This is a genomic window from Pseudoalteromonas shioyasakiensis (assembly GCF_024518675.1).
Lineage (GTDB): Bacteria > Pseudomonadota > Gammaproteobacteria > Enterobacterales > Alteromonadaceae > Pseudoalteromonas > Pseudoalteromonas shioyasakiensis_B.
Genome location: NZ_JANIGL010000002.1, coordinates 173,014 through 230,684, shown reverse-complemented (window position 1 = coordinate 230,684; position 57,671 = coordinate 173,014). Strand labels below are relative to the sequence as shown.

Here is a 57,671-nt window from a genome sequence, read left to right as displayed (position 1 = left end):
TACCAACAACACTGTATGGGCGTTTTAATTAAATTGGATGCCCCGCAGCAAATTAAAACATGGCAACAGTTTAAACCTAGCGGCCCAGTTGCATTTTTACCTATGCAGGCACCTTACGCTAATTTAATTTGGTACGACGACGCAGCGAAGTTACAAAATTTAAATAAATTAACCAAAGAGCAATTAAAACAACAAATAATTGAAAATTTTGCGCCGCTAGCAGGTGATTTTGAAATTGATAATCAAGCGGTCTTCCCACTTGCTCGCCAACACGCTAATAAATATTCAACAGGGCGTTTAGTGTTAGTTGGAGATGCAGCACATACGATAAACCCTTTAGCTGGGCAGGGGGTTAATTTAGGCTTTCAAGATGTGGCGGCCCTTGCTGATATTTTAGCTACGGCAGATGATATTGGTGCTGTAAGACACCTTAAACGCTACGAGCAAACCCGTCGCAAAGCAAACTTGTTGATGATGAGTATGATGGATGCGTGTTATTTTGGTTTTTCGAATCAACTTACACCGTTGCAATGGGCGCGTAATCGCTTTTTGAAATTAGCGAATAATACTGGCTCGGTAAAAAACTGGGTTTTGAAATACGCGATTAGTGGTGAAATAAAATAATAGTTTTACGCCAGAGTGGGTGAAAACTCACTCAAACAATTTTTGATTAAAGATTAAAGATTAAAGATTAAAGATTAAAGATTAAAGATTAAAGATTAAAGATTAAAGATTAAAGAGAGAGGGTTAATAAATTGGCTGGGATACCAGGATTTGAACCTGGGAATGCCAGGATCAAAACCTGGTGCCTTACCGCTTGGCGATATCCCAACTCTAAATTTGGATGAGTTTTAGTTCTAATTAAGAACATGGTGCGGAAGGAGAGACTTGAACTCTCACAACCGAAGTTACTGGAACCTAAATCCAGCGCGTCTACCAATTCCGCCACTCCCGCAGTTCTTAGAATGCAGTTAATCGTTTTGGAACCAAAATACAGCGTCTAATTTAAGACAACCGCCAATTCCGCCACTCCACAGTTCTATATTCTTAAACAACATTTCTTTGGTAGAAGAAGTTGGCTGGGATACCAGGATTTGAACCTGGGAATGCCAGGATCAAAACCTGGTGCCTTACCGCTTGGCGATATCCCAACTAAGAATTATTTGATAGTTTTAGTTCTTATCAAGAACATGGTGCGGAAGGAGAGACTTGAACTCTCACAACCGAAGTTACTGGAACCTAAATCCAGCGCGTCTACCAATTCCGCCACTCCCGCATATAAGCTTATATTTAAACTCTTAACAGAGATTTCTTAAACAACATTTCTTTGGTAGAAGAAGTTGGCTGGGATACCAGGATTTGAACCTGGGAATGCCAGGATCAAAACCTGGTGCCTTACCGCTTGGCGATATCCCAACTAAGAATTAATTGATAGTTTTAGTTCTTATCAAGAACATGGTGCGGAAGGAGAGACTTGAACTCTCACAACCGAAGTTACTGGAACCTAAATCCAGCGCGTCTACCAATTCCGCCACTCCCGCATTATCACTTTGAATTAATCAAAGAAATGGTAGTTATTTTAAACTCTTCATTGAGTGCAATTTTACTCTTGCAGAGCCACTTCTAAAAGAAGAAATGGTGGCTAAGACGGGATTTGAACCTGTGACCCCATCATTATGAGTGATGTGCTCTAACCAGCTGAGCTACTTAGCCATTGTTGGCTGGGATACCAGGATTTGAACCTGGGAATGCCAGGATCAAAACCTGGTGCCTTACCGCTTGGCGATATCCCAACAGAAAACAATTGATAGTTTTAATTCTTATCAAGAACATGGTGCGGAAGGAGAGACTTGAACTCTCACAACCGAAGTTACTGGAACCTAAATCCAGCGCGTCTACCAATTCCGCCACTCCCGCATCGAGCATATACAGGCAATAATGTTTTGAAACCTAAATCCAGCGTCTAATTCAAGGCAACTGCCAATTCCGCCACTCCCGCATACTTTGTGTAATTAAACACTTGGTAGTTATTTTAAACTCTTCATTGAGTACAAAAAAGAATGGTGGCTAAGACGGGATTTGAACCTGTGACCCCATCATTATGAGTGATGTGCTCTAACCAACTGAGCTACTTAGCCATCTTTTTTGTTAACACTTCATTGCTGAGTGCGGGGCGTATTATGCTGATATGACCTAAATCCGTCAACACCTTTTTTGCAAAAAAACACTTATCAGGGTTTGTTTGCAGGAAAATTAAGCTAAGCGGCTATTTTTTATTAAAAACGGTGTTTTTTTAACTGCTTTAATATCTTTTAACTTAAAGCTGTGTGTTATGAACCAGTATACAGATACAAAAAAGGCTCGTATTTACGAGTCTTTAAAGTTATTGCTAAACAAGAGTTAGCAATAATGATGTCTATACGTTGAACAAGAAGTTCATAACATCGCCATCTTTAACGATATATTCTTTACCTTCTTGACGCATTTTACCTGCTTCTTTTGCGCCACTTTCACCTTGATAAGTGATGTAATCATCATAAGCAATGGTTTGCGCGCGGATAAAGCCACGTTCAAAGTCGGTATGAATTTTACCTGCTGCTTGTGGTGCCGTTGCGCCAACAGGAATTGTCCATGCACGTACTTCTTTTACACCAGCGGTAAAGTAAGTTTGTAAATGGAGTAGTTCATAGCCGCCGCGAATAACAAGGTTAAGGCCTGGCTCTTCTAAACCAAGATCAGCCATAAATTCAAGCTTGTCTTCTTCTTCAAGCTCAGACAATTCAGATTCAATCGCCGCACATACTGGAACAACCACGGCATCTTCTGCAGCCGCTATCTCACGAACGCGGTCAAGGAGCGGGTTATTTTCAAAACCATCTTCAGCAACGTTAGCAATATACATAGTTGGTTTGATAGTTAAAAAGTTGATAGAAGCAATGGCTGCTTTTTCTTCTTTAGTTAGCTCTAAAGAACGTAAAGTTAGCCCTTCATCAAGGTGTACCTTTACTTTTTCAAGTGCTGCATTTTGCTCTTTCGCGTCTTTATCACCGCCTTTTGCTTTTTTAGCGTTACGGAAAAGCGCCTTCTCAGCACTGTCCATATCAGCAAGTACAAGCTCAGTGTTAATAACGTCAATATCGTCTGCAGGGTCGATAGTGCCGGCTACGTGAATGACGTTTTCGTCTTCAAAACAGCGAACTACGTGGCCTATCGCATCTGTTTCACGAATATTGGCTAAAAATTGGTTACCAAGCCCTTCACCTTTCGATGCGCCTTTTACTAAGCCTGCGATATCAACGAATTCCATGCTTGTAGGCAAGATGCGTTGTGGGTTAACGATCTTTGCTAGTTCGTCTAAGCGAGCGTCAGGAACCGGAACCACACCTGTGTTTGGTTCGATGGTACAAAAAGGGAAGTTAGCGGCTTCAATGCCCGCCTTAGTTAATGCATTAAATAGTGTCGATTTACCAACATTAGGTAAACCAACGATACCACATTTAAAACCCATAGTAAGATACCTTGTTTAGATCCGTTCAACCAATTTAATAACAATGTTACTAGGGTTTAAACGAATGAAGTCTGTTTTGTGCTTTTAACACACCGTCTTTTGCAAGTATTTCCATACAACGAACTGCTTCATCAACAGCGGCATCCATTTTCTCTTGGTCTTCTTTGGCTGCTTTTCCAAGCACCCAACCTGTGACCATTTCGCGGTGTCCAGGATGACCGATACCGACGCGTAAACGCATAAAGTCTTTTTGATTTGCCATTTTTGCCATAATGTCTTTTAGGCCATTATGACCACCGTGTCCACCCCCTTTTTTTAATTTGGCGACACCGGGATCTAAATCCATTTCATCATGTGCAACTAAGATGTTTTCAATCGGGATTTTGAAAAAATTGGCTAAACTACTGACCGCTTTACCACTTAAATTCATATAGGTGGTGGGGATCAATAATTTGAATTCTTGGCCTTGAATGATCACTTTGCCTGTTAGGCCGTGATATTTAGGATCGTGTTTAAGCGTACAGTTGTAGCGTGCTGCGAGTTGCTCGATGAACCAAGCACCTGCGTTGTGGCGTGTGTTTGCGTATTCGGGGCCTGGATTAGCCAGGCCCACAAGCATTTGAATAGAATTCAAGGTGCAAGACCTTAAATATTATTCAGCAGCGTCTGAAGCTTCTTCGTCTTCAGCTGGAGCTGCTTTGTTAGCTTTAACAGTAACTACTGACTGATCATGGCCTTCACCTTTAGCAAGTTCAACTGATTGAACGCCAGAAGGAAGTTTAAGGTCAGAAAGGTGGATTGAATCACCAGCTACTAAATCAGAAACGTTAACTTCAACGAATTCTGGAAGTGCTTTTGGAAGACATGTGATTTCAACTTCAGTTAACTGGTGAACAACAGTTGCACCAAGTTTAGTTACTATATCTTCGCCGATGAAGTGAAGAGGAACTTTAGTATGAAGTTTATGAGTAGCGTCAACACGTTGGAAATCAAGGTGAGTAAGCTTTGGCTTGAATGGGTGACGTTGGATATCTTTTAAGATAGCTTCAACAGACTCGCCGCCAATGTTAAGCGTCAGAATGTGAGTGTAAAAACCTTCGCTTTCTTGTGCTTTGATCATATCTTTATGAGCAAGAGTAAGCGCTACTGCTTCTTTATCTGCACCGTAAAGGATTGCAGGTACTTTGTCTTCGCGACGTAGGCGGCGGCTCGCACCAGTACCAGTTTCTACGCGAAGTTCAGCGTCATAAGTGTAAGTTGTATCAGACATAATGTCTCCAATAATTTAAAAGTGTTAGGGCCTTTGCGACCAAGGTCCCTAGCCAAAAGGCGCGCTATCATAACACCACCCATTAGTAAAAGAAACACAGGGTAAAAAAAAAGCGCCAAATAGGCGCTTTAATCACTGTAAAATAGTGTTCTTAATGTTCAAACATCGCTGAAATAGACTCTTCGTTGCTAATGCGACGAATTGTTTCAGCAAGCATATCTGCTAATGTCAGTACTTTAATTTTATCAATCGCTTTTAACTCATCAGACAGAGGAATTGAATCAGTAACAATGACTTCATCAATAACAGAGTTACGAATGTTTTCTGCTGCAGTGCCAGATAAAACAGGGTGCGTTGCATAGGCAAAAACACGCTTAGCGCCATGCTCTTTTAATGCTTCAGCGGCTTTGCATAAAGTACCACCGGTGTCGATCATATCATCAACAATGATACAGTCACGGCCTTCAACATCACCAATAATGTGCATTACTTGAGAAACATTTGCTTGTGGGCGACGCTTATCAATAATAGCAAGATCAGTATCGTTGAGTAGTTTAGCAATAGCACGGGCACGTACTACACCACCGATATCAGGAGATACAACAACAACATCATCAAATTGACGTTCTTTCATATCTTCTAATAATACTGGGCTGCCGAATACGTTATCAACTGGCACATCAAAGAAGCCTTGGATTTGCTCCGCGTGTAAATCAACCGTAAGAACACGGTCAACACCTACACTTGATAGGAAATCGGCAACAACTTTAGCGGTGATTGGCACACGAGCAGAACGTACACGACGGTCTTGACGAGAATAACCAAAATAAGGAATAACGGCTGTAATACGACCTGCAGACGCACGACGTAATGCATCAACCATAACGATTAACTCCATTAAGTTATCGTTAGTTGGGGCACAGGTTGATTGCACAATAAAAACATCCGAGCCACGAACGTTTTCATTAATTTGAACACTGATCTCACCGTCGCTAAAACGGCCAACAACAGCATCGCCTACTTCAATATATAAACGTTTTGCAACTTTTTGAGCTAACTCAGGTGTTGCGTTACCAGCGAAGAGCTTCATGTCAGGCACGGTAGGGTTCCTCAGGCACTGAATTTTTGGACTAACAAATGAGGCAGTTGCGTCATTTGTTAACTTAAATTGTATTTTACTTGTACGTTACTTGATTGCTTAAATGAATTGCGTTCAACTGCGTATGGGCAGGAGAGGTATTAACGCTACTGGCAATAAAACCGTCCCAATTATGGGGGAGGTTTTTCAGAACATGTTGAGCCTCAGCTTGTGTTGCAAACTCAACAAAACAACATGAACCTGTGCCAGTCATCTTAGACGGAGCGTATTTTAGCAACCACTGGAGGGTTTTTTCAACCTCAGGGCAGAGCTTTTTAACTAATGGCTCGCAGTCGTTACGTAAAACTTGCTGTTGCCAATCCCCTTTCAGCTTAGGTGTATTGCGTATCAAATCAGGGTGAGTAAAAATTTTTGCGGTACTAACATGCTCACTTGGGTGAACCACGCAATACCATTTTTGTTCAAGCTCAACATCGACTAACTTCTCACCAATCCCTTGCGCTAGGGCACTTCGACCATTTATAAAAACCGGAACATCTGCGCCAAGTGTGACACCAAGCTGTGCTAATTCAGCAATAGAAAGCTGACATTGCCACAAAGTATTGAGTGCTAAAAGGGTCGTTGCAGCATCAGAAGAACCACCGCCAACACCGCCTCCCATTGGCAAAGTTTTGGTTAAATTTATTTTTGCACCTAAAGGGGTTTTTGTGTGTTTTTGCAATAAAACAGCTGCTTTGTAGATCAAATTCTCTGCTAAAGGGATGTTCTGTGTATCACCGGTTACTTCAATTGAGGGAGAATTCAATAAAATAAAATCTAACTGATCACCATAATTTAAAAATGTGAACAGGGTTTCAAGCTCATGATAGCCGTCATCACGACGGCCATTTATATGTAAAAACAAGTTAAGCTTAGCTGGAGCGAGTAATGAAAACTGGGTCAAAGTGCTATCAGTCATATTAATTGAAGTACCATTGGTAAAGTTGAATTTTTATTTTGATATTCTGATGTTTTAGAGTGAGTGATTTTGGTAACCAAAAGCCCGCGTATTGGTGGTAATTAGCGTAGCTAATATGCCATTGTTGGCCATTAATTGATTGCCATACTACGCTTTTGGCGCGACCTAGTTCATCTACTTGTAGCGACTCATTCGTGACCGTGCCTTTAAGCCAATCATCGGCACTATCAAGCGGAATAGTAAACCCTGTTAAACGAGTTAATAAGCGAGCCGCATTCGTATCGTGATAGGTATCACCGTCATACTCAAGCTCTGCGCCTTGAACATCTTGCTTAAGTGCTAATATGCGAGTGCCAATAAAAGTAGTGAGTATCAGTTCATTAAAGTCATCTTGTTGTTGCCAATTTAAATTAGCTGATTGACGTTCATCGGGGCTAATAAATGCCAGCTTCCCTTCAACCTGCCAAGTGTTTTGGCTTGCTAGTTTTGCTTTCCAGTCGCTATAAAGGCTTGTTTGTGGGTTAATTCGTTGCGCACAACCACTTAAAAATAAAAAAAATGTGAGTAAAATCAAATATAGTCGAATCAAATGTCGTTCCTTACTTTCCATATTCCGCTGATTTTTGATAAAATTACTGCCTTTCGAGCATGGCTTAGCAATATTTGGCACATATGACCATAGTAGCACTTGGTATTAATCATAAAACCGCATCTGTAGAACTGCGTGAAAAAGTCGCCTTTTCACCAGAACAATTATCAGAAGCTTTACAGCAATTGAGTGATCATGATCAGTTTAATGAAGCGGTTATAGTATCAACCTGTAACCGCACAGAAATCTATTGTAGCCTTGCTCAGCAAAATTCCCAAATACTGTTGCAATGGTTAGCTAGTTTCCACGGTTTAGATGAACAAGAACTGAGCAAAAATGTTTATTGCCATCAAGATAATGAGGCCATAAACCATTTAATGCGGGTCTCTTGCGGGTTAGATTCGCTTGTCTTAGGTGAGCCACAAATACTTGGCCAAATTAAACAGGCTTATAATAGTGCAAAAAACCACAACTCAGTGGATGTGGTATTTGACCGTTTATTTCAAAAAACGTTTTCAGTGGCAAAACAAGTACGCACTGAAACTGACATTGGCGCAAGTGCGGTCTCTGTTGCTTATGCTGCGGTTAATTTAGCAAAGCATATATACGGAAAGCTTGATAAAACCAAAGTGCTGCTTATAGGTGCAGGTGAAACTATTGAGTTGGTTGCTAAACATTTATATCAAAATGAACCGCAACAAATCACCGTGGCTAATCGTACCATAGAGCGTGCACGCTCTTTAGCGCAAGACGTATCAGCTGATGTAATTGCCTTAGCCCAGTTACCTGAGCGTTTACACCAAGCCGACATTGTGATTAGTTCCACCGCAAGTACTTTGCCTATCATTGGTAAAGGTGTAGTGGAGCAAGCGCTCAAACAGCGTCGTAATAAACCAATGTTATTTATAGATATTGCGGTGCCGCGGGATATTGAAAGCCAAGTCGGGGAGCTTGATGCTGCGTATTTGTATTCCGTTGATGACTTACAAGCCATTGTGAGCGAGAATATCGCCTCACGAGAGCAAGCAGCAGAAGAAGCACAAAAGATTATTAGCCATCGCAGTGCTGAATTTGCGATGTGGATGCGCTCACTTGACTCTGTGGATTTAATTCGCAGTTATCGTCAAGATGTACACGATATTAAGTCTGAGCTGGTTGATAAGGCTATTAGCCAATTAACAACCGGAAAAGACGCAGAAAAAGTAATATTAGAGCTGGCCAACAAATTAACCAACCGTTTAATGCACGCGCCTACCCGTGCAATTCAAGATGCGGCGAAAAAAGGTGAAGTTGATCAGTTAAGCCAATTAAAGAAAATGTTAGGTATTGATCAGGAATAGCAGTTACATGAAAGAGTCCGTTTATCGTAAATTAGAAACCTTAGTTGAGCGTTATGAAGAAGTGCAAGCGCTGCTAAGTGACCCCTCTGTTATCAGCGACCAAAATCGCTTTCGTGCTCTTTCAAAAGAATATTCAGAGCTTGAAGAAATTGTAAAAGCATTTTTATCGTACCAACAGTCACAAGACGATGTTGCAACCGCTGAAGAAATGCTAAAAGATTCAGACCCTGACATGCGTGAAATGGCGCAAGAAGAATATAAAGAAGCAAAATCGCAAATTCAAATTATTGAAGATCAAATTCAAGTACTGATGCTACCAAAGGACCCGCGTGATAATAACAATGTGTTCCTTGAAGTGCGTGCTGGCACGGGTGGTGATGAAGCCGCAATTTTTGCCGGTGATTTATTCCGTATGTACACTCGCTACGCTGAAACTAAAAAGTGGAAAGTAGAAGTGGTTAGCACCAACGAAGGTGAGCACGGTGGCTTTAAAGAAGTCATTGCTAATATCAGTGGGGAAGGTGTTTACGGCCAACTTAAATTTGAATCTGGCGCGCACCGTGTACAACGTGTACCAGAGACTGAATCTCAAGGACGTGTCCATACTTCAGCCTGTACGGTTGCTGTCATGGCTGAAATACCGGAAGCGGAAGCCATTGAAATAAACACCGCAGATATCAAGGTTGATACCTTTCGTGCATCGGGTGCCGGTGGTCAGCACGTTAATAAAACCGACTCAGCAATACGTATTACACACATTCCTACGGGCGTTGTGGTTGAGTGTCAGGATGAGCGTTCACAGCATAAAAACCGTGCCAAAGCTATGTCAGTACTTGCTGCACGCCTACAACAAGCTGAAGATGAAAAACGCCATGCGGCAGAGGCCTCTGAACGTCGTAACTTAGTGGGAAGTGGCGACCGCTCTGAGCGTATTCGTACTTATAACTACCCGCAAGGGCGTATCACAGATCACCGCATTAACTTAACACTGTATCGTTTGAACGAAGTAGTTGCAGGTGATTTAGGGTGTGTAATTGAGCCGCTGATGCAAGAACACCAAGCTGATTTATTAGCTGCTATGGGTGATGAATAACGGTGACAGACACGGTTGAGTCAGCCATCCACAGTGCTACTTTGCTTTTGCAAAATAGCACTGACAGCGCCAAGTTAGATGCTCAAGTCTTACTGCTTGATGTATTACAAAAACCACGAAGCTATTTATTTTCTTGGCCTGAAAAACACCTCTCTGCGCAACAACAACAATTATTTGATAGTTATTGTCAGCGCCGCTTAAAGGGAGAGCCTGTTGCGCATATTACCGGCACACGCGAGTTTTGGAGTTTGCCTTTACAGGTTAATGCCACCACGCTCATACCTCGCCCAGACACCGAAACCTTAGTTGAAGTTGCCCTTGATTTACCGCTTAATGATGATGCCAAAGTTCTTGACTTAGGCACAGGAACAGGCGCAATTGCTTTGGCATTAGCTTCTGAAAAATCAAATTGGCAAATCACAGGGGTTGACCGCATAGCGCAAGCAGTTGCATTATCAACAATAAATAAACAGCGATTAGGATTGCAGCACGTTACATTTTTACAAAGTAACTGGTTTAGTGAAGTCAGTAATCAAAAGTTTAATTTAATAGTAAGTAATCCTCCTTATATAGAGCATGATGATGAACACCTGAACCAAGGTGATGTTCGTTTTGAACCACGTTCTGCGCTGGTTGCTGATGATGACGGCATGGCAGATATTAAGCATATTATCTCGCAAGCAAGGGATTATTTAGCGCCAAATGGTTACCTATTGTTTGAGCATGGTTATCAACAAAGTACTAAAGTGCATAGTTTTTTTGCACAAATGGCGTATACAAATATACTTACAGTGAAAGATTTAGCAAATAACGATCGTGTAACGTTCGCACAGTGGCCAAAATAAACAACAAAGCGCTGTGAGAATACAATGTAAATGCTCTCAAAGGACCCAGTGTGATGGATGATTTTTTGTTTTCGGATGAGCCACAAGAAGAAGTAAGTAATATTGTTCAGGGAACATGGAAAGTTATCATTGTCGATGATGAACCTGAAGTACATGCTGTTACTAAACTCGCTTTAAGTGACTTTGAGTTTCAAGATAAACGGTTAGAGTTTATTAGCGCTTATTCTGGCGAAGAAGCTAAAGTAATGATTGATAGTCACCCCGATGCGGCCATTGTCTTGCTTGATGTTGTCATGGAAACTGATGACGCAGGCTTGAAAGTCGCTCAGTATATTCGCGAAACCGCCAAAAATAACCATATCAGAATCATTCTTAGGACCGGTCAGCCTGGGCAAGCTCCAGAACGTCAAGTTATTGTTAATTATGATATAAATGATTACAAGTCGAAAACAGAGCTGACAGCCCAGAAACTGTTTACAGTGGTTATGTCGAGTTTACGTTCATACCGCGATATTTTATCTATCGAACAATCTCGACAGGGCCTTGAAAAAATAATTAAAGCTTCACGGGATATTTTTTCAGCTCATTCGCTGGAAAACTTTATTGAGGGAGTCATGCAGCAGCTCACATCATTGCTTGGCACCGTTGATAAAGCAATGTATGCGACCAGCCTAGTGGCGAGCAACCCTGATGAAAATCAAAAAAAGTTAGTCGTTTTCTCGGGGCGCGGTGATTTTGAGCGCAGCGAAGGCAAAGCAATTGAAGAAGTGCTCAATAGTGAGCAATTACTCGCTTGTAAGCAAGCCCTGCAAGAAAAAACGATAGTTTATAAAAATAACTATTTGTTTGCTTATTGTTGTAGTGAGTATAACCATAACTCAATGCTGTTTATTTCAGGTATTCCCCAACATTTAACAGACACCCAACGACATTTAATAGAGATCTTCTCGCAAAATGTGCAGTTAGCGTATGAAAATGTCCAATTGCAAGCTGAGGTCGAAGCGACACAACAAGAGTTGGTACTTCGTTTAAGTGAAGCGCTTGAGCAACGTTCTATAGAAACTGGCAATCATGTTAAACGGGTGTCGCATATTTGTAATGCATTAGCCCTTGGTTATGGTTTATCTAAGCGCGAAGCTGAATTAATACGTTTAGCTTCACCACTACACGATGTAGGTAAAGTTGGTATTCCTGATGCTATCTTGAATAAGCCTGACAAGCTTACAGAGGCAGAGTGGGAAATAATGAAAACCCATGCGCAAAAAGGCTATGCGATATTACAGGGCTCGAAGCGGGATATTGTAAAAGCAGGAGCTGAAATAGCCCGCGATCATCATGAAAAATGGGATGGCAGCGGTTACCCGCAAGGGTTAGCAGGCGAAAGCATTCATATTTTTGGTCGCATTGTGGCACTGGCCGATGTGTACGATGCACTGCGCCACAAACGTTGTTACAAAGAAGCGTGGAGTGTTGAGTCGGTAGTGAGTGAAATTAACGAACAAAAAGGTAAACACTTTGAGCCTAAATTAGTTGAGGTGTTTAATCAGCAAGTAGGTGAATTAGAGAAAATATTAGCGTTATATCCAGATTAAAAAATTAATACCGAATTTAAAATTAACATTAAAGAGTAGTTAGGGGCATATGGATTATTTAGCAGTAAAACACACACATATGGCAATCGCCGTTTTAAGTATACTTTTATTTTATGTACGATCGTTCTCACGTATGGGCAGTGGGGCCATTGCGAAAAATAAAGTGGTTTTTATTGGTAGCCACGCAACAGATACCTTTTTACTGATATCAGCCATTGTTTTAATGGCCATTGCGAAAATAAACCCGCTGGAACAGATGTGGCTGTTAGAGAAAATTATTCTCGTGGTCGCGTACATAGCTTTTGGTATTATTGCTAGCAAGCAAAAAGCAATGGCAGCTAAAATTGGCTTTTTAGTTGTAACGACAGCTGTTATTGCTTTAATCGGTAAGCTGGCCGTTACGAAAACTCCGCTGCTACTTTAACAAACGCCGCCATATTTAAAAAATTTAGCCCAAAGAGTAATCTTCCTCTCTTTGGGCTGTAAACGCGTTGGTAACTGAATCAAAAACTAGGTAAACTAACTCTTCGTATTAATAATAGATGTTGCAGTATTAATGACCACACCTTGGTTTGAAGATGAAAACGAAACCTATCAAGATGAAAACTATGGTGCATTTACTCCAGCGGCTTTGTACCGCTGTATAAGTGCAGAAGCCAAATGGGATCCGCAAGCTCATCTAAGCCAAAGCTTTGCAACTCTTAGTGAACTTGAAAACCAAATTACTGAGCTTTGCCAGCAAGAAAACGACATTCATGACCGTCTCGATACTTTGCTTGATATGTTTTATACCAAGTGGATGTTTAGTGTTTCTAGTTTAAAAGTACCTGAATACACTCTCAATAGCTTTAGTTATACTTTGGCAATGCGCAGCGGCTCACCTACTACCTTGGGGATTTTGCTATGCCATCTTTTACAGCATGCTGATTATGACGCCAGCGTATGCATTAGTAATAATGACGTCAACGTCCATGTTGCAATTAGCGACGAGGAAGGCTATGTATTAGAGCCAAGCTCAGGTCAACAAAGTTGGTATATCATTCCTGAAAATGCCAGCGAAGAAAACGGCGATGGGCAAGAACCCCTTGAGCTGATTTTTGATGAAGATGTTTACAAGCTTTACTTAGCACAACAGAAATGGGCGTTTATTAGTGAAAATAAATTTGGCCATGCACTGACTTGTGTCGAAATGCTAATGGAAATGTTAGGGGATGATCCGTATGAACGTCGCGATCGCGGTTATTTACTAAATCAGTTAGATTGTCCAAAGATGGCACGAGATGATCTGCAATTTTTTATTGATGAATGCCCAGATGATCCTGCCATTGAAATTATTCAACATCAGATTGAAGAACTCGAAGATAATAATAAAACTCACCACTAAATTTAAAGGAAATCAACATGGCTGACGCCCATACTGCATTGATCACCAATGATGCTGTTGTATTTGGTTTATTAGCTGTAATTCTCGGCTTTATTTTTAAAACATCACATAGTGAAAATACAGCGCTGAAGAAGTTTTACAAATATGTCCCTGCATTATTATTGTGTTATTTTTTACCATCATTATTGAATACCTTTGGTATTGTCGATGGTCATTCTTCTAACGTGTATTACGTTGCCTCGCGCTATTTATTACCAGCGTGCTTAATTCTACTCACCATTAGTATTGATTTAAAAGCGATTATTAATTTAGGCCCCAAAGCCCTGATCATGTTTTTAACCGGCACAGTGGGTATCGTAATTGGTGGCCCCTTAGCCATACTTGTGATGAGTGCCGTTTACCCTGACGCGGTCGGCGGCCACGGTCCTGATGCTGTTTGGCGCGGTATGACGACCATTGCCGGTAGTTGGATTGGCGGTGGCGCGAACCAAGCTTCAATGAAAGAAATGTTTGATGTCGGCGGCGATATATTCTCTGCTATGGTGACTGTTGATGTCATTGTGGCAAACTTATGGATGGCAGTTTTACTATTAATGGCGGCTAACCATAAAGCGATTGACGCTAAAACAGGGGCAGATACCAGCGCAATTGAAGACTTAAAAAATCGTGTAGAAAAATACCAAGCAGAACATGCCCGTATGCCTACACTTAATGATTATATGACGATCATTGCTATCGCATTCGGTATTACGGGGCTTGCCCATTTTTGTGCTGATTTTTTAGGTCCTTTCTTTGGTGCGAATTTCCCATGGGCGCAAGAATACAGTTTAAATAGTAAGTTCTTTTGGCTAATTGTTATTTCAACCACAATTGGTATTAGTTTATCTTTTACTAAAGTACGCCATATTGAGTCATTTGGTGCATCCAAAGTGGCATCGAGCTTTTTATATATTTTGGTTGCCTCAATTGGTTTACATATGAATATAACAGCCATTCTTGAATCACCGATGTACTTTGTGATTGGTTTAATTTGGATGTTAACTCATGCAAGCTTAATGTTGATTGTTGCTAAAATCATTAAAGCGCCGTTGTTCTATATGGCTGTTGGCTCGCAAGCAAATGTGGGTGGCGCCGCTTCAGCGCCTGTAGTTGCATCAGCGTTTCACCCTTCGCTTGCCCCTGTGGGCGTATTGTTAGCAGTAATGGGCTACGGAGTCGGTACTTACATGGCATATATTTGTGGATTAATGATGCAAGCAGTTGCACCTTAAGGACTAAAAATGAACAATCATTTAATTAAAATTAACGATATTGAACTTGCGAACGAAAAGCCGTTTGTACTATTTGGTGGTATGAACGTATTAGAGTCGCGTGATTTAGCGATGCGTATCGCAGAGCACTACGTAGAAGTAACGAACAAGCTTAACATTCCTTATGTTTTTAAGGCATCATTTGATAAAGCAAATCGCTCGTCTATTAACTCATACCGTGGTCCAGGTTTGGACGAAGGATTGAAAATTTTTCAAGAGATCAAAACCACCTTTAATGTGCCTTTGATCACTGATGTACATGAACCACATCAAGCAGCACCGGTTGCTGAAGTGGTAGATGTGATTCAGCTACCGGCCTTTTTAGCTCGTCAAACTGACCTAGTGGTAGCAATGGCAAAAACTGGCGCTGTGATCAACGTTAAAAAACCACAGTTCCTAGCGCCCCATGAAATGCGCCATATCATCACCAAGTTCAATGAGGCTGGCAACAATAATGTAGCCCTATGTGAGCGTGGTTCTAGCTTTGGTTATAATAATCTAGTTGTTGATATGCTTGGTATGGACGACATGAAGCCTATGGCACCGGTTATTTTTGATGCCACTCATGCCTTACAGCGTCCTGGTGGGCGTGCAGACTCTGCCGACGGACGCCGTGCACAAGCTGCTGAGCTTGCACGCAGTGGTATGGCATTGGGGCTTGCAGGGTTATTTATTGAAGCGCATCCTAATCCGAATGTAGCAAAGTGCGATGGCCCATGTGCTCTTGCATTGAGTAAATTAGAAGGCTACTTGAGCCAAATGAAAGCGGTTGATGATTTGATTAAAAGCTTTGCACCGCTGGATACTAGTGCCAACGATTTGTAACTAAAATAAGTGGTTTAAAAAGCGACGTAAGTCGCTTTTTTTATCTCTCGAATATACACATCCTTGGCATGGGTATATAATCCACTCATAAGAAAAACTAATTCTAAGAGTGGTTAATATGTCTCGACGCGTCCCGCCATTAAATGCATTAAAAGCATTTGAAGCAGCTGCTCGCCATTTGAGCTTCACCAAAGCTGCCGAAGAGCTTTATGTCACTCAGGCCGCAGTGAGTCATCAAATAAAAACACTTGAAGAACACCTTGGTTTAAAACTTTTTTTACGCAAAAATCGCTCGTTATTGCTCACCGAAGAAGGGCAGGGTTACTTTTTAGATATCAAAGAGATTTTTACTCAGTTGATTGATGCCACAGAAAAGCTGCTAGCGAGAGGTGCCAAAGGCTCCCTAACGGTGAGCCTAACGCCAAGTTTTGCAATCCAATGGTTAGTACCTAGACTTAGTTTATTTAATGAGTTACATCCTGAAATAGATGTGCGAATAAAAGCTCAAGATCAAGATGAAAACTCCCTCTCAGATGACGTTGATGTTGCCATTTATTATGGTCGCGGTCATTGGAGCGGCGTACAAACCCATAAGTTACATACTGAATACTTAGTACCACTGTGCAGCCCTATGTTGTTAACAGGGCCTAAACCCCTTAACCAACCGAGCGATTTGGCGAATCACACCTTGTTACATGATACGACAAGGAAAAACTGGAAAACTTGGATGAAAACCGCCGGTGTGCGTAACGTGCAAGTGAACCAAGGCCCTATATTTAGTCACTCATCTATGGTGCTTCAAGCAGCTGTTCATGGTCAAGGCGTTGCAATTGGTAACAGTGTTCTAGCAAAACCAGATATTGATGCCGGACGTTTGGTGATCCCCTTTAGCCATAGCCTAGAAAGTAAAAACGCCTACTACTTGGTTAACCGTGAATCACAATCAGAGCTGGGTAAAATAGTGTCCTTTAAAGAATGGATGCTTGATTTAGTAGAGCAAGAACAAGAGTTTTAAAATGACAATACAATGGATAAAAGCAAAACAATCAGCCCACGCACAGTTTATTTTTGCTCATGGGGCAGGTGCGGGCAGTGACTCTGAGTTTATGCAACAGATGGCAAGTTTATTAGCCGAGCAAGGTATTAATGTTGGGCTATTTGACTTTGAATATATGCAAATCGCTAAACAAACCAAGAAACGTAGACCGCCTGAGCGAGCCCCCAAATTACTTGTTTATTTTGCCCAAGTTATTGAACAAACAGAGCCAACATTGCCATTATTTATAGGTGGTAAGTCAATGGGGGGCAGAATGGCCTCAATGCTGGTATGTGAGACAAATAAAAAGATCAATGGTGTGTTAGCTTTTGGTTATCCATTTCATCCGCCGGGTAAGCCCGAGAAGTTACGTATTGAGCATTTCGGCGATATTCCATGTCCATTTATGGTGCTTCAAGGTGAGCGAGATACATTTGGTACCCGTGAAGAGTTAAATGCACTAACGTTTGATAAACGCCCCGAATTTGTCTGGTTAACGGATGGCGATCACTCTTTAAAACCACGGAAAAAAAGTGGCATAACGCTTGAGCAAAATTTACAGGTAGCAGCTGAGCACGCAAGTAAATTTATTAAGCAGCATTGTTAGTCGAATTAAAGGAGATTGCTATGATCAAACTATTTCTCATGGCTGGTAGCTTGTTTTGTATGTTATCAGTGGTGCTAGGCGCATTTGCCGCCCATGGTTTAAAAAGTCGCGTTTCTGAGTATGCAATCGGCGTGTTTAAAACCGCTGCTGAGTATCAAATGTTCCATGGCCTTGCGCTTATTGCCGTGGCTATTTTAATAAAGTGGGGCTTAAATTTAACTGCCGCAGGCTGGTTTTTTATTGCAGGTATCTTACTCTTTAGTGGGAGCTTATATTTACTGGCTGTAACGGGGCATAAATGGCTTGGACCAATTACACCTTTAGGTGGACTGTGTTTTATTGTTGGCTGGTTGATTATTTTAGTGCAAGTTGCACGGTTTAAATTTTAATAAAAAAATTAGCGTGGAATGCGCAATTTAAGGGTTTTTATGTCAAGCGTAGTGATTTATTGTCGAAGCGGGTTTGAAAGTGATGCCGCAGCAGAAATAACCTTTCATGCTGCAGAGCAAGGATTTGCCGGTTATGTGAAAGCCAAACCTAACACAGGTTATGTGGTTTATGAGTGCTTTGAAGCATCACACAGTGACGAGATCATCAAAAAAGTCGATTTTAAAAATATGGTGTTTGCACGCCAATGGTTCGCAGGAAGGTTACTTGAGAATATGCCCGTTGAAGACCGGGTTGGTGAAATTAAAACCGCAGCAGCCGATTTTCCGCTGTGCTCAGAACTACGTGTAGAAACCCCTGATACTAATGAAGGCAAAGAGCTTTTAACCTTTTGTAAAAAAATATCAACTCCTCTCAAAAAAGCGTTAGAAAAACAAAACACCGTACTGCGTGAGCCCAAAGCTAATCGTCCGGTTATGCATGTGATGTTTTTGACTAACAATACAGCCTACGTGGGACATTCATACAGCTACAATAATTCACCATTCTTTATGGGTATTTTGCGCTTGCGTATGCCAAGTGATGCGCCTAGCCGTTCGACTTTAAAACTTGATGAAGCATTTAATGTATTTATACCGCCTAATGAAGTTGAGTCACGGGTACAAGCAGGGATGCGCGGCGTAGATTTGGGGGCATGCCCAGGAGGATGGACATATCAGCTAGTGCGCCGCGGCATGTTTGTCAGTGCTATTGATAACGGCCCAATGAACGATGATTTAATGGAAACGGGGCAAATTAAGCACTTTAGAGCAGATGGTTTTAAATACCGGCCAGAAAAGCGCAATATACAATGGTTAGTGTGTGACATGGTTGAAAAGCCCACCAAAGTAACAAACTTGATGATTGACTGGGCTGTCAACGCGTATGCTAAAGAACTCATATTTAATTTAAAACTCCCTATGAAAAAACGTTTTGACAGCGTTTATGAGTGCTTAACCATGATAAGGGAAGAACTTGATAAATACAGTATCAGCTATGAATTACAAGCAAAGCATTTATATCATGATAGAGAAGAGATAACGGTGCACTTGAATGTCACCAAAGTACCACAGAGTTTGTATAGTTAATTTTTTAGCTAGAAAAAAGCACAGCAAAACAGCTGTGCTTTAAAATTAATTTCGGTAATTTGGTCGGTAGTTATCTACCCATAAACGCGTAGCTCCGCACACAGCCACAGGCATTACAATTAAATTAACGATTGGAATTGCCGTAAGTAACATAACAGCTAAACCAAAACCGTAGGATAAGCCCTGCTTTTGTTTTAAATCTTGCTTCATTTGTTTAAAACAGATCTTATGGTTATCAAATGCATAGTCTTTATATTGCACCGCATACATCCAACAAGTAAACAACACCCATAAAACTTGGCCGATAACGGGTAATATCCATAATAAAATAAAGAAACCAATCGCCCGTGGCAGGTAATAACACAGCTTTGTCCATTCACGGCCAAGCATTCGCGGAACATCTTTTAATAAGTCAGCGAAGCCGTCATCATTAATTTTTTGGCCGGTTAAATGCAGCTCTACTTTTTCACTTAGCAGTCCATTAAAGGGGGCTGCAATAAAGTTAGTGATCACCGTAAAAAGCATACTGTAACTAAATAGAATGACTAATATAGCAATAGGCCACATTAGCCACTCAAGCCAGCTCAGCCAACTTGGCAGCATGTTGGTTAAATAAGTAAACCCTTCAGTTAGCCATCCGTATAAAAAAAACAGCGAACTACCAAAAAGCGCAATATTTATTAATAAAGGAATAAACACAAATCGTTTTAAACCTTTTTGTGTGATCAATTTGAAGCCGGAAAAAAAGTACTCTATACCTTGGGTAAACTGCACAAAAATACCTCAGATTATTTTTATCATATGGCTAAATTATAAATTGCTCAGTTATTTTTAACAGTACTTTTAAGTAACAAACTATTATCTGGTACTTTTAACGTATTTCAAGATTCGTTTAATTCTCATAAATATTTGTAACACTATGTTTTTATTTTGAAATATCTGAATTTTCCTAGCTGGCTTAATCATACATAATTTAAATTGTGTACTATAATATTTGAGGGGTAGAACTCAATTTTGTCAATTAGTTATGTATGCTTATTAGGAAACGCGAATGGGTCAGTTTACAGTAAAGAAAAAACTCTATGTTATTTTTGGCATAATTCTGTCTTTAACTTTAGTGTTAGGTGTGTTCGCATCCCTTTCTTTAAAATCTCAGGCTAAGCAATCAGATATGATGCTTGATATCACATTTGCAGATGCTGATTTATATGCATCAAGGCTAGCTCAAGCTGATTATATGATTCAAGAATCCGAGAGCTTTAAACAGCAAGCAATAGAGTACTCCAGTGAGGCGTTAGCTTTACTCGCGAGTGTTAAAAAGAAAATGGAAGTCGATACAAGTATTCGTCAAGTGGATAGCATACAGGCTGACATCAATGAGTTTATCAAGCTATTTAAAGAGTTTAGCCAAGCTAAACAGGCACTAATAAGCTCACGGACACAGTTTGATACGGCAGCGCTCAATGTTGGTACTGCAATTGATGAAACGTTAGCGAGTATTGAAGCTTACTTTAAGCAAAACCAGCAAGACTTTACAGAATTTAGCCGTTTCTTAAAAGCTAAGCAATTTCGTGATTTGTTCAATGAAACGCGAGTGGCTGTATGGAAATACTCAACAACACAAGACCAACAAACGAATACTCAAATTACAAATAACATCCAAAAGTTAAAGCTGCTGATTGATGAGATGAAAGGCATGATGCAGTCGCCTGCAACTTTGCAATTACTCTCTCAATTACAGCAAGAGCTCAGTGAATATCAACTTATTTTTAATAACACAGTGGCCGCTTTTACCCAGTTAAACGACATGCAGACAGCGATGCTGCAAGTTGCCGGGAATGCATCTAATAGAATGTCAGCGCTTGTTAGCGAGGAAATGGTAATTGCAGACAAACAAAGTGAACAAGCGCAAACGATTATGATAGTGGTGTTGGTTTTTGCATTTGTAATTGCGGCACTACTGAGCTGGTGGTTAATAAAGTCAATTATGGGTCCGTTAGCCTTGTCGGTTAATTTTGCACAAAACATTGCTAAGGGGGATTTAACGCAACGAATTGAAGTTTCTGGAAGCGATGAATTTAGCCAATTAAATAGTGCGCTAACACAATCTGCAGACTCATTAAGAAATGTAGTTGAACAACTAAAGCAAGTGACCCAGGAGTTAGAAAATTCCAGCGAAACTATTTTGCATTCGGTATCAGGCGCGAGTAACTCGGTGCAAAATCAGCAATTAGAAACTGACATGGTTGCTACCGCTATCAATGAAATGGCTGCGGCAGCTATGCAAATATCTCACAGTGCTAGTAATGCCTCTAATACAAGTCAAGTGGCAGAGCAAAGTGTTGAAACATCCAAAGGGGTTGTTACTAAGACTGAGTCTGCCATGACAGAGCTAGCACAAGCTTTAGGTCATGCATCTACCGTAGTTAACACCTTAAGTGAAAATAGCGCAAACATTGAAGGAATCTTAGATGTTATTAGAGGGATCGCAGAGCAAACCAATTTATTAGCATTAAATGCAGCTATAGAAGCAGCAAGAGCTGGCGAACAAGGTCGTGGCTTTGCGGTGGTAGCTGATGAGGTACGTACATTAGCACAAAAAACGCAAGAATCTATTAGTGAGATTACTAATATTATAGAAGCAATTCAAACTGGCGCTTCGGACGTTGTTAAAGTCATGGCCACATCGAATGAAAAAGGGGATTTAGTGGTTGAACTAACGGCTGAATCTAGTCAGTCATTGAGTTTAATCGTCTCGTCAATTAATGAAATTGTTGATACAAATAACCAAGTAGCCGTTGGGGCTGAAGAGCAATCGTCCGTTGCTGCAGATGTGGATAACAATGTAATTAAAATAAAAACGCTTGCTGATGATAATGCCCAAAGCCTACATACAATCAGTGAGCAAATTGACTTGCTGGTTAAGCAGACACAATCTATGACCAAACTGATAAGCTTTTTTAAAGTTTAGTAGTTGATTAAGGTTTTGCAGTAAAGGTAGACCCACTGACTGCCTGTAAAGTGGGTTTTTTGGTAGGTTATCTATATCTTTAGCTATATACTCATTCTTTTTTAAATTGAGTGCTGTATGTCAAAGGTTTTTATAATCGGGTTGCCAAGAACCGGGACTACTAGCATTAGTGTTGCGTTACTTGAGTTAGGTTTACACGTGGCGCATACTGCTTTTACTAAAAAAGCGTTTGAAGTGGCTGATGCGATATCAGATGCCCCTTGTTTTAGTGATTACATGCACCTAGACAAGTTATTCCCTAATTCTAAATTTGTCTATTTAAATCGTGATGTAGAGAAGTGGTTACCGTCGATTAAGATGCTACTGGAAAAAATGGCACCGCATCTTGAGTTCAAAGGCGGTCATTTTAGCCCTGTGCTTAAGCGTAGTTTTCATCAAACGTTCCCTGCGATACATCCTTTATCAACAACAACCTTGACGCGTTATTTTTTAGAGCATCAATTCGCAGTATTTGAATATTTTAAAAATCGCGATGATTTTTTATGCCTTGATGTGAGCGAGCAAGGGAGTTTGTTAAAGTTAAAGCAGTTTTTGGCGTTGCCAACCCAGGGAGAAGCCGATTTTGCTAAATTAAATGTTGGCCGGAACGTGGCTAATTGGCGCGAATATAAGCACCCGAATAAAGTAAATGCTAACTTGGCTGGAGTTGAGCATCGAAAATTCTTTGACTATGCCTGAACACTATACGCCTTTATCACTGCATTATTTTCGTTGTACAGTAAATTTATAAGCTTAAAGTGATAAAAACTGGCCGAACAAGGTTGTTCATTTGTTACAATTCGGTATAGTTTGACAACAAATTTTTAATAAAAATTGAGATGTTCTATGCAGTTAGTCGATTTAAACCCCAATGACCAGGATGTGATTAATGTTTTTGCTGATATCGACCGACTTATTTGCTCCTTATATCCAGTGGCCACAGCGCAATCACTTAGTGTTGATCAATTAAATCAAGATAACGTGTATGCGATAGGCTTGAAAAACGAGGATGGTATTGTTGCGTGTGGCGCGATAGTAAAGCAATTTGATACTCCTCCCTATGGTGAAATTCGCCGTTTATATGTTAAACCAAGCTACCGTGGTAAAGGGTTGTCTCGTCGCATTATGCAAATCCTGCTGCACCATGCAGGGGAAGAGCAAATTCCTTTGATCCGACTAGAAACAGGCCCAAAACAAACAAAATCGATTAATTTATACGAAAACTTAGGTTTTAAGTCTTGTGGGCCATTTGGCAATTACAGTGAAAATCCTCAAAGCTTATTTATGGAACTTGGGCTTAGTCAGTAAACTTATTTAATTTTTACAAAGCAGTTGAGTAGATATAACCCACGTTTAAGAGGCGTTATGAAAACCCAAAAATCACTCTGTTTAATTTTTAGCTGCTTTATTTTCTTCACTGCCTGCGACGATCATAACAAAGGGAATTCTGAACCCATACCGGCTGAGCCGTGGTGGGCGTCTTTAGAGCCAGATGTTGTGATTGAGAATGATGAGTTTTACTTAAAATCATGTGACTCTATAACGCGAGTTATTAATAATGATGGTGATAAAACAGCCCGCGTCATTTTACAGATCCCATTTCGATTACTGGCATCGTGTCCTAATCAATTAGAAAACAAAAGCCCATTGCAATTTGATGGCACTTACTTAACCCTTACTCTTTGTCGCACTGTAATAGGCGCAGGTGGCTGCGGTGAAGAGCGCTACAGAACCCGCGACTTTGAGCATTGGCAAGAATACATAGGCATAACTTGGCTCAATGGTGAAGAATATCAAGCATGGCGAGTGTTAGGCTCAAAGTCATCAAAAGCAGATGAAATCAGCAAAGTGATTAAATCTAAAAATTAATTAAACATGCCACCATTTCTTCCCCACCACTGGCCGAAACCTTTGTTTTATTTAGCGTAGTAGGCTCGCAATGCTTTGTTTTAATGGGGTTAGGGTTTCTATATTGCATTTCTAATTATCAACACTAAATTTCACTCGTTACGAGTAAAAATACTTGTTGGACTTAATCTTCCTTTTTTCTTTTAATGCGCGCAATTCGCCGAGTTTGTTCTTGGCATCATTAAATAACAGAGAAAGATAAATGAAAGATACAACATCACTAGAACAAGCTCGCACGAGTTACAATGTTCGTCATTGGAGCCAAGGTTTTTTTGGTATAAATGATCAAGGTGATGTTTATGTTGCGCCCAAGGCCGATGCCCCAAAGCAAACCATTGCATTCATTGATATTGCCAAACAGCTTGAAGATAAAGGTATTAGTTTACCGGCTTTAGTGCGTTTTCCGCAGATTTTACATCACCGTGTGCACAGCTTATGTGCGGCATTTAACACTGCTATTGAAAGCTACGGTTACCCAAAAGACTACTTACTGGTTTACCCAATAAAAGTAAACCAACAACGAGAAGTAGTTGAAGAAATAGTTGCCAGCCAAGCTAATATTGAAAAGAAGCAACTAGGCCTTGAAGCGGGGAGTAAGCCCGAGTTACTCACTGTGCTTGCTATGGCGGAAAAAACCAGTGCTGTGATTGTATGTAATGGCTATAAAGATAAAGAATACGTGCGTCTTGCATTGATTGGCGAAAAGTTAGGCCATAAAGTGTATATCGTATTAGAGAAACTCTCTGAACTAGATATGGTACTTAGCCAAGCGAAAGAGCTTAATGTAATGCCTCGGATTGGTATTCGTGTCCGTTTAGCGTCGCAAGGGAAAGGAAAATGGCAAGCAAGCGGTGGCGAAAAGTCAAAATTTGGTTTATCAGCATCACAAGTTTTACATGTGGTAAATAGATTAAAAGAATCTTCTCAGCTTGATTTAGTACAGTTGGTGCATTTTCACTTAGGGTCACAAATGGCCAATATTCGCGATGTTCGTCTTGGCGTAAGTGAAGCTGCACGTTTCTACTGTGAATTGCGCAAGTTAGGCGCACAAATAGACTGTTTAGATGTCGGCGGGGGCTTAGCGGTAGATTATGACGGAACACGGAGCCAGTCGCATAACTCGATGAACTATAGTCTAGCTGAGTATGCAAATAATATTGTTTATACCATCGGTGATATTTGTAAGCAGTATGAGCAACCATTTCCGACGATTATTTCAGAGTCAGGTCGCGCTTTAACCGCGCATCATGCGGTGCTTATTTCGAATGTTATTGGCACTGAAAGCTATGTACCCGAGGATGTTCAAGCACCAACAGCCGATGCACCGTTATTACTGAAAAATATGTGGCAGTCGTGGCAGCAATTACATGTACTTACTGATGACCGTGCATTAATTGAAATTTATCATGATAGCCAAGGTGACTTAGCTGAAGCGCATAACCAATTTGCAATGGGCTTATTAGATTTAACTCAACGCGCATGGGCTGAACAAATTAACTTAAGAGTGTGTTACGAGCTGAATAAACACATGGATAATAAAAACCGTTTTCATCGTCCGATCATCGATGAACTCAATGCGCGGTTAGCAGACAAGTTTTTTGTTAACTTCTCACTGTTTCAGTCATTACCTGATGCGTGGGGGATTGATCAGGTGTTTCCGGTATTACCATTAAGTGGTTTAACAGAGGCACCAAAAAAACGAGCAGTATTATTGGATATCACTTGCGATTCAGACGGTGCCCTTGAACATTATGTGGATGGCCAAGGTATTGAAAGTACATTACCTGTTCCGGAATTTTGTGCTGAAAAACCTTATTTAATGGGCTTTTTTTTGGTGGGTGCTTATCAAGAAATCTTAGGTGATATGCATAATTTATTTGGTGATACTCACAGTGCTATGATCACTATGGGTGAACATGGCGATGCCAGTATAGTAGAGGTCAACCAAGGTGACACAGTGGCAGATATGATGCGTTATGTTCATCTTGATGTTGAAGGCTTTCAGTCTTCTTATGCACAGCTGGTGGTGAGTAAACTTCCAGTAAACGAACAGCAAAGTGTGCTTGATGAATTACAAGCGGGTTTAGACGGTTATACATATTTAGAAGAGCTTTAATATGACCACCTTGTTTGATCATACTGATCATTCGTTATACTCCAACGGCATGACGTTTTTGCGTCAGCCAATGGTACAAAATATCACTGATATCAATGCAGATGTAGTGGTGCTTGGCTTGCCGTTTGATTTGGCGACATCGGGTCGCCCAGGAGCACGTTTGGGGCCTGACGCAATTCGTCGTGCATCGGTGCACTTAGCGTGGGAAGAAACTAAGTACCCTTGGACGTTTCCTTTGTTTGAACGTTTAAAATTAGCTGATGCTGGGGACTTTACTTACCCAGTTGGCGACCCTGAGTATTTTACTGCGCAGCTTGAATTAGCCGCGGAGCAAATTTTACGTCAGGGTAAAACATTACTCGGCCTAGGGGGTGATCATTTTGTTACTTTGCCTTTACTGCGTGCCCATGCTAAACGCTTTGGCAAAATGGCTTTAGTGCATTTTGATGCGCATACCGACACCTACAGTAATGGATCGCGTTATGATCACGGCACTATGTTTTATCATGCGCCTGTGGAGGGGCTGATAGATGTAGAGCACAGCATTCAAATCGGTATTCGTACTGACTTTGATCAAAGTAAACATGAATTTGCAGTCATTGATGCGATGGCAGCAAATGATTTATCGGCGCAAGTGATTGCTGAGCAAATTTTAGCGCGGGTGGGGGAGTTACCCGTGTATATTACTTTTGATATTGATTGTTTGGATCCGGCGTTTGCGCCCGGAACTGGGACGCCAGTGTGTGGCGGCTTGACCAGCGACAAAGTGCTGAAAATTATACGCGCACTCAAGGGCATAAATATGGTAGGAATGGATGTTGTAGAAGTGTCGCCGTCGTATGATCAAAGTGAGCTCACTGCAATTGCAGCTGCGACTATTGCTAATGAATTACTGCACTTGTGGGCGCTAAAGCATAAGTACTAAACCGCCAGAGCTTAGGTTAAATAAAAAGCGCCATGTTGGCGCTTTTTTGTTGTCTATTTACATAGCTCACTTGAACTTCATATTGTGTTTTTTGGCATACGCTAAACACACAGGAATCTCGATGAGTATGTAGGTTAAAAACGTGAACCAAAACCAATTTACATTAAACCCTAACCAGCTAAACTCAACGCCTGTATCATAAAAGAGGTTGCCAGCAATTAGTAATGTAATTGTGGTAGCAAACAAGTCCTGAATCGATACTTTTGTGAAACTATTGCCAGCAAAGCGTGGGTAAATAACTCCGTAACCTAACGCGATGACAGTAATAACCAAGGTAATTAATGTTAACTCAGGTGTCATTGTGGTGTGTATTGCCTCGCAAAATCAATTCGCTCTTGTGAGCTTGGGTGTGTAGATAAGTACTTAAACCACGAGTCATCAAGCTGTGCTTGCTCATCTAATTTGTTTTGCAGTGCTTGTATGGCATCGGCAAAATCATTATTAGAGTAACCTAATGCGATTAACTTTTCGATAGCGTATTTGTCGGCTTCTCGCTCCATATCCCGGGAAAACGCTTGTTGCAAAAAAGAAGAACTAGAACCAAGCACCACTTCAGTGATCCCTTCTAAGTCACCAAAAATAACCGCTAACACTATGGTACTGGCAGTCGCTTGTGCCGCTAAGCGAATCCCATGTTGGTACTCAACATGGCCGATTTCATGAAGTAAAATAGCCCGCAAAGCATCCGGTTTATCCTTAAGTAAAGTGACTAATTCATCGGTCACAATCACACGCCCATGCGGCAATGCAAAGGCGTTAGCTGCGAAGTAATCCGATTGATAAAAAGAGAGCCTAAATATAGTGCTATCTAAGTTTAGCTCATCAAGCATTTGCTGCCATTGTTGCTGTATATTATTTTGAGTTTCATCAGGTAATTGAGAAGGAGCTAATGCTACTTTTTCAATTACTTTTAAACTTTGGTTACCCATGGCCTCTACAGTAGCAGGTGAGGCTAAACTGACACTATACACAGCGATAGCGGGGATGCCGCGATATAAAATAAACCACAGTAATAAAGGTATTAAAATGACTGAGGCAAGTATGAGTGGCTTAGATTTTTCGAGGCGTTCACTCATGCCCGTTTTTGTATGCGTAAATGCCCAGCGATGGTTAATATCCTCTGGAACAAAGCGGCCACCGCCAGCAAAGTTTAATTCTGAAGCCACACCAGGAAGCGGGCTTTCAATTTGGCACTCAGTAATAAGTACAGATAAAAGCGTATTTCTTTGCTGTGAATCAACAAGTTGTATTTGGCTCTTATTGCTTGCTGCAAAGCATTGTTGGTGCTGGCTGCTATTAGGGTAGTAATAGCAGCCTTTAATATAATGTTTACTCATCAAGTAAGCGAAATATCAATATCAAACACATTTGCTGCTTCTTCGGCAAATGATGATTGTTGTTCTTCTACAGTATCAATAATGGCAAGTGCGCCTTCGTAAATCGTAACTTCGGTGGCCATAGCAAGCAGTCGTGCTCTGCGTATTTTTGCCCATGGATAGGCGAGTCCTAAAGTAAATATAATTGCCAGTGCATTGGTAAACAGAAGTACCGCGTATTCAACGGGTTTTAAATCAGATTTAAAACTTGCAACGTCTTCAAACTCACTGCTATCAAAAATATGATTACGAATTATTGATACATAAACAGCCCGCACAATTGTTAGAAAGGCCACATAAAGCGCCGCAATTAACAGTGGGATAATTAAAGTAGAGATATTAAAGTTATCGGTGTCAAAGCTGGTTAAGTTTATAGCAACACCACCTAACCCAGCAAAAATACTAAATATAACTAAACCGCCAATCGCAACACCAATGGTGATTAATGCCGCCATATAATAGGTGGCCCCTTTGAGGTTTACATTAATTGGCTTATTACCGTAACTGATGTTTTCGTGTAAATATTGGTCAATACGTTTGAGTGCATAAGGCAGTAATAGGTAAAAGGTGAATACACTTGCTATGGGCAGTAAAACAAAATTAACTAATGCATCACCGTAATTTCCTGCAAACGCAAAACGCACATTACGATGACGGGTCATACGAAGATTAAAGCGTAGTCCTTGATTGATTATCCATGGCATTGAAAATAAAAAGCCGAGGGCGAATAAAAGACCGATAACAGGCAGAAATTGTACGACTAGGCTGTAAATAATGAATGCAATGATTGCTAAAATTCGCCCTTTGAGGATCTGTATTGGGGTGGCTAAATAATCAAAGCTGTGGCCATCAATACGGGTGTTGCTATAAAAATAGCGATAGGTGCGTACTTTTGCCCATGCCGAATAAATGCCGAGGGTTAAAATACTGAGTAAAATATTAACAGACCAAATACCAAAAAATTCGCCGGCTTGGCCGCCAAACTGTACTCGCCCTTGAAAAATACTTTGTTTAGATCCGTTGGTTGTTGATTCATTAAAATCAGTGCTGGGTTCCATTTTTATTCCTTTCCTTAAGATAGGTCCAAAAACTTACTAAATAAATCCTATTTAATCAATCATAATTAGTTGTACTTACTGATTATCTTTGCTTTTTATAAAAAAGTATGAGGTATCAATTTTAGAATTATTAGTTAGATCTGCTATACTCACGGCGTCATTTTATGAGGCTGTTATGATTTCAAAAAACCAACTCAAGTTAATTCGTGCATTAGGTCAAAAAAAGTACCGAAAGCAGTATAATCAATACCTTGTACAGGGTGAGAAAAATGTACTTGAGTTATTAGCAAGTGATTTAGCGGCTGTAGATGTATTTGCCACAGCTGCATTTATTAGTCAGTATCAGTCTCAGTTTAATAAAATCACTATGATTGAGGCTGATGAAGAGAGCTTAACAAAAGCCAGTACTTTAGTTTCCAACAATGCGGCAATTGCAGTTGTAGCAATGCCAACAGTAGAACTACCCAACACAGAAGGGTTAATTTTAGCCCTTGATGGGGTTTCAGATCCCGGAAATTTAGGCACCATTATTCGTGTTGCCGATTGGTATGGTATAAAGCACATAGTGACAAGTATTGATAGTGCAGATCCATATAATCCAAAAACAATCAGTGCCACAATGGGCTCATTTGTACGAGTAGCAGTAAGCCAAGTTGAATTACCCGCTTATTTAAAAACGCTTAACTTGCCTATCTATGGTGCATTTTTAGAGGGTGAGAACCTACACAAGACTGAATTATCGCAATCTGGTGTGTTACTTATGGGTAGTGAGTCACACGGCATTCGCAGTGAATGCGCGGCTTTAGTAAGCAATAAAATTACGATTCCGGCATTTGGTGCTGCGGAGTCATTAAATGTTGCTATGGCTACAGGTATTATTTTAGATAACTTTAAACGCCAAGCTTAACCTTTTGTCTCAAAATAGGTTAGATTAGTACTTGGTAAATAATAATAACAATCGGTAAACCAAATAGATGCGTTTGAGCACCATAAAATTAGCGGGCTTTAAATCCTTTGTAGAGCCCACTAAAATTCCGTTCCCTGATCAAATGACCTGTGTCGTTGGCCCTAATGGCTGTGGCAAATCAAATGTCATTGATGCGGTGCGTTGGGTATTAGGTGAAAGCTCGGCTAAAAATTTGCGTGGCGATGCCATGACCGATGTTATTTTTAATGGCTCAACTAACCGAAAACCTATCTCTCAAGCTTCTGTCGAACTGATTTTTGATAATACTCAAGGCCAGCTCCCTAATACTTTTGCCGATCGTAACCAAGTTGCTATAAAGCGTTTAGTCACTCGTGATGGCCAATCATTGTATTTTTTAAATGGCAGTAAGTGTCGAAAACGTGATATTACCGACATATTTTTAGGCACTGGGCTTGGCCCACGTAGCTACGCAATTATTGAGCAGGGGATGATCTCACGCTTAATTGAGAGTAAACCTGCTGATTTACGAATATTTCTTGAAGAAGCCGCAGGTGTTTCAAAGTACAAAGAGCGTCGTCGAGAAACGCAAACTCGGATCAAGAGTACGCGAGAGAATTTAGAACGTTTACTTGATGTTCGCCAAGAGTTGCAAACACAAGTTGATAAATTGGCTGTGCAATCAGTTAATGCTAAAAAGTATCGCGAGCTAAAGAACCAAGAGCGTACGCTTAAGGGACAAATTGCGGTTTTAAAATGGCAAAAGCTGCATCAGCAGCAAGTTGATAAAAATCAACAGATTGCTAAATTAAATGAACAAATTGATTTTTTTAAGCAAGCGAACTCAGGCCATGATGATGTACTGGCGAGCTTAGAAGTTAAAGTACAACAACAGCAGCAACATCTCAGTGATGCGCAACATGCACAACATAATACGCATACTCAGCTAACCCGAATTGAACAACAGCAAATTAGCTTAAAACAACAACATCAAACCCTGAGCCAAAACTTAATTAAACAACAAAGCCTGCAACTGCAAAACCAAGAACTGCAATTACAGCAGCAATGGCATACCGATGAGCTCGCACAAGCACTACAGCATGCAATTGAGCACACACTTATTTGTGATGAGCAAGTAGAGCAGATTGCACAGCAAGTTGAACAATCACAACAGCAAAAACAACACGCTTATGAACAGTGGCAAACACTGAAAGAACAGTTTCAAACGTTAGAAAATAACCATAATAAACAGTGTAATACACAAACACAGCAGCAGCAAAGTTTACAATACCTCGATACGCAAATTGCTGATATTGAGCAACAGGGAAAAGATCTAGCAGATAACGCAATTGCCCAACAATTAGAGCAGCAGCAAGCGTTAATGCAGTCTCTAACCAAAGAGTTAGCGGCAAAGCAAAGTGCGTTAAACACCGTTAAGCAGGCGACACAAAGTGCGCATGAAAGATTAACAACAAGCCAAGCAGTACTGCAAAATGTGACACAAGAGGTTAATGAAAATAAAGCCCAAATTGCCGGTTTAACCAGTATGCTGGCAGATCAAACAAGTCAAAGTAACGCTAATTTATTAGCCCAACTTGGCGTGCAGTCTGGTTGTGAACAAATTGTAGAGCAAGCGCTTTTAGGATTAACGCACTTAACTGTATGCTCGGATAGGGCTAACAATAGTGTTTGGCCAAGTACGTATAAAGCCAAAACTGACTCTGTTGCCGCGCTAATCGAGCATGGCGTCTACCCTGATTTATTAGAGCGAATTGCTGTTCAAGATAATTTTGATCAGGCTTTATTCAGTGATGAGTTTTGGCTTGCGGCTATCGATAGGGATGGCACAATCTATGGACGTAATTGGCAGCTAAGCAATCAAGCTGATGAAGAAAGTTCATTACTACTCAAACATAAGCAGCTAAAAGATGCAAAAGAGTGGGCAACCTCATTGCAGGAGCAACGACAAACAAAGCATGCTGACGTCACAGAGAATGAAGTTAAACACCGCGAGTTATTAACTCAAGGTGATAATTTAAAAGAAGCGGTGCATCAACTTGCACAAAAAATAGCGTCAGCGAGTACCCGGCGCGATATGCTTAAAGAGCAATTAACACAGTGGCGCACTCAACAACAAAAGCTAACTGAAAAACGCCAGCAACTAACTGCTGAACAACAATCCGTAACGCAAGCTATTGCGCATCAACAACAGCTTATTGATAGTTTAGCGCAGCAAAAGCAGCAGTTAGCAGCGCAACTTACACACGCACAACAACATCAGCAAGCATGCGATAACGAATACACGCAGCACAATGCGGTATTTGAGCAGTATAAAACTCAAGCTCATCAAGCGCATCTTGCTGAACAAAAAGCTCGTAGTGAATCTCAATTAAGTGAAACTAAACTTCAGCATGCACTTACTGCGTATGAGAGTGCCAGTGAAGCTGTATCAGAGCTCAGTTGTCAAATTGAAGAGTTAGTGATCCCGCTTGAACAAAGCGCGGAACAAATTTTATTATTGCTTGAACAGCACCAGCAAGGCGAAGAAGAATTAAGTAAACTCAATGACCAGTTAGCAGATGCTAAAGCGGCACTATTAGATAAACAAACTGTGCTGAAGTCATCGCAAAGTGAATTAACAATGTTGCAGGAGACACTGCAAACGCTGGCACTCGAAGAGCAAAGCTTGCTTGTAAAGGCACAAGCCGCATTAGAGCCGTTAAATGAGCTTGAGCAAAACTTAAAAACCGTACTCGCGCAATTACCTGAGTCAGCCAGCTTATCGGGGATGCAAACGCAACTTAACCGAGTCGTGCAGGGAGTAACGGATTTAGGTGCGGTAAATTTAGCGGCAATCGATGAATATGAACAAGCTAAGCAGCGCAGCGAGTATTTAGAACAACAATTAGATGATTTAACCAATGCGCTATCGAGTTTAGAAGGTGCAATTAATAAGATAGATAGAGAGACTAAAACGCGTTTTAAAGCGACCTTCGATCAAGTAAATCAAGATTTTGGTGAGTTATTCCCTAAAGTATTTGGTGGTGGCAGTGCATATCTTGAATTAACCAGTGATGATTTACTCGAAAGTGGTGTTAGTATAATGGCACGACCACCAGGTAAGAAAAATTCAACAATTCACCTGTTAAGTGGTGGAGAAAAAGCGCTGACCGCATTATCATTAGTGTTTTCAATATTCAGGCTCAATCCAGCTCCTTTCTGTATGCTGGATGAAGTAGATGCACCACTCGATGATGCGAATGTTGGCAGGTTTTGCCGTTTAGTGGAAGAAATGTCACAATCGGTGCAATTTATCTACATTAGTCATAATAAAATTGCCATGGAAATGGCAGGGCGATTGACTGGTGTTACAATGGCTGAGCCAGGCGTATCACGCATGGTGGCAGTTGATATTGAACAAGCGGTGCAAATGGCACATGCATAATACAATTTTTGGCAAATCAAATAATAAAAGGTGAGGGGATGGCCGAGCAATTAAGATGGGTTTTAATCATTATCAGTGTAATTGTCATTGGTGGATTATTAATACATGGCCTATGGTCAGTTCGTAAAAAAGATGAGCCTGCAACACCCGCTGATGAGCGAGTTGAACCTACTGAACAAGCCCCTGTACAACAAACAGCGGCAGAGCCTATTCAAGAGCGTTCAGCTGAACGTGATGAACCTCAGTTTGGTGATCTTAGTTTCTCTGCAGCAGATGAACAGCCTGAGCCACAGCAGAGCGTTGAGCAAACGCCAGAAGACCTTGAAGAGCCCAAAGCAGAAAGTGAATCTGCGGCTCCTGCAGCTGACTTTATTATTGTGCACATTCAAATGCCAGAAGGCATGGTGATGGAAGGCAGTAAATTATTACCAGCGGTTAATACGCTTGGTTTTAAATATTCAGAGGAAGGCTTCTTTAATCGTCATTTAGACCCTGCAGGCCTTGGTCCTGTACTATTTCGCTTAGTTAATATGTACAACCCAGGTACGTTTGATATTGATAATATGGAACAATTTAGTACCGCTGGGATCAGCCTCTTTATGACCTTACCATGTGATGGTGATGGCTTAGCTGCGTTTAACATGCTTCATAGTGCTGCGAAAAAGCTTGCAGATGAGTTCGGTGCTACCATTTTAGACTCACAACGAGAAGAAATGACCGTTGATAGTGTACGTGAGTATGTAGAAAAAGTGAGAAGCTTCTGCGCGTGAGCAGTAACCAAATAAAGTTAATTAATTAAGAATTTTTTAAGCCACTAGGCGATAACTCGTTTAAGTGGCTTTTTTATGTTTTAGAGGCCTGTATGTCTACTCCAGTTTTAACGCAAATTAGCGCGCTTCGTCAGCAATTAGAAGATCATAATTACAATTATTATGTGCTCGATAACCCATCTATTCCAGATGCTGAATACGATCGCCTGTTACGTGAATTAAGTGCGTTAGAAACGGCTAACCCAGAATATTTAACTGCCGACTCTCCGACGCAGAAAGTCGGTGGGGCTGCCCTTGCTAAATTTGAGCAAGTCGCCCATCAGGTGCCTATGCTATCGCTTGATAATGCCTTTAGTGAAGCTGAGTTTGCCGCCTTTAATCGCCGTGTAAAAGAGCGCTTAATGGACAATAGTGAGCTTACTTATTGTTGCGAGCCAAAGCTTGATGGTTTGGCGGTTTCTATTTTATACCGTGATGGTGTGCTTGTGCAGGCAGCAACCCGAGGAGATGGGCAAACGGGAGAAAACATTACCCAAAATGTGAAAACAATTCGTAACGTGCCGCTGAAATTACGAGGTGATGATTACCCGCGAGAAATCGAGATCCGTGGTGAAGTATTTATGGATAGTGCAGGTTTTGACAAGCTAAATGCTGAGGCAGAAAAAAGAGGCGAAAAAGTATTTGTTAATCCACGTAATGCCGCCGCAGGTAGTCTACGCCAACTCGATTCAAAAATAACGGCAAAACGACCGCTGATGTTTTATGCCTATAGCATTGGTGTGGTGACAGAGGGTGAGTTACCAAGTGATCATTATCAACAACTGGCTAAGCTGACTGATTGGGGACTACCCTTATGTCCTGAGACCAAGCTGGTGGAAGGTGAAAAAGCAGCACTGGATTACTATCAAGATATCTTAGAACGTAGAAGCAGCTTAAAATATGAAATTGATGGCGTAGTTATTAAACTAAACAACAAAGCTATGCAAGAGCGTTTAGGCTTTGTTGCACGTGCACCGCGTTGGGCTATCGCCTATAAGTTCCCAGCTCAAGAAGAGATCACCCAGTTACTCGATGTTGAATTTCAGGTTGGCCGCACAGGGGCAATTACGCCAGTTGCCAGGTTAGAGCCTGTTTTTGTTGGTGGTGTTACAGTCTCAAATGCTACCTTGCATAATGGAGATGAAATTGCCCGATTAGGGGTCAAAGTCGGTGATACTGTGATTATACGCCGTGCTGGTGACGTGATCCCACAAATTACCCAAGTTGTACTTGAGCGTCGCCCGGATGATGCGAAAGACATCGTGTTTCCAATGACTTGTCCAATATGTGACTCTCACATTGAAAAAATTGAAGGTGAGGCCGTTGCTCGTTGTACTGGTGGCTTGGTCTGTCAAGCACAACGTAAACAAGCAATAAAGCACTTTGCCTCACGTAAAGCCCTTGATGTTGATGGACTTGGCGATAAGATTGTTGACCAGCTGGTGGATCGAGAGCTTGTTAAAACACCTGCGGATTTATTTATTCTAAAACAAGGGCACTTTGAGTCACTTGAACGAATGGGACCCAAATCAGCCAAAAACTTAGTGAATGCGCTGCTAGATGCTAAGCAAACTACATTAGCCAAATTTTTATATTCATTAGGTATTCGTGAAGTAGGTGAAGCCACTGCGCAAAATTTAGCAACGCACTTTTTAACTCTCGAAAAAGTATCTCAAGCAAGCATTGAAGCTTTGGTTGAAGTGAGTGATGTAGGCGAAATAGTGGCAAAACACGTGAACAGCTTCTTTGCTGAACCTCACAATACCGATGTGGTTAATGCGCTTATTGAACAAGGTGTACATTGGCCTGAGTTAACCCCCCCAAGTGAAGAGTCTCAACCACTCGTCGGGCTAACCTATGTGTTGACTGGAACTCTTAATGAACTTAATCGCAATGATGCAAAAGCACGACTACAAGCATTAGGTGCTAAAGTATCTGGTAGTGTCTCTGCAAAAACCGATGCCCTTATTGCAGGTGAAAAGGCTGGCTCAAAACTGACTAAAGCACAAGAATTAGGCATAGATATTCTTACCGAGGATGATTTAATTGCACTGTTGGTAAAGCATAATGGATAGTGTTTTAGCTATGTTCTCAAGTCTTGCCCTGAGCTTTGGTCAGTGGCTAAGGCCTTACTTGTATGATATAGCCTTGCTCTTAGTGGTGTGCCTTGTCTCTTTGTATGCAAATGACATTATCAAAGTCACTAAACGTTTTGTTGCCCGCCGTCACTTTTTTGTAAGGGTTGCTGTATTTGTGTTAGTGACTGGCTTTGGTTTTGGTTTACTTGTAGTCTTTGTCACCCCTTTACTGAGTCAATTACTCATGCTATTTGGAACTCAGTGGTTAGGCACTATGGCGATAGCTGCTTTTACCATTCTGGGTGTGATTGCAGATAAGAAGAATCAGTTATAATGCGCTATGGTCCAGAATACTGGGATAAATACGGCACATATCGTACTCCTATTGCATTTCATTTAAGCTTGTTAGTGCTATTACGGGCGTATTTTATTTGGATTATTGCCGCGTTAAGCCGTCGGCCTGAGCTAGACATTATGTCGTTAGTTTTTCGCTCAAAACAGGATTTTTTTAGTGCTCTGGCTATTGGCGCTGTTGCTATTATCCCCGCGGTGATTTTTTGTTTACGCAGGCCGCAAAAAAATGCTCAAAGTGCAGTACGGCTAGCCAAACTGTGGCGTTTTATGCGCTGGCCTTTACTTGTCTGTGCGGTGCTTGATTTAACTTGGTTGATTATCCAAGCTGCGCATAGCTATTATCAATTTTCGATGTTTTTAGCATTGCAAATGGTGGTCGTGTTATGGGTGCTATTATATTTGGCTAAAAGCCGATATTTAACTGTATTTTTTAATGATTGGCCTGAGCCTGAAAATAAAGCTCAATCAAAGTAAATATTTAGGAGCTGTGCATGTACAAAATTAATAGACAACTAGCCTTGATAGTTGCTGCTATTGGTTGTGTATTATTCTTGCTTTGCATTTTTACTCCACTATTGGCGCAGCCATGGTTTGTGTTATTGCTTGCGCTATGGGTCTTTGTATTTAGTTCATGTTGTTATCGTCTTACCCCTTTGTTTAGAGAGCGTAATAGCTTAGATAAATTGATACAGAGGAATCAACATCAGTTAATGCTTTTTTCTCTTACCGGCTTTTTTGACCGTACTACTGGCCCACACTGGCTTGCAATTGATAGCATCGACCATATTAAGTGTTATGAAGACTCGGTGTTTATTTTTGCTAATCAGGAGTGTGTATTCTCAACAAGCCTGCCAAGTAGTAAAGTGCACTTAGTTGCTTATTTTAATTCTTTACTAACTGAACGAGAAAAACAATCGATGATAATTGACTAGCAAGTTCATTTTTTCTTAAGAGGTAGTTATGTTGACGTGGAATGATATTTTAGACTTTGCAAGCAATGGTAATCCTGAGCCAAGTAGCAAGGTAATAAAAAGCGATGAGCAGTGGCGCGCACAATTAACAGATGAAGCTTATTATGTAACCCGTAATAAGGGCACCGAGCGGCCACACAGTTCAGATAGCTGCACCTTGTTCGAACCGGGTGAATATGCCTGTGTGTGTTGTGATAATGTGTTATTTGAAGGCGGAGAAAAGTTTGATAGTGGCACAGGTTGGCCATCATTTACTCAGCCCGCGCAAATAAATGCAATTGCCTACAACAGTGATATCAGTCACGGGATGCAACGCATAGAAGCTGTTTGTAACGTCTGTGATGCTCACTTAGGTCATGTTTTTCCGGATGGTCCAATGCCTAGCGGTTTACGCTATTGTGTAAACGCGTTAGCACTAAAAAAGTTATAATAAACCGCTACTTTGAAGGTTCTATAAGCTGAGCGATAGCAAATATTAAATGTTCGCGACAAATTGGCTTGGTAATGCAGTAGTCAGTGAGTTGAGTAAACTCAAGGTTTTCATTTTTTAGCGCTGAGGCAGTGACGGCAATGATGGGTATGTGTTTATATTGCTCGTTATTTCGTAACTGTTTAGTTGCTTCTAAGCCACCCATAACCGGCATTTTCATATCCATAATAATTAAGTCAGGCTGACATTTCGCGACTTTCTGTAATGCGATTTTGCCATTTTCTGCAACATCAATTGCGAATGGCCAACGTGATAAAAATGAGACTAAAAAATCTCGGTTATAAGTAATGTCATCAACGATTAAAATTTTACTTGGCTCGAAGTTGTAGCTACTAATAGCAGGGAAGTTAATGTGATTAGTGTTACTTTGAGACTCAGCATAGGCGATATCAGGGATTTCAATTATAAATTCACTGCCTTGATTTTCAACACTGTTTAGACTTATTGTGCCCGCCATTAACTTAATAAACTTTAGCGTAATCGCCAGTCCTAAGCCTGTACCACCATATTGCGATGTTTTTTGACCTTCGACCTGTTCAAAGGCATTAAAAATAATTTGCTGTTGATCTTCTGCAATGCCTTTCCCCGTGTCCTTAACGCGAATAATGAGGTTAACATGCTCGCCAGTATCACTTACTTTACAGTCAAATTGTGCGCTTACAATACCTTGCTCAGTAAACTTAATAGCATTACTGAGCAAGTTTATCATTACTTGGCGTAGCTTATTGCAATCAAGAAGAAGCGCTTTTGAGGCATCAGGAGTGCATTCAATCTTTAAAGCTAAATCTTTTTGCGCACATTGTTGCATAAACATTAAAGAGAGTTCTTTGCACATCTGCTGAAGCTCAACATTACTGAGTTCTAAGTGCATTTTTCCGGCATCAATTTTAGACAAGTCTAAAATATCGTTAAGAATGTTTAATAAGGACTTGCCAGATACTGTAATTGCCTCTAAATAACGCAGTTTTGTCGCTTCTATTTCACGATCTTGTAGTAATTGGCTAAAACCAAGTACCGCGTTTAATGGGGTTCGTAGTTCGTGAGACATATTGGCTAAAAATACGCTTTTGGCTTTGTTGGAATTCTCGGCTTGCTCTTTTGCTGCGAGATACTCCTGAGTCCTTTGTGCCACCATGTCTTCAAGTGCCGCTTGCTGCTGATGCATATTATTAATTTGTTGGCGTATTGCCGCGCGCATCATTTTAAAGCCACTTGCTAATGTGCCAATTTCATCTTGGTTAGAGATATTTATCGGGCAATCAAGATCACCCGTGGTAATTGCATGAGAGAATTCAACTAATTGGTCTATAGGTTGCAGTATTATTTTACGTATAACGATATAAGCGATGGCCAAGGCTGCGACTAAATAAACGACAAACAGTAGAATCGCATTTGTAATTATCAGTTTAATCTTTTTGGCTAAGTCATTATCTGAAAAACTGACAATGACAGAACCTATTTTTTCTTTATTGTGGTTTTTTACAGGGATAACAACATTATAAAGGTTTTTTTTATTAAGTATTGTACGGCTATTGTTTTGGCTCGCTTGGATCAATTGCTCGTCAATTAACTGAGTCGCGAGTAGTGCTGTATTGATATGGGTAACAATTTTGGCATTATTATCGACAAAATAAATATTAGTGAGATCATTAAATGTATTTTCATCGAGTAACTCATCTATTGCTATGGCCTGTATTTTTAATACCCAACTGCCTTTATTACCATCTTGGGTTAATTGTTCTATCTCACTTAGCATAGGAGAAACAATTGCAGTGGCTTTTTCACTCATGTTTAATAAATTCTGATTTTTTAGTTCAATCACATGCAATGTGGTACTTGCACCGAGTACAAGTGTAATAGTGAAGCCAATGATTAATAAAATTTTGTGCGCAATTGTGAAATACATAATAATTAAGGCTGCTCTTTTTTATTATTTAAAAGCTGAGTAATTTTTTTATTACTGCTATCAAGCGTATTGCTAACGTCAGCCCCATAAAAAATTTGACTGTATGCGTGAGAGATAATTTCGCCGATCTCAGGAAATAATGTTATTCCTGATTGGATATAGCTCGGGGTCGCATGCTCAAACACCCAGAGCATTGTATTATTAAACCCCGGTTTATTTACTAAATTAAAAAGCTGTTTTTGCCATATTTGTTGGCGAGGAGGGGAGCCTCCAGTACTTAATAAAGTTGCAGTTTGTTCGCTTGTAGCCCATTGAATAAATAACCAAGCAGCTGATTTGTTAGCTGATTTGGCATTAATAGCAAATGACCAGGCCCAAGGGGATGTTTCACGGGAGTATGGCCCTTTTGGTAAAGGAGCTGCCTCCCACTTGTCCCATATTATAGACTCTTCAGGCGTATCAATTTCATTATAAAAATGTGATGCGATAATAGCAGAAGCTAATTTACCTTGTTTAAATAATTCACGAATTTGGTAAAAGTGCAGTATCTGACTATTGTCGGGGTTACCATAACCGGTTACTAAATCACGATAAAGTGTGACTGCAGTTCGCACGGCTTGAGAATTACTTGTGGCCTGTTCATCCTGAGTAATAATTTGCCCACCATAAGCACGAATTATTGGCAAAATAGTCCAAGTATTTAACCCCGCGCCGGGTAATGTTCTGGCTGCAAATGCCCTTACACCTTTATGTTGGGGGCTGGTATCGAGGGCGTGTTGCAAAGCGAGTTTCGTTTTTAGTAAATCCTCATATGTATCCGGTACTGCTAAATCAAATTCAGTAAATAAGTCTTTGCGATAAAAATAGATCGGTGCCGAAAAATCAAATGGCAGTGAGAGCAGGGTACCGTCAATTCTTGATAGTGCGAGACTATTACGGCTGATATCAGAAATCTTATACCAGTCTAAATCTGTAAGTGTTGGGTTTTCTAAATAGGGAGTCAGTGGTGCCAAATAGCCTTTGGCATGTGCTTGACCTAAAAATGTCACTCCCATTGGCAATACATCGTATAAGCCTAACCCTTTTTCAAGATCGGCCGTTCTTCTATGGCGCATTTTTGATTGTTCTAAAGCATGAAAGCCAACACTGATCCCGGTTAGCTCTTCAAATAAAGGCAGGTATGGCTTTAATGCCGAAAATGCAGGTTGCTGATCAGCTAAAACATTTATGTGTGCGCCTTGATGAGCGCGCCAATCTATTTTTGCTTGTTGCCAATGTGATAAGGATGTTTCAGCTTGTGTGGCTAAAGAATGACACAAGATAAAAGCATAACACAGTAAGGTGAAAGTACGATTCAATAGTATTCCCATGCCCATGTGGTTACTTATTCATTAAGGCCAGCCCCATACTGTTGGCCTGCTGTGTTATTTTATCAAGTCTTTGTTGTTGCTCGGGATCTAGGTTTGTTGTTACTAATAAGGCATAACATTTTTTAGCCATCATCAAATTAAGGCTTTGACTATTGTTCTTTGTATTATCGAATAAACATTGTAATAAATTTAGTGCAATACTTGCGTTACGGGGCATTATTCTAAAAGCTTGGCTAAATGCTTCTAAAGCTGTATTTAGTTGGCCCCGGTTAAACTGAGTGACAGCATGGTTATTGAGCTCTTTAGGGCCCATTTTTATATCTCGGCGTTCACTTTGTTGTTGTTGAATATAACGAAGATAGACCGGATCACTCACATTTGGATGGGTTTCACAATGACTGATTATTTTATTAAATAGTATTTGCGCCTTATTTTGAAAGCCTAACTCGTGAAATGCCTTCGCTTTATCTAGTGCGCCATCTATTGATCGTATATGGGTATCATCATCAAGTTGCTCAATAAGCATTTTTGCTTTTTTATGCTCATCCTTTAGATAGTGCAAGCGTGCGTTGAGTACATCGATTTGAGCTTGGTTCTGGCTATTAGGAAACTGCCCTTTTAGATCATTTAGATATTTATTGGTTTGGCGTGTAATGCGTTGTATTTGATCACTTTGATCTGTCGTTAGCGCAAAGTCGATACCAGCGCGGGCTGCATTCAAGTAAACATCAGGGTGATCATGAATTGAATGTTTGGCAAATTGAGCGATATCTTTTTGGGTTGCATAATTCTTTTCGTAATCATGATTGAGTTGTGCAACATGACTTAATGCTTTTTGACGATTAAGGTTTCTTGGTGCTATTTCGGCCGCTTCACTGAGGAAGTCTTGAGCGAGCTCAAACTGGTTTAGTTTTATTTCTAAAGAGCCAAGTAAATCTAGTGCAACTAGTCGAGTTTCTTGGCGCGTAAGCATTGTTTTAAGCATGCGCTGCGCTAATATATGTTCGTTATTTGCAATTAGTGCTTCGACTAAGCCTACTTTTGCCCATGCGAATTTTTGTATATCAAGAACTGATTTAAAAAAGCTTTTAGCTTCTTCATTACGTTTCAATCTCAGTAATACATCACCTTTTAAACGTAATAAAATAGCACTATACGCACTGGTATTATGTTCTAGCGCAGTATTTATAAATTTGAGTGCTTTTGAATCGTTGCCATCATCGATGAAATCATAAACCTTTTGTAAGTTAGTTTTACGTAATAAGATTTTTTCAATACGTGTTTTAAGTTCATAAATAGTGAAGGGTTTAACAAGGAAGTCATCAGGTTGCAGCTCAAGGACACTGTGTACTAAAGAGCCCGTGGTTTCTGCAGAGATAAAAATAAAGCCAGTGGAGTTTTTAATTAATCGTTTAACTCTTAACTCTTCGTAAAGCTGGTAGCCATCCTGATGTTTACTCAAATTGAACGAACAAACGATCAAATCAAATTGCTCGGTTAAACATTGCTCTTTTGCAGAATTAGCATGATCAGCAAAGCGCAATTGCCGAAAGCCAAGCTTTTCGAGCGATTGCTTCATATAGCTTTGAGCAAGAGGTTGCTCTTCCACTATGAGTATTTTTGCGTTAGAAAAAATCTTTGCTGGCATTAAGCTTAAAACCACGTGAATGTATTGGTGACTATAATCAACAGTCTAGTAGCTTACAAGAGAATTTAAAATTTATTCGCTATTAGTGAGATTTTTATTTTTTATACATACTTGACTGTAAACAAGTATATTTTATGAATAAAGATTTGAAGGGGTATAAAAGGTTTTCTTATTTAAATGACTGTTCACTTATAAAAATAAGTGGCGTCCCCAAGGGGATTCGAACCCCTGTTACCGCCGTGAAAGGGCGGTGTCCTAGGCCTCTAGACGATGGGGACGCAGAAATTGGTTTGCAAATCACTGATTTGCTATTTCTGCGTAAGATGAGACCAAGCCTGCGAGGCGAATGGCATTATCTTCTCAGAAACATTTTCTGTGTCACTAGGACAACTGAATAGTTAAACTCGATTCAGGCGAGTGTTTTCATAACACAACACTTATAAATAAGTGGCGTCCCCAAGGGGATTCGAACCCCTGTTACCGCCGTGAAAGGGCGGTGTCCTAGGCCTCTAGACGATGGGGACACAGAAATGTGTCACTAGGACAACTGAATAGTTAAACTCGATTCAGACGAGTGTTTTCATAACACAACACTTATAAATAAGTGGCGTCCCCAAGGGGATTCGAACCCCTGTTACCGCCGTGAAAGGGCGGTGTCCTAGGCCTCTAGACGATGGGGACACATAAATGTGTCACTAGGACAACTGAATAGTTAAACTCGATTCAGGCGAGTGTTTTCATAACACAACACTTATAAGTAAGTGGCGTCCCCAAGGGGATTCGAACCCCTGTTACCGCCGTGAAAGGGCGGTGTCCTAGGCCTCTAGACGATGGGGACACAGAAATGTGTCACTAGGACAACTGAATAGTTAAACTCGATTCAGGCGAGTGTTTTCATAACACAATACTTATAAATAAGTGGCGTCCCCAAGGGGATTCGAACCCCTGTTACCGCCGTGAAAGGGCGGTGTCCTAGGCCTCTAGACGATGGGGACACATAAATGTGTCACTAGGACATGATTAGTTAGACTCAAATCAGAGCTTTATATTATGCGATATTTGCGAATAAAGACTCGAGCTTTACTTGCATCGCTATTTTCTCGGTATAACCGCCTCTAATAAATTAGATGGCGTCCCCAAGGGGATTCGAACCCCTGTTACCGCCGTGAAAGGGCGGTGTCCTAGGCCTCTAGACGATGGGGACACAGAAAACTGCTACCCTAGGACTTGCAAAAAATAAGATGGTGGAGCTATGCGGGATCGAACCGCAGACCTCTTCGCTGCCAGCGAAGCGCTCTCCCAGCTGAGCTATAGCCCCAACTTATTTTGCTTTACACTGCTTAGTACATCGAGCTGTGTATCGCTGAGTGCGGGGCGCATTCTATGCAGCCACCTAAATAATGTCAACATTTTTTTCAGCAACTTTATTCAAATGTCCTATTTTTCAACAAACTGGATAATCCGTAAACGCTTCAGTCTGTTTTTTGAGCTGTGTGGTGGTTTTTATTAATGATAGTCACTTTTATTGAGGTGATTGAGATATTAATTGCCGTTATAAAAGGTGTACATTTATATGCAAATTTTGCTCTTTGTAGTTTGTTGGTTCAAACAGATAAATAATATAGTGCTGAAGTGGCCTAACTGTATCGCTGTTGTTTTAATTTTATATACCCAGAAAGTAGTCCATATAAAACCCTAAGTTAGTGTATTTGGCTTGGCCAAGGCCAAAGTGGCTGAATTTTCTGTCTGAGCCGTCTGTTATAAAATGTATTTTGTTAATGTTTGAGTGAAATGATGGGGCAAAGTGACTGGGGGGCACATTTTTTATTTATAGTTAGGAGCTAACTAATGCATTGTTAGGGAGGGCGAATTTTAAATAGAGCTTAGGTTTAATAAAATCATCGAGATTTTTACAGTGCGAGTAACGTATCTGGAAATGAAATATTGATAGTAGCGAGCTAAAACTTCTTCAATATGAGCATAAAGTGTGCTTTTATCCATCTTGTTGATTATAAAAACCACATCTAAATCATTTTTACACATTCAAGTGTTGACACATTTACAACTCTATCTATAATAGCGCCCCACAACAACGCAGCAATGTGTTGAATTGGGTGGGTAGTTAACTCATTTGAAAAGAGTATCACTGCTATTTACTACAAATAGTGAGGATCACTGGTTAAAGTCCAGTACTGTTAATAGTTAGATATGTAAGTAATATGGGTCGTTAGCTCAGTTGGGAGAGCATCGCCCTTACAAGGCGAGGGTCACTGGTTCAAGTCCAGTACGACCCACCATTTTTAAATGGTGTACCATATTACAAAATCCAAATGAGCTTGTTCAATTGGAAAAGGAAATCACTGGTTAAGTTCAGTACTATTAATAATTAGGTATTTAAGTAATATGGGTCGTTAGCTCAGTTGGGAGAGCATCGCCCTTACAAGGCGAGGGTCACTGGTTCAAGTCCAGTACGACCCACCATTTTAAAATGGTGTATCATATTACAAAATCCAAATGAGTTTACTCACTTGGCAAGAGAGTATCACTGCTATTTATCAAAAATGGTGAGGATCACTGGTTAAAGTCCAGTACTATTAATTAATAGTTAAGTATTTAAGTAATATGGGTCGTTAGCTCAGTTGGGAGAGCATCGCCCTTACAAGGCGAGGGTCACTGGTTCAAGTCCAGTACGACCCACCATTTTTAAAATGGTGTACCATATTACAAAATCCAAATGAGTTTGCTCAGTTGGAAAATAATCACTGGTTACAGTCCAGTACTATTAATTAATAGTTAGGTATTTAAATAATATGGGTCGTTAGCTCAGTTGGGAGAGCATCGCCCTTACAAGGCGAGGGTCACTGGTTCAAGTCCAGTACGACCCACCATTTTTAAAATGGTGTACCATATTATAAAATTCAAATGAGTTTGCTCAATTTGAAAACAGTATCACTGGTTAAGTCCAGCACTATTAATAAGTATTTAAGTAATATGGGTCGTTAGCTCAGTTGGGAGAGCATCGCCCTTACAAGGCGAGGGTCACTGGTTCAAGTCCAGTACGACCCACCATTTTATAAATGGTGTACCATATTACAAAATCCAAATGAATCTACTCAATTGGAAAAGAAAATCACTGGTTAAGTCCAGCACTCTTAATAAGTATTTAAGTAATATGGGTCGTTAGCTCAGTTGGGAGAGCATCGCCCTTACAAGGCGAGGGTCACTGGTTCAAGTCCAGTACGACCCACCATTTTATAAATGGTGTATCATATTACTAACCATCATAAACAGTGAACCTTCTGAGCTCAAACTCTACTACTAGCTATCTTAAATCTCATCTTAATTTAAGCCCCATAAATTTTTATTGAGTCATAAAATCTTTAATATCATGATTTAATGAAAAGCTACCTCAATAGCATTACTATCAAGCTTGCTTACTCCATCTTTATTCTAAAATAGTTCCCTGAAAACCTTAAATGAAAATATTTAGCTATCAGCTCTGAAATTGTTTATTAGATATTTCTATTGTTTAAAATCGGAAGTATTTTTTTAATTAGGTTATAGTCAATATAGTAAGCTTGGAACTATTGAGCCTTTTAATTTTGACTAAATCGCTTTGGTAAAATCAAAAGAGCTTTCATAGTGAACCAATATCCAACTAATTATATGAAGATACTATGATTTACCTCGCAATTTTTTTAATAATAATGTTTTTTTTATGGCGTAAACTATTCTTTAAACATAGCGGCGTTAAAGCTAGCTCTGTAACCCAAGAGAATACGAGTAAATACACTCAAAGTCTGCTCAACTGCTTACCTTTAATGCTTTATATCGAAGATGTTAATAATGCTTTATTGTTTTCAAATAACGCCTTCAAAGCAGAGTTTAACGCTCTATGGGATTTAAACAGTAATCAAATTAATGATAGCTTACCCATTGCTGTGATGCTGAAAGAACAAAATGAAGAAGTTTTACAAAGCTCACAGGCGCTCTGCTACACGGCTGTTATACCCAATGGCAAAGGTGTATTACAGCAAGTTGAATATACTAAACAGCCTTATTTTGACACGAATAATACAGTTTGCGGTGTCCTTACTACGTTTGACAAGGTTACTGAGTTAACGCAGGTAAGTGCTAATGAAATACAACACGATATTGATAGCCTTTTACTGTTAGATAGATTCGTTGAGGGTACGTTTGAGTTTGAATATTTTAGTAATGGCGAAGGGTGCTTTAACCGCTTATCAGAAGGTGCTAAAGCGATATTGGGTTTATCTGAGGAGGCTATAAACCAGGTTGGTTTAACAGGGTGTATTTCGCCGACAATTATTGATGAAGATAGAGTGAAAATAGCCCGTTCGTTTAAAAATAACACGGGGCAGCAGCAAAAAATTCAATGTCTTTTTCGATATCGAGCTAATGATAAAATTAATCAATGTCGCTTGATTGCTGTGCACCACCAGCAAGATGATAATAAAACTGGCAGTAGTTACTGGTTAGGTTTACTGCTTGAACATGAACAAGTCGTTGCGACAGACGATTTAATAGAGCCTGAAATAAAAGTACAAAGCGATATTAATTATCAGAGTTGGCAACTTTGCAGTGATGATGATGCTATTTTAGAGCAGTTAGAATTTAATCAAATTACTTTTCAAAAAAATACTATTAATGGATTCGAACGACTATTAACTGACACCTCGTATATTATTATAACTAAAGTAGATTTAGAAAAAAAATACGGCGATTTTTGGTTAGAAAAGCTCAATGGGGTTAAGGGTAAGGTAATTATAGTTGGTGATTTTAACGAGCAGCCTTATTATTTTTCAGACTCGGTTATGGGATTATCTGCGAGTGTTTTTAAGCAGTCAGGGCTGAGTGAAATTATGCATAACTTCAAACTCTCGACACCCAATCACATAGAATTATCGGCCCCAGCGACTAAATTACTTATTGCCGAAGATAACCCAATGAATCAACTACTTGTTCAACAGCAATTAGAATCGCTTGGGTTCGATGTGACGCTAGCAGGCAATGGCGAAATTGCCTATGAGATATTAAACCACGATACTTTTTCAGCTATTATCACAGATTTTAATATGCCAATTGTTGATGGTTTAGAACTGGCTGAAAAAGTTCGTTCAAGTGCATGCGCACGCATAAAAAACATACCTATAATAGGGATTACCGCAGATAATTTAAGTGAAACCTTAGCAAAGGCAAAAAATGTTGGAATAGATCATGTTATTTGTAAACCTTATTCACTCGATGACCTACATGAGTTGTTACTTAAGTTAATCGAACCAGTTAATAAAACTAAATTTAAAGTTGTCGAATCTAATTCAGATGAAGGTTATAGTTTGAGCCACTGGGTTGCTATATTTGGTAATAAACACGATGCAATTGCGATGGCCAATGTGTTTTACACTACATTAAAAGCAGATCTAGCCGCTTTGAAGGTGGCGATAGAAAATAAAGATATTAGTCAGTGTGAAATGTTGTTACATAGGATAAAAGGCTCAATTGCTATGGTTAAAATTGACAGCTTACGCAAAGAAATTGAACTGAGTGAAGCGTTACTTTCAAATAAAAAACAGATTGATAATAACGTGTACACATTAATTGAAGAACTATCCGAATTAAATAAAGCTGTGTATAACTGGCTAAATTAAATTGAATATTTGTCAGCTTGGATTAATTATAAAAATGGGTTTATAATCTAGTTGAATCGATAATCTAATTTTAAACTTATCAACCTAGGTAGTGCGAAAATATGAAAGAAATACGTTCATTTATAAAAAGTGCCAGCTTAACTGAATTGGAAAAAGCGCAATCATTAATTGGCGACGCAATTACTAAATATACCGAGCAACAACAAGCTAAACAAGAAGTACTCGAGTTGTTAAAACAAAAAGGCTTAACACTAGAAGACTTACAAGATGCTGCTGGTGATAAACGTACAAAAGTTATGCCAAAATACCGCATTGAGTATGAAGGGAAAATAGTTGAATGGACTGGGCGCGGTAAGCGACCAAAAGCGTTTCAAGGTGTTGAGCTAACAGAGCATCTAGCTTAATAATAAATACCTCCTGAGATACGCCAATGATATAATTCATTGGCGTTTTTGTTTTAAGTATCGTATTTACTATGAGTTATGTTTTAAGACCTTATCAACAAGAAGCTGTATCACGTACAGTTGCCCATTTTAGAAAAACCAGTGATCCCGCATTAATTGTTTTACCAACGGGAGCGGGGAAAAGTCTTGTAATCGCAGAACTTGCCCGTATCGCTAAACAAAAAATACTGGTACTTGCCCATGTTAAAGAGCTTGTTGAGCAGAACGCGGAAAAATACACAAGCTTTGGTCTTGAAGCGAGTATATTTTCTGCGGGATTAAAACAAAAATCACTCTCTCATCAAGTTACTTTTGCGAGTGTTCAATCTTTATCTCGCAATTTAGAACAATTAAATGAGCATTATTCATTGCTTATTATTGATGAATGTCACCGTGTCAGTGATGATGATAATAGCCAGTACTCAAAAGTTATTGCAAGGTTGCAATCATATAACCCTTCTTTAAAAATATTAGGCCTTACGGCTACCCCATTTAGGCTAGGTCTCGGTTGGGTATATCATACGCATTACCATGGTTTTGTTAGAGGTAATGATAGCAGTCCGTTTAAAACCTGTATTTTTGAGCTTCCATTAAGGTATATGATCAAAAATAAGTATTTAACCCCTCCTAAAGAAGTGGATGCTGCATTAAGCCATTATGACTTTTCATCGTTAAGTAGTGACTCCTTTGGCCGTTATAACCAGGATGATTTAAATACCTTATTGACAGCAAATACACGTGCTACAAAGTCTATTTGTAAAGATATTCTTGCTTTAAGCGAACAGCGTAAAGGAGTGATGATATTTGCAGCTACAGTACGCCATGCACAAGAGGTGTTAGGCTATTTCCCTGCACAGCAAAGTGCGTTAATAACAGGAGACACGCCCGCGCCTGAGCGCGATGAACTGATCATTGCCTTTAAAAGTAAAAAACTTAAGTTTTTAATTAATGTATCTGTATTAACTACCGGGTTTGATGCTCCCCATGTTGATTTTATTGCTATTTTACGACCGACTGAGTCAGTTAGCCTTTATCAGCAGATTGTTGGTCGTGGTTTGCGCTTAAGTGAAGGTAAACGTGATTGCTTGGTAATCGATTATGCAGGTAATGGCTTTGATTTATTTTATCCTGAGGTCGGAACTAAAAAATCTCAAACAGATAATGAGCCGGTACAGGTACTGTGTCCTGGTTGTGGGTTTGCGAATATCTTTTGGGGTAAAACAGATAGTCAAGGTAAGGTAATTGAACATTTTGGTCGACGTTGCCAAGGTTTATTAGAATCAAATGAACACTCAGAACAATGCGATTACCGCTTTAGGTTTAAAGAATGTGAGCAGTGTGGGGCACAAAATGATATTGCAGCAAGGCAATGTCAAACATGTGAGGCAATTCTTGCCGATCCCGATGATAAACTGCGTGCGGCGCTAAATTTAAAAAATGCATTAGTACTGCGTTGTAGTGGATTAAGTGTACAGCCACTGAATTCAACTAGCGATATAATTAAACTCACTTACTTTGATGAAGACGGGGCGAGTTGTGATGAGATTTTTGATTTTTCTCACCCTGGAGCTCGGTATATTTTTAATAAGCAGTTTGGTAAGCGTGCTTCACACGGGCAAGTACCTAAAGAATATAAAACAGCCAGTGAAGTGATTGTGGATGAACTGAATTTAACAGCTCCGGATTTTGTTATTGCGCGCAAAAGTAAAAAATATGGCTGGAAAGTTGCGGATAAGCTTTTTGATTATCAGGGCAGCTTTAGAAAAGCAAACCAGCTAAGTTATTAAGTACTTAACTGGTTTAAAGCTTATTCGCTTTCTAAGCCCCAGCCATCACCATAACCATTATGACTGTTGGCAATACTTTCTAAGTACTGCTCAGTTTGGCCAAGGAGAGTGTGATCTGGCACCATTTGAACTTGTGTCACGACTTCCCAAATACCAGTGTCTTTACATTGCACAAGCTGTGTAGTTGGTGCTAACTCATCATTTTCGATAATCGTTGCAAACTTTTCAGCTTCTACTTTTTGTTCAAATAAAATGTAAAAATCAATTTTGTGCATTTGTGCCAAATCAATTCCAGCATCAGCTATTTCAGCGAGTAATTGGCCATTGTCGTCATCAGGAAATTGCATTTAAAACTCTATTCTATTTTCTTAAATTCGTTATTGCTATTGTAACCAAAATAAAGCAACTAAGCGTACTAATTTTCACATTTGAGTTGATGTGTCACAGCAGTGCCTTGTGGTATTATTTGATCTATTACGGGTTTACTTGTTTTTAGTAAGGAAATTACTTGGCTAGTCGGATATTTACGTTCATTGCGGTGGCACTATTTCTTCTCTCATCTAATCTGGTTGCTGCAGCTCAAACTGTAAAAAGTTATGACATTAATGGTATTAGTGGCGATCTTGAGAAAAATGTTGAGTTATACATAAAGCAATTAGAAGGTGAACAGGCAACGAGTACATTACTTAGCCATGCTAAAAAACAAGTTGCTAGCAGCTTAAAGGCATTAGGGTATTATAAACCTGATATTAAGCTAGATTACCAAAATCAGTCGCAGCAGCTTGTTGTTACTATTGAGCGCGGCCCTGTAACGCGGATTGCAGATATTCGTATCACTGTAAACGGCGCCGGAAAGGCCGATCCGCAATTAATGGATACTGTTAACTCCATTAAGCTTAAACAAGGAGATATGCTAAATCACAGCCATTACGATGCAGCGCGAAAAAAAATAGAAGGTCAGCTGCTTGAATTAGGCTATTTTGATGTTAAATGGCAAACCCATCAACTCGCAATTTCTTTAAAGTTAAACAGTGCAGAAGTTATTTTAACGTTTGATACTGGTGAGAGGTATCAATTTGGTGAGTTAATTTTAGCTCAGCAAACACCTGCAGAAAAATACATCCGTTCACTTGCTAAATTTAAACCGGGACAACCTTATCAAGCGACTACTGTTTCTGAGTATAACTTATCGCTTTCGACTACCCCTTATTTTAATAGTGTTAGAGTGTACGCAGATATAGCCAATCGCGCTGATAAACAAGTGCCTATTAATGTAGATGTGCTGCACAAACCCGCCAACAGCTTTGAAGTAGGTGGGGGTTTTGATACTGATTTAGGGCCTAAAGTTAGGTTTAAATGGTCAAAGCCATGGATCACCGAAAATGGCCATTACCTTGAAAGTAACCTAAATGTGGCCGAGAAACAGCAAGATATATCACTAGGGTACACCGTCCCCGTCGATGATCCAAATGATGATCTATGGCGTTATTCACTCGGTTATAAGCTTGAAGATGAAATTACTGATGATATCTATAGCAAAATATTTACAGCACAACTACAGCGCCAATGGCTAACAGGCAATGATTGGATACGTTCAGTTTTTATTCGCCGAGATTATGAGACCTATCGCTTGGGTGATGATGAACAAAGTTCTAAAATGTTGATGCCAGGTATTAGTTATGCCAAAAAAGATACCAAAGGGGGAACGACTCCATACTGGGGCGAGCAATGGCTGATTTCTGCTGAATTTGGCTTAGAGGATGCGTTTTCTACCACCAATATTGTCCGGGTACAATTACAAAATGCGTGGCTACGAACTTATCTAGATAAACATTTGGTGTTTTTAAAGGCAAATGTAGGTGCCATGCTAGTGGATGATATTAATAATGTGCCTTTTTCACTCAGGTTTTACGCTGGTGGCGATCAAAGCGTTCGTGGTTTTGCGTACGAATCTATCTCACCAGAAGATGATGAAGGGCGTTTGATCGGGGGTAAATATTTGCTTTCAGGCACTGTGGAGTATAATTACCAATTTGCACAAAGTTGGCGCCTTGCACTGTTTGTTGATAGCGGTACTGCAACCAATGACTTTTCTGACAGAGTCGAAGTAGGTGCTGGCTTTGGTATTCGTTATTTAACACCGGTCGGCCCGGTTCGAGTTGATCACGCCTGGGGCTTAACCAAAGAAAGTAAAAGTACCCGATTAAGCATTACCATAGGGCCTGAAATCTAATGTTAAAAATGAAAAAAATTACAGCCATTTTGACCTTAATAGTAAGCACGCTTTTTGTGTTACTTTTTTGTTTGCTATTCACCGCCCCTGGTAACCAGCTGATAGCATACACAGCGAATAAATTAGTCGACGGACTTTCAATTAATATAAACAAAGGTCGCTTTTTATATAACGATGCGTTTGATGTTGAATATACATCACCGAGCATAGAGCTTAAGGCAAAACAGTTAAAGCTTGATTTATACTGGTGGCACTGTGATGGAATTTGTATTGAAAACCTCAGTGCACAAACAATTGATGTACGCATTAATGATGTGGCAAATGCTGATCAGACTGTTGCGACAGCTAAAACCGTAGCAATAGATGAAGAGCAGGATGAGGGAGCTGCAATTGAGCTCCCAATTGCAATATCGCTTAAGCGTGTAGCGGTCGCATCTTTTAGTTTGTCACATGCCAGTGCCGATGTGTCGGTCCAGCAATTTCAGCTAAGTGCTAAAGCTACTGACTCTGTGATCACATTAAAGGCGTTAACTGTTAATGAGGTTGCGGTACTACTTAAAGAAACAGAGCAGCCACAAGCAGAGCCTCTTACAGCATTGGCTCCTTTACCAAATATTGAGTTTAGTTCCCCCATTGCGGCAGATATTGAGCAAGTAGCTATTAATTTAATTCGCATTTCACAAGCAGAGCAAGTACACGAAATAAAAGCGATTAATACAGCACTTTCAATACACAATAGCGACGTGGTTATAAAAACCCTCACTGCAGATTACTTAGATTGGCATCTATCAAGTGAGTTAACTGCACAATTACAAGGTCAAACACCAGTCGAAGGTAGGATTGAACTGACCAACTCTGATCATCAATTAACTGTACTCGCCAATGGTAATTTAGCTGATCTACAGGTCGATATGAGTACGCAAGGCCTTTACCCTTTAACGGCTAAACTAAATGCAGATTTAAAAACAGTTAATTTCCCATTTTCTGTTGAAGCGAATATAAAAAAGTGGCAACTAGAAGCACAAAACAACCCATTACAGATTTCAAATGTGGTCTTAAAAGGGAAGGGCAATGCAGATGATTATGCTTTATCTCTTAAAGGCAATAGCCAGTTAGGTGCTTACCCTATAGTGAACTTAAATGCGGACTTAACGGGGGGATTAACACAAATAACAATTGATCAGTTGGCTTTAGCTGCGAATGAAAGCGAAGCGACGATGAAAGCTTCGGCTAATTGGCAAGATGGAATAAAAAGTCAATTTTCTGGGCAGCTAAAACACCTAAAAGCGCAATACCTGACTGATGTGCTCACTAGTGATATTTCAGGGCAATTTGCAGGATCTTTTAATAGCGCGCAAGATAATTGGCAGCTAAAAATGCAACATACTCAGTTGTCAGGTGTATTGGATGACGTCAACTTTTTGTTTAAGTCGGATTTTGATTTAAACAATACCTTGCATGCAAATATTAATGAATTTGAATTAATCAGTGGTGAAAATACACTATCATTAGCTGGCGATATTACCAAGCAGTGGAATATCGATGGCAAATTACAATTAAACAAACCAGAACAAAAGAAGCTACCCTTTACAGGGGTTGGTTCAGGTGAACTGAATATTCGAGGTGCGCGTTTAGAGCCCGTTGTGGACTTAGATTTAGCACTAAAAGATTTAAGTTTTAACGATATTACCGTAGCCTCGTTATCTATTAAGTCTGATTTTAATTACGCGGCTGACTGGCAAACTAACGCCAGTATAAAACTGAGCGATGCACAGCTTGCTGGGCAGCAAATAAATGACTTAATTTTCAATGCAACAGGGGATAAAAAAGATCATACTGTGCAATTTGAGTTAGTTGCGCAGGCAGGTAAAGCCGAATTTGAACTTGCGGGAGCTTTTGCAAATAAAGTGTGGCAAGGTCAGCTCACAGATGTATTAGTGACCGACAACACAATACAGTTAACAGCAGTGCCTAAAGTTGGGGTGAATTTTGATACAGCGAATGGTGACTTTTCAGTCGCTCCGCATTGTTGGCAAACTAACAGCAGCAAGTTATGCATAGAGCAGCTTAAACAAGCTAATAATGCGGGCAACTTAGTGGCCAACTTAGATAACCTAAATTTAGCCGAATTTAAGCACCTATTCCCGGAAAATATTACTACTGAAGGGGGCTTTAGCGGCCAAGTTAATGCACAATGGCAAGCTGCTACCTTAGAAACATTAACCGCATCATTACAGTCACATCAACTAGCTGCAACGCTTGTTGATAACGAAAAAAGTTATCGCATGCCAATAGACACCTTTAGTCTGAAAGCAAATGCGGATGCTGAAAATGGCCAACTTCAAGCTAACCTCAGTTCCAGTGTTTTGGGAAATATAAGGGCTGACATAGCGGTGCAAGATTTACCAGCCAGCCAGACATTATCAGGAAATGTAACGATTGATAAAATTTTACTTGCCGACTTACAACCATTTATTGGTACGCTCGAACAACTAAAAGGTGATATTAGCGGCCAAATAGGCCTTGGCGGATCGTTGACTGATCCGCTATTAAACGGCAAGGTTAATATTGCTCAAGTTAGCTTACAAGGTGAGCAGTTGCCAGTGTCGGTGGTTGATTCAAATATTGAGATTGGCTTTGATAAAACAACAGGCAGTTTAGATGGCAAGCTTAACGACACAGAAGGCGGGAATATTATGCTCTCGGGTGACGTTGATTGGGGGGGAGATAAACCAGCAGTCAACTTAGCTATTAACGGCGAGCAATTTTATGTTAGAGCACAACAAGGCGTGCTGTTTAAAGTGTCGCCAGATCTTAAAATAAACCTAGCTGACAATGCATTTAAACTTGCGGGGCAAGTTGTTGTACCTTATGGTCGTATTACTATTGAAGAGTTGCCTGAAGGGGCTGTGCAGGTTAGTGATGATGAAATTATTCTTGATCAGCAAGTGGAGCAAGCTGCAGCAGTACCTTTTGATTATGATATAAACCTTAAACTCATTGTTGAAAACGATGTGCGGATAGATTCTTTTGGCCTTGAATCTAAAATAGCAGGTGATTTGAGTATAAAAATGGATCAACAAACCCCCATGATCGCCACTGGTGAGCTAAACTTACAAGAAGGAACCTATCGTGCATTTGGCCAGGATTTAATTATTACCAAAGGCCAAATTGGTTTCAGTGGCCCAATTGATAAACCTTACTTAAATATCAGGGCCATTCGTAACCCTGAAAATACAGCTGATGATGTTGTCGCAGGCATTACTTTAACAGGAAATGTTGAGCAACCATCGCTAAAAGTGTTCTCTGAACCTACTATGGATCAAGGACAGTCTTTGGCTTATCTTTTAAACGGTCAACCACTTGATGAAGGTGATAGCTCAACAGATGCCATGCTCACGCAACTTTTATTAGCGCAAGGCATGAGCCGAAGTGAAGGGGTTGTATCAAAAGTAGGTGAAACCTTTGGTTTATCAGACGTGAGCCTGAGCTCTAAAGGCAGCGGCGATGACACCAAAGTAGAAATATCGGGTTATGTTGCCCCTGGTATTCAAGTGAAGTATAGCGTGGGGGTGTTTGAATCCTTGAGTGAAGTGGCTATTCGTTACCAACTTCTTTCTCAATTGTATGTCGAAGTTACCAGTGGTTTAACCCAAAATGTCGATATACTCTATAAATTTGATTGGGACGATTAATAACAAAATGAAATTACTTGTGTTAGTAGTCGCTCTGCTGGTGTTTGCACCCTATGCTAAGGCTGAACAGTTAACTATACGTTACAGTGCGGGTGGGCATCCTTATGCGATAGAGCTATTAGAACTTGCATTGAGTAAATCCGGGATAACCCTTAATGCACAACAGGTTGAAAATATTCCGAGTCAAACGCGGGCTCTGCGTTTGTTAGGTGCGAAAGAGGGGATTGATGTTTTATGGAAGGTCACTAATTCTGAATCTGAAAAACAAGCAAAAGCGATTTTAATACCGATTGTAAAGGGGTTACTTGGTTATCGCATTCCTTTAGTTCATCAAAAAAATAAAGAATTATTTAAAGACATACGCCACTCACGTCAATTACGCAGTGTTACTTTTGGTCTTCGGGAAGACTGGGCCGACACGGATA

The 57,671-nt window shown here is 40.2% G+C and carries 47 protein-coding genes and 23 tRNA genes (2 of these 70 only partly in view); 39 read left to right on the top strand and 31 right to left on the bottom strand.

Features of this window, described 5'->3' with window-relative positions; genetic code table 11:
* Positions 1-624: the 3' portion of an FAD-dependent oxidoreductase gene (locus NQT69_RS06885; protein WP_256826924.1), read on the top strand. It extends 546 nt beyond the left edge of the window; the window shows 624 of its 1,170 coding nt (coding positions 547-1,170); its start codon lies beyond the left edge, outside the window; its stop codon occupies positions 622-624.
* 132 nt (positions 625-756) lie between these two features.
* Here NQT69_RS06885 and NQT69_RS06880 read toward each other — a convergent pair.
* The 16 genes from NQT69_RS06880 to lolB all read right to left on the bottom strand — a co-directional run bounded on the left by NQT69_RS06880 (position 757) and on the right by lolB (position 7,424).
* A tRNA-Gln gene (locus NQT69_RS06880) sits at positions 757-831 on the bottom strand.
* Between the two features lie 39 nt (positions 832-870).
* Positions 871-955: transfer RNA gene (locus tag NQT69_RS06875), tRNA-Leu, on the bottom strand.
* Between the two features lie 121 nt (positions 956-1,076).
* Positions 1,077-1,151: transfer RNA gene (locus NQT69_RS06870), tRNA-Gln, on the bottom strand.
* A gap of 40 nt (positions 1,152-1,191) precedes the next feature.
* Positions 1,192-1,276 (bottom strand) — tRNA-Leu (locus NQT69_RS06865).
* Positions 1,277-1,341: 65 nt separating this feature from the next.
* A tRNA-Gln gene (locus NQT69_RS06860) sits at positions 1,342-1,416 on the bottom strand.
* A gap of 40 nt (positions 1,417-1,456) precedes the next feature.
* Positions 1,457-1,541: transfer RNA gene (locus NQT69_RS06855), tRNA-Leu, on the bottom strand.
* Positions 1,542-1,636: 95 nt separating this feature from the next.
* A tRNA-Met gene (locus NQT69_RS06850) sits at positions 1,637-1,713 on the bottom strand.
* Between the two features lie 5 nt (positions 1,714-1,718).
* Positions 1,719-1,793 (bottom strand) — tRNA-Gln (locus tag NQT69_RS06845).
* 39 nt (positions 1,794-1,832) lie between these two features.
* Positions 1,833-1,917, bottom strand: a tRNA-Leu gene (locus NQT69_RS06840).
* 144 nt (positions 1,918-2,061) lie between these two features.
* Positions 2,062-2,138 (bottom strand) — tRNA-Met (locus NQT69_RS06835).
* Positions 2,139-2,416: 278 nt separating this feature from the next.
* Positions 2,417-3,508 carry a redox-regulated ATPase YchF gene (ychF, locus tag NQT69_RS06830; RefSeq protein ID WP_256826923.1) on the bottom strand — a complete coding sequence of 364 codons (1,092 nt, stop codon included), beginning with the start codon at positions 3,506-3,508 and terminating at the stop codon, positions 2,417-2,419.
* A 49-nt stretch (positions 3,509-3,557) separates the two neighbouring features.
* Positions 3,558-4,142 carry an aminoacyl-tRNA hydrolase gene (pth, locus tag NQT69_RS06825; RefSeq protein ID WP_372822936.1) on the bottom strand — a complete coding sequence of 195 codons (585 nt, stop codon included), beginning with the start codon at positions 4,140-4,142 and terminating at the stop codon, positions 3,558-3,560.
* Between the two features lie 18 nt (positions 4,143-4,160).
* Positions 4,161-4,778 carry a 50S ribosomal protein L25/general stress protein Ctc gene (locus NQT69_RS06820; RefSeq protein ID WP_256826922.1) on the bottom strand — a complete coding sequence of 206 codons (618 nt, stop codon included), beginning with the start codon at positions 4,776-4,778 and terminating at the stop codon, positions 4,161-4,163.
* A gap of 151 nt (positions 4,779-4,929) precedes the next feature.
* The gene (locus NQT69_RS06815; RefSeq protein WP_256826921.1) at positions 4,930-5,877 is read right to left on the bottom strand and encodes a ribose-phosphate pyrophosphokinase; all 948 of its coding nucleotides are present in this window, start codon (positions 5,875-5,877) and stop codon (positions 4,930-4,932) included.
* Between the two features lie 76 nt (positions 5,878-5,953).
* The gene (gene ispE, locus NQT69_RS06810; RefSeq protein WP_256826920.1) at positions 5,954-6,835 is read right to left on the bottom strand and encodes a 4-(cytidine 5'-diphospho)-2-C-methyl-D-erythritol kinase; all 882 of its coding nucleotides are present in this window, start codon (positions 6,833-6,835) and stop codon (positions 5,954-5,956) included.
* A gap of 1 nt (position 6,836) precedes the next feature.
* Entirely contained in the window at positions 6,837-7,424 is a 588-nt protein-coding gene (gene lolB, locus NQT69_RS06805; protein WP_256826919.1) for a lipoprotein insertase outer membrane protein LolB, read from the bottom strand.
* An 83-nt stretch (positions 7,425-7,507) separates the two neighbouring features.
* Here lolB and hemA point away from each other — a divergent pair, with 83 nt between their 5' ends.
* The 12 genes from hemA (at position 7,508) to rlmM (ending at position 18,970) form a co-directional block, all read left to right on the top strand.
* The gene (hemA, locus tag NQT69_RS06800; protein ID WP_256826918.1) at positions 7,508-8,764 is read left to right on the top strand and encodes a glutamyl-tRNA reductase; all 1,257 of its coding nucleotides are present in this window, start codon (positions 7,508-7,510) and stop codon (positions 8,762-8,764) included.
* A gap of 7 nt (positions 8,765-8,771) precedes the next feature.
* Positions 8,772-9,857: a peptide chain release factor 1 gene (gene prfA, locus NQT69_RS06795; protein ID WP_256826917.1), complete on the top strand. Its 1,086-nt coding sequence runs from the start codon at positions 8,772-8,774 to the stop codon at positions 9,855-9,857.
* 2 nt (positions 9,858-9,859) lie between these two features.
* Positions 9,860-10,702 (top strand): peptide chain release factor N(5)-glutamine methyltransferase, encoded by an 843-nt coding sequence (prmC, locus tag NQT69_RS06790; RefSeq protein WP_256826916.1) that lies wholly within the window; start codon positions 9,860-9,862, stop codon positions 10,700-10,702.
* Positions 10,703-10,755: 53 nt separating this feature from the next.
* Positions 10,756-12,294 carry a DUF3369 domain-containing protein gene (locus NQT69_RS06785; RefSeq protein WP_256827423.1) on the top strand — a complete coding sequence of 513 codons (1,539 nt, stop codon included), beginning with the start codon at positions 10,756-10,758 and terminating at the stop codon, positions 12,292-12,294.
* Positions 12,295-12,343: 49 nt separating this feature from the next.
* Entirely contained in the window at positions 12,344-12,718 is a 375-nt protein-coding gene (locus tag NQT69_RS06780) for a SirB2 family protein (RefSeq protein ID WP_256826915.1), read from the top strand.
* A gap of 132 nt (positions 12,719-12,850) precedes the next feature.
* Positions 12,851-13,678: a tetratricopeptide repeat protein gene (locus NQT69_RS06775; protein ID WP_256826914.1), complete on the top strand. Its 828-nt coding sequence runs from the start codon at positions 12,851-12,853 to the stop codon at positions 13,676-13,678.
* A gap of 17 nt (positions 13,679-13,695) precedes the next feature.
* A complete protein-coding gene (locus NQT69_RS06770; protein ID WP_256826913.1) occupies positions 13,696-14,949 on the top strand; it encodes a DUF819 family protein in 1,254 nt (417 codons plus the stop codon).
* A gap of 9 nt (positions 14,950-14,958) precedes the next feature.
* On the top strand, positions 14,959-15,813 hold the full coding sequence (gene kdsA / locus NQT69_RS06765; protein WP_256826912.1) for a 3-deoxy-8-phosphooctulonate synthase: 855 nt from the start codon (positions 14,959-14,961) through the stop codon (positions 15,811-15,813).
* A gap of 118 nt (positions 15,814-15,931) precedes the next feature.
* Positions 15,932-16,828 carry a transcriptional regulator GcvA gene (locus NQT69_RS06760; protein ID WP_256826911.1) on the top strand — a complete coding sequence of 299 codons (897 nt, stop codon included), beginning with the start codon at positions 15,932-15,934 and terminating at the stop codon, positions 16,826-16,828.
* A gap of 1 nt (position 16,829) precedes the next feature.
* Complete coding sequence (locus tag NQT69_RS06755; protein ID WP_256826910.1) at positions 16,830-17,456, top strand: alpha/beta family hydrolase; 627 nt, start codon at positions 16,830-16,832, stop codon at positions 17,454-17,456.
* Positions 17,457-17,476: 20 nt separating this feature from the next.
* A complete protein-coding gene (locus tag NQT69_RS06750) occupies positions 17,477-17,845 on the top strand; it encodes a DUF423 domain-containing protein (protein ID WP_256826909.1) in 369 nt (122 codons plus the stop codon).
* 39 nt (positions 17,846-17,884) lie between these two features.
* Positions 17,885-18,970, top strand: a complete 1,086-nt coding sequence (rlmM, locus tag NQT69_RS06745) for a 23S rRNA (cytidine(2498)-2'-O)-methyltransferase RlmM (RefSeq protein ID WP_256826908.1) — start codon at positions 17,885-17,887, stop codon at positions 18,968-18,970.
* Positions 18,971-19,015: 45 nt separating this feature from the next.
* Here the strand turns inward: rlmM and cysZ are convergent, their stop codons facing one another.
* Positions 19,016-19,744: a sulfate transporter CysZ gene (cysZ, locus tag NQT69_RS06740; protein ID WP_256826907.1), complete on the bottom strand. Its 729-nt coding sequence runs from the start codon at positions 19,742-19,744 to the stop codon at positions 19,016-19,018.
* Between the two features lie 277 nt (positions 19,745-20,021).
* Here cysZ and NQT69_RS06735 point away from each other — a divergent pair, with 277 nt between their 5' ends.
* From NQT69_RS06735 to speB, 6 genes are all read left to right on the top strand, one after another.
* On the top strand, positions 20,022-21,941 hold the full coding sequence (locus tag NQT69_RS06735; RefSeq protein ID WP_256826906.1) for a methyl-accepting chemotaxis protein: 1,920 nt from the start codon (positions 20,022-20,024) through the stop codon (positions 21,939-21,941).
* Positions 21,942-22,058: 117 nt separating this feature from the next.
* Complete coding sequence (locus tag NQT69_RS06730) at positions 22,059-22,679, top strand: sulfotransferase (protein WP_256826905.1); 621 nt, start codon at positions 22,059-22,061, stop codon at positions 22,677-22,679.
* A 147-nt stretch (positions 22,680-22,826) separates the two neighbouring features.
* Entirely contained in the window at positions 22,827-23,288 is a 462-nt protein-coding gene (locus NQT69_RS06725) for a GNAT family N-acetyltransferase (protein WP_256826904.1), read from the top strand.
* Positions 23,289-23,345: 57 nt separating this feature from the next.
* Positions 23,346-23,849: a hypothetical protein gene (locus NQT69_RS06720; RefSeq protein WP_256826903.1), complete on the top strand. Its 504-nt coding sequence runs from the start codon at positions 23,346-23,348 to the stop codon at positions 23,847-23,849.
* 241 nt (positions 23,850-24,090) lie between these two features.
* A complete protein-coding gene (gene speA / locus NQT69_RS06715; RefSeq protein ID WP_256826902.1) occupies positions 24,091-26,004 on the top strand; it encodes a biosynthetic arginine decarboxylase in 1,914 nt (637 codons plus the stop codon).
* A 1-nt stretch (position 26,005) separates the two neighbouring features.
* The gene (gene speB / locus NQT69_RS06710) at positions 26,006-26,929 is read left to right on the top strand and encodes an agmatinase (RefSeq protein ID WP_256826901.1); all 924 of its coding nucleotides are present in this window, start codon (positions 26,006-26,008) and stop codon (positions 26,927-26,929) included.
* Positions 26,930-26,995: 66 nt separating this feature from the next.
* On the opposite strand, the gene NQT69_RS06705 is transcribed toward speB, so the two are convergent.
* From NQT69_RS06705 to NQT69_RS06695, 3 genes are read right to left on the bottom strand one after another with little or no spacing between them, the layout of a single operon-like run.
* Positions 26,996-27,289, bottom strand: a complete 294-nt coding sequence (locus NQT69_RS06705) for a hypothetical protein (RefSeq protein ID WP_256826900.1) — start codon at positions 27,287-27,289, stop codon at positions 26,996-26,998.
* Entirely contained in the window at positions 27,286-28,326 is a 1,041-nt protein-coding gene (locus NQT69_RS06700; RefSeq protein WP_256826899.1) for a M48 family metallopeptidase, read from the bottom strand. Before NQT69_RS06700 ends, NQT69_RS06705 begins: the two co-directional genes overlap by 4 nt.
* A complete protein-coding gene (locus tag NQT69_RS06695) occupies positions 28,326-29,423 on the bottom strand; it encodes a YjgN family protein (RefSeq protein ID WP_256826898.1) in 1,098 nt (365 codons plus the stop codon). Before NQT69_RS06695 ends, NQT69_RS06700 begins: the two co-directional genes overlap by 1 nt.
* Before the next feature lie 175 nt (positions 29,424-29,598).
* On the opposite strand from NQT69_RS06695, the gene NQT69_RS06690 reads away from it, so the two are divergent.
* From NQT69_RS06690 to msrB, 8 genes are all read left to right on the top strand, one after another.
* The gene (locus tag NQT69_RS06690; protein ID WP_256826897.1) at positions 29,599-30,330 is read left to right on the top strand and encodes an RNA methyltransferase; all 732 of its coding nucleotides are present in this window, start codon (positions 29,599-29,601) and stop codon (positions 30,328-30,330) included.
* A 67-nt stretch (positions 30,331-30,397) separates the two neighbouring features.
* Positions 30,398-33,793, top strand: coding sequence for an AAA family ATPase (locus NQT69_RS06685; protein WP_256826896.1), 3,396 nt, complete (start codon positions 30,398-30,400; stop codon positions 33,791-33,793).
* A 38-nt stretch (positions 33,794-33,831) separates the two neighbouring features.
* A complete protein-coding gene (zipA, locus tag NQT69_RS06680) occupies positions 33,832-34,563 on the top strand; it encodes a cell division protein ZipA (RefSeq protein WP_256826895.1) in 732 nt (243 codons plus the stop codon).
* 92 nt (positions 34,564-34,655) lie between these two features.
* Positions 34,656-36,677, top strand: coding sequence for an NAD-dependent DNA ligase LigA (ligA, locus tag NQT69_RS06675; protein ID WP_256826894.1), 2,022 nt, complete (start codon positions 34,656-34,658; stop codon positions 36,675-36,677).
* Positions 36,670-37,014 (top strand): DUF3392 family protein, encoded by a 345-nt coding sequence (locus NQT69_RS06670; RefSeq protein WP_256826893.1) that lies wholly within the window; start codon positions 36,670-36,672, stop codon positions 37,012-37,014. The genes ligA and NQT69_RS06670 overlap by 8 nt, the downstream gene beginning before the upstream one ends.
* Positions 37,011-37,508 (top strand): DUF2919 domain-containing protein, encoded by a 498-nt coding sequence (locus NQT69_RS06665; protein WP_256827422.1) that lies wholly within the window; start codon positions 37,011-37,013, stop codon positions 37,506-37,508. Before NQT69_RS06670 ends, NQT69_RS06665 begins: the two co-directional genes overlap by 4 nt.
* 17 nt (positions 37,509-37,525) lie before the next feature.
* Complete coding sequence (locus NQT69_RS06660; protein WP_256826892.1) at positions 37,526-37,966, top strand: hypothetical protein; 441 nt, start codon at positions 37,526-37,528, stop codon at positions 37,964-37,966.
* Positions 37,967-37,994: 28 nt separating this feature from the next.
* A complete protein-coding gene (gene msrB / locus NQT69_RS06655) occupies positions 37,995-38,435 on the top strand; it encodes a peptide-methionine (R)-S-oxide reductase MsrB (RefSeq protein WP_256826891.1) in 441 nt (146 codons plus the stop codon).
* A 7-nt stretch (positions 38,436-38,442) separates the two neighbouring features.
* On the opposite strand, the gene NQT69_RS06650 is transcribed toward msrB, so the two are convergent.
* The 10 genes from NQT69_RS06650 to NQT69_RS06605 form a co-directional block, all read right to left on the bottom strand.
* Positions 38,443-40,401: an ATP-binding protein gene (locus NQT69_RS06650; protein ID WP_256826890.1), complete on the bottom strand. Its 1,959-nt coding sequence runs from the start codon at positions 40,399-40,401 to the stop codon at positions 38,443-38,445.
* Positions 40,402-40,406: 5 nt separating this feature from the next.
* On the bottom strand, positions 40,407-41,759 hold the full coding sequence (locus tag NQT69_RS06645) for an extracellular solute-binding protein (RefSeq protein ID WP_256826889.1): 1,353 nt from the start codon (positions 41,757-41,759) through the stop codon (positions 40,407-40,409).
* A 22-nt stretch (positions 41,760-41,781) separates the two neighbouring features.
* Positions 41,782-43,419, bottom strand: a complete 1,638-nt coding sequence (locus NQT69_RS06640) for a tetratricopeptide repeat-containing response regulator (RefSeq protein ID WP_256826888.1) — start codon at positions 43,417-43,419, stop codon at positions 41,782-41,784.
* A gap of 202 nt (positions 43,420-43,621) precedes the next feature.
* Positions 43,622-43,697: transfer RNA gene (locus NQT69_RS06635), tRNA-Glu, on the bottom strand.
* Between the two features lie 170 nt (positions 43,698-43,867).
* Positions 43,868-43,943: transfer RNA gene (locus NQT69_RS06630), tRNA-Glu, on the bottom strand.
* 81 nt (positions 43,944-44,024) lie between these two features.
* A tRNA-Glu gene (locus tag NQT69_RS06625) sits at positions 44,025-44,100 on the bottom strand.
* Positions 44,101-44,181: 81 nt separating this feature from the next.
* Positions 44,182-44,257: transfer RNA gene (locus tag NQT69_RS06620), tRNA-Glu, on the bottom strand.
* Between the two features lie 81 nt (positions 44,258-44,338).
* Positions 44,339-44,414 (bottom strand) — tRNA-Glu (locus NQT69_RS06615).
* Positions 44,415-44,547: 133 nt separating this feature from the next.
* A tRNA-Glu gene (locus NQT69_RS06610) sits at positions 44,548-44,623 on the bottom strand.
* A 38-nt stretch (positions 44,624-44,661) separates the two neighbouring features.
* Positions 44,662-44,737 (bottom strand) — tRNA-Ala (locus NQT69_RS06605).
* A gap of 903 nt (positions 44,738-45,640) precedes the next feature.
* Between NQT69_RS06605 and NQT69_RS06600 the strand changes: the two genes are divergently transcribed.
* The 9 genes from NQT69_RS06600 to NQT69_RS06560 all read left to right on the top strand — a co-directional run bounded on the left by NQT69_RS06600 (position 45,641) and on the right by NQT69_RS06560 (position 51,318).
* A tRNA-Val gene (locus NQT69_RS06600) sits at positions 45,641-45,716 on the top strand.
* A gap of 108 nt (positions 45,717-45,824) precedes the next feature.
* Positions 45,825-45,900: transfer RNA gene (locus NQT69_RS06595), tRNA-Val, on the top strand.
* 143 nt (positions 45,901-46,043) lie between these two features.
* Positions 46,044-46,119, top strand: a tRNA-Val gene (locus NQT69_RS06590).
* Positions 46,120-46,231: 112 nt separating this feature from the next.
* Positions 46,232-46,307: transfer RNA gene (locus tag NQT69_RS06585), tRNA-Val, on the top strand.
* 105 nt (positions 46,308-46,412) lie between these two features.
* Positions 46,413-46,488: transfer RNA gene (locus tag NQT69_RS06580), tRNA-Val, on the top strand.
* A gap of 105 nt (positions 46,489-46,593) precedes the next feature.
* Positions 46,594-46,669, top strand: a tRNA-Val gene (locus NQT69_RS06575).
* Between the two features lie 427 nt (positions 46,670-47,096).
* Entirely contained in the window at positions 47,097-49,088 is a 1,992-nt protein-coding gene (locus NQT69_RS06570; protein ID WP_256826887.1) for a response regulator, read from the top strand.
* Positions 49,089-49,189: 101 nt separating this feature from the next.
* Entirely contained in the window at positions 49,190-49,492 is a 303-nt protein-coding gene (locus NQT69_RS06565; protein ID WP_256826886.1) for an H-NS family nucleoid-associated regulatory protein, read from the top strand.
* Between the two features lie 71 nt (positions 49,493-49,563).
* Complete coding sequence (locus NQT69_RS06560; protein ID WP_256826885.1) at positions 49,564-51,318, top strand: DEAD/DEAH box helicase; 1,755 nt, start codon at positions 49,564-49,566, stop codon at positions 51,316-51,318.
* A 20-nt stretch (positions 51,319-51,338) separates the two neighbouring features.
* Here the strand turns inward: NQT69_RS06560 and NQT69_RS06555 are convergent, their stop codons facing one another.
* Entirely contained in the window at positions 51,339-51,665 is a 327-nt protein-coding gene (locus tag NQT69_RS06555; RefSeq protein ID WP_256826884.1) for a ribonuclease E inhibitor RraB, read from the bottom strand.
* A 161-nt stretch (positions 51,666-51,826) separates the two neighbouring features.
* Here NQT69_RS06555 and NQT69_RS06550 point away from each other — a divergent pair, with 161 nt between their 5' ends.
* The 3 genes in view from NQT69_RS06550 to NQT69_RS06540 are tightly spaced (at most 7 nt apart) and all read left to right on the top strand, a layout consistent with a single transcriptional unit that may run on beyond the window.
* Positions 51,827-53,551: an autotransporter assembly complex protein TamA gene (locus tag NQT69_RS06550; RefSeq protein WP_256826883.1), complete on the top strand. Its 1,725-nt coding sequence runs from the start codon at positions 51,827-51,829 to the stop codon at positions 53,549-53,551.
* Complete coding sequence (gene tamB / locus NQT69_RS06545) at positions 53,551-57,246, top strand: autotransporter assembly complex protein TamB (RefSeq protein WP_256826882.1); 3,696 nt, start codon at positions 53,551-53,553, stop codon at positions 57,244-57,246. The genes NQT69_RS06550 and tamB overlap by 1 nt, the downstream gene beginning before the upstream one ends.
* Before the next feature lie 7 nt (positions 57,247-57,253).
* Positions 57,254-57,671, top strand: partial view of a transporter substrate-binding domain-containing protein gene (locus tag NQT69_RS06540; RefSeq protein WP_256826881.1) — the 5' portion only. It continues 413 nt past the right edge of the window; only the first 418 of its 831 coding nucleotides appear in the window; the start codon lies at positions 57,254-57,256; its stop codon lies beyond the right edge, outside the window.

Bases quoted from the DNA above. Each gene is read 5' to 3' on its own strand.
- ychF (WP_256826923.1), bottom strand. From the start codon at position 3,508: ATGGGTTTTAAATGTGGTATCGTTGGTTTACCTAATGTTGGTAAATCG.
- NQT69_RS06820 (WP_256826922.1), bottom strand. From the start codon at position 4,778: ATGTCTGATACAACTTACACTTATGACGCTGAACTTCGCGTAGAAACT.
- ispE (WP_256826920.1), bottom strand. From the start codon at position 6,835: ATGACTGATAGCACTTTGACCCAGTTTTCATTACTCGCTCCAGCTAAG.
- hemA (WP_256826918.1), top strand. From the start codon at position 7,508: ATGACCATAGTAGCACTTGGTATTAATCATAAAACCGCATCTGTAGAA.
- prfA (WP_256826917.1), top strand. From the start codon at position 8,772: ATGAAAGAGTCCGTTTATCGTAAATTAGAAACCTTAGTTGAGCGTTAT.
- NQT69_RS06785 (WP_256827423.1), top strand. From the start codon at position 10,756: ATGGATGATTTTTTGTTTTCGGATGAGCCACAAGAAGAAGTAAGTAAT.
- NQT69_RS06780 (WP_256826915.1), top strand. From the start codon at position 12,344: ATGGATTATTTAGCAGTAAAACACACACATATGGCAATCGCCGTTTTA.
- NQT69_RS06775 (WP_256826914.1), top strand. From the start codon at position 12,851: ATGACCACACCTTGGTTTGAAGATGAAAACGAAACCTATCAAGATGAA.
- NQT69_RS06770 (WP_256826913.1), top strand. From the start codon at position 13,696: ATGGCTGACGCCCATACTGCATTGATCACCAATGATGCTGTTGTATTT.
- kdsA (WP_256826912.1), top strand. From the start codon at position 14,959: ATGAACAATCATTTAATTAAAATTAACGATATTGAACTTGCGAACGAA.
- NQT69_RS06760 (WP_256826911.1), top strand. From the start codon at position 15,932: ATGTCTCGACGCGTCCCGCCATTAAATGCATTAAAAGCATTTGAAGCA.
- NQT69_RS06755 (WP_256826910.1), top strand. From the start codon at position 16,830: ATGACAATACAATGGATAAAAGCAAAACAATCAGCCCACGCACAGTTT.
- NQT69_RS06750 (WP_256826909.1), top strand. From the start codon at position 17,477: ATGATCAAACTATTTCTCATGGCTGGTAGCTTGTTTTGTATGTTATCA.
- rlmM (WP_256826908.1), top strand. From the start codon at position 17,885: ATGTCAAGCGTAGTGATTTATTGTCGAAGCGGGTTTGAAAGTGATGCC.
- NQT69_RS06735 (WP_256826906.1), top strand. From the start codon at position 20,022: ATGGGTCAGTTTACAGTAAAGAAAAAACTCTATGTTATTTTTGGCATA.
- NQT69_RS06730 (WP_256826905.1), top strand. From the start codon at position 22,059: ATGTCAAAGGTTTTTATAATCGGGTTGCCAAGAACCGGGACTACTAGC.
- NQT69_RS06725 (WP_256826904.1), top strand. From the start codon at position 22,827: ATGCAGTTAGTCGATTTAAACCCCAATGACCAGGATGTGATTAATGTT.
- NQT69_RS06720 (WP_256826903.1), top strand. From the start codon at position 23,346: ATGAAAACCCAAAAATCACTCTGTTTAATTTTTAGCTGCTTTATTTTC.
- speA (WP_256826902.1), top strand. From the start codon at position 24,091: ATGAAAGATACAACATCACTAGAACAAGCTCGCACGAGTTACAATGTT.
- speB (WP_256826901.1), top strand. From the start codon at position 26,006: ATGACCACCTTGTTTGATCATACTGATCATTCGTTATACTCCAACGGC.
- NQT69_RS06705 (WP_256826900.1), bottom strand. From the start codon at position 27,289: ATGACACCTGAGTTAACATTAATTACCTTGGTTATTACTGTCATCGCG.
- NQT69_RS06700 (WP_256826899.1), bottom strand. From the start codon at position 28,326: ATGAGTAAACATTATATTAAAGGCTGCTATTACTACCCTAATAGCAGC.
- NQT69_RS06695 (WP_256826898.1), bottom strand. From the start codon at position 29,423: ATGGAACCCAGCACTGATTTTAATGAATCAACAACCAACGGATCTAAA.
- NQT69_RS06690 (WP_256826897.1), top strand. From the start codon at position 29,599: ATGATTTCAAAAAACCAACTCAAGTTAATTCGTGCATTAGGTCAAAAA.
- NQT69_RS06685 (WP_256826896.1), top strand. From the start codon at position 30,398: ATGCGTTTGAGCACCATAAAATTAGCGGGCTTTAAATCCTTTGTAGAG.
- zipA (WP_256826895.1), top strand. From the start codon at position 33,832: ATGGCCGAGCAATTAAGATGGGTTTTAATCATTATCAGTGTAATTGTC.
- ligA (WP_256826894.1), top strand. From the start codon at position 34,656: ATGTCTACTCCAGTTTTAACGCAAATTAGCGCGCTTCGTCAGCAATTA.
- NQT69_RS06670 (WP_256826893.1), top strand. From the start codon at position 36,670: ATGGATAGTGTTTTAGCTATGTTCTCAAGTCTTGCCCTGAGCTTTGGT.
- NQT69_RS06660 (WP_256826892.1), top strand. From the start codon at position 37,526: ATGTACAAAATTAATAGACAACTAGCCTTGATAGTTGCTGCTATTGGT.
- msrB (WP_256826891.1), top strand. From the start codon at position 37,995: ATGTTGACGTGGAATGATATTTTAGACTTTGCAAGCAATGGTAATCCT.
- NQT69_RS06650 (WP_256826890.1), bottom strand. From the start codon at position 40,401: ATGTATTTCACAATTGCGCACAAAATTTTATTAATCATTGGCTTCACT.
- NQT69_RS06640 (WP_256826888.1), bottom strand. From the start codon at position 43,419: ATGCCAGCAAAGATTTTTTCTAACGCAAAAATACTCATAGTGGAAGAG.
- NQT69_RS06570 (WP_256826887.1), top strand. From the start codon at position 47,097: ATGATTTACCTCGCAATTTTTTTAATAATAATGTTTTTTTTATGGCGT.
- NQT69_RS06565 (WP_256826886.1), top strand. From the start codon at position 49,190: ATGAAAGAAATACGTTCATTTATAAAAAGTGCCAGCTTAACTGAATTG.
- NQT69_RS06560 (WP_256826885.1), top strand. From the start codon at position 49,564: ATGAGTTATGTTTTAAGACCTTATCAACAAGAAGCTGTATCACGTACA.
- NQT69_RS06555 (WP_256826884.1), bottom strand. From the start codon at position 51,665: ATGCAATTTCCTGATGACGACAATGGCCAATTACTCGCTGAAATAGCT.
- tamB (WP_256826882.1), top strand. From the start codon at position 53,551: ATGTTAAAAATGAAAAAAATTACAGCCATTTTGACCTTAATAGTAAGC.